This is a genomic window from Nocardia australiensis (genome assembly GCF_020733705.1).
GTDB lineage: Bacteria > Actinomycetota > Actinomycetes > Mycobacteriales > Mycobacteriaceae > Nocardia > Nocardia australiensis.
In genome coordinates this window covers 226,384-284,054 of the sequence record NZ_JAJFZM010000004.1, presented here as the reverse complement: position 1 = coordinate 284,054, position 57,671 = coordinate 226,384, and the positions used below count along the sequence as shown (strand labels likewise).

Genomic DNA, 57,671 nt, shown 5'->3' with positions numbered 1-57,671 from the left:
ATCTGCCTGCAAAATCCCGCCGCGACGCAGATTCTCGAACTCGTTGTACTTACCGACCGCCGCGAAACCGATGCGATCGTAAAGCTCACTCACCTTGTGCAGGGTCGCGGACGGATTCTCCGCGACGAACAGCACACCCTTGTCGTACACCAAGACGATGACGCTACGACCCCGAGCGATACCCTTGCGCGCAAGCTCGGTCTTGTCGCGCATAATCTGCTCGGCCGATGCGTAATACGGCAGCGTCATGCTCGCGCACTCCCTTCTCGCAGACCCCCGCGGGAGTTCCCGCGCCCCGACGGCGCCATGGCCGCCGCGCGACTATCACCCATCACGCCTCTCGCTCCTCACGCTCGGCGACGATTGCGCGCGCGATCTCCTCGAGCCGAGGGTCCGCAACCTCTACGGCGCCCTCCTCGTCGATCACGATCGCCGTCGGATAAATGCCACGCACCAGGTCCGGACCACCGGTCGCGGTGTCGTCATCGGCGGCGTCCAGCAGCGACTCGATCGCGATGCTCAACGCGCGATCCTGATCGATTCCCTTGCTGTACAACTTCTTCAACGACGACTTGGCGAACATCGAACCGGAACCGACTGCGGCATAACCGAATCGCTCTTCGCTGCGACCGCCGACCACGTCGTAGGAAATTATCCGGCCTGCCCGATCGGGGTCGGTGGTGTGCTCGTCGTAGCCGACCAGCACCGGTACCACCGCCAAACCCTGCAATGCGGCGGGCAGGTTGTCGCGCACCATCTTCGAGAGTTTGTTGGCCTTACCGTCGAAGGTCAGCGATACGCCCTCGATCTTCTCGTAGTACTCGAGCTCCACCGCGAACAGCCGCACCATCTCGACCGCCATTCCCGCGGTGCCCGCGATACCCGCCGCGGAATAGGTGTCGGTGATGTACACCTTCTCCATATCCCTGCTGGCCAACAGGTTTCCCTGCGTGGCACGCCGGTCACCCGCGATCAGCACGCCCCCGCGAAACGACACCGCGACGATGGTGGTTCCATGCGGAGCCAGATCTTGCGCGGCGGTGCCACCGGAACTACCGGTGGCACCGTCGATCGCGCCGAAATTATTGCCGGGCAACAGTTCCGGAGCATGCATACGGAGGTGTTCGGAAAACGACGAGAGGGCGTACCCCGGGTGGAGACGCAAGGGGTCACCTGCTGTCACTGGCCGCCCTTCTGCACATACGCACGAACAAAGTCCTCCGCGTTCTCCTCGAGCACATCATCGATCTCGTCGAGCAGGTCGTCGGTTTCCTCCGCCAGCTTTTCGCGGCGCTCCTGTCCGGCGGCGTCAACGCCGTCGGGACCCTCATCCTCGTCGCCGCCCCCGGCGCGCTTGGTCTGCTCTTGTGCCATAGCAGCCGACCTCCTCTGTCCTCACCATGACCGAAGCTCTGTACTGAGCACGACCCCGATCATGAGCAATGTCCGTGCCCGTCCTTCAACACTACCCAGGTGTGCCGATTTTGCGGCGCCTTCGACACTGTGTTGATCGCGTGATGGCGCCAAATCTTTAGGTGGTGAGCTGTTCGACCAGCTCGGCGGCGGTGCCGACGCCGTCGAGCAGCTGACCGACGTGGGCCTTGGTGCCGCGGCGCGGCTCCAGGGTCGGGATCCGGACCAGGGAGTCGCCTCCCAGGTCGAAAATCACCGAATCCCAGCTCGCGGCGGCGATATCCCCGCCGAAACGGCGCAGGCATTCGCCGCGGAAGTAGGCGCGGGTGTCGGTCGGCGGGTTGGTCATCGCGGCGAGGACCTGCTGCTCGGTGACGAGGCGTTTCATCGAACCGCGCGCGACCAACCGGTTGTAGAGCCCCTTGTCCAACCGGACATCGGAGTACTGCAGGTCCATCAGATGCAGTTTGGGGGCCGCCCAGCCCAGGCCCTCACGGCTGCGCATACCTTCGAGCAGGCGCAGCTTGGCCGGCCAGTCGAGCAGGTTGGCGCATTCCATCGGGTCACGCTCGAGCAGGTCGAGGACCATCGCCCAGTTCTCCAGGATGTCCTGCACGCGGGGATCATCGTTGGCCTCGCGGGCAACGAACTTCGCCACCCGGTCGAGATAGATGCGCTGCAGCGCAAGGCCGGTCAGCTCGCGGCCGTCTGCGAGGGCGACGGTGGCACGCAGCGTGGGGTCGTGGGAGATCTGGTGTACCGCGGTCACCGGACGGGCCAGCTGCAGATCCGAAAGGTCCTCGCCGGCCTCGATCAGATCCAGGACCAGTGCGGCGGTGCCGACCTTGAGGTAGGTGGACATTTCGGCCAGGTTGGCGTCGCCGATGATGACGTGCAGCCTGCGGTACTTGTCGGCGTCGGCGTGTGGTTCGTCGCGGGTGTTGATGATGCCGCGCTTGAGCGTGGTCTCCAGACCGACCTCGACCTCGATGTAGTCGGCCCGCTGGGACAGCTGGAATCCGGTGTGATCGCCGGATTGCCCAATGCCGACACGACCAGAACCGGTGATGACCTGGCGCGATACAAAGAACGGGGTGAGGCCGACGATGATCTGGTTGAACGGGGTGTCGCGATTCATGAGGTAGTTCTCATGGGTGCCGTAGGAAGCGCCCTTGCCGTCGACATTGTTTTTGTAGAGCTGCAAGCGCGGTGCGCCGGGCACGCTGGACGCGTGCCGTGCGGCCGCCTCCATCACGCGCTCGCCCGCCTTGTCCCAAATCACCGCGTCCAACGGATCGACCACCTCGGGCGCGGAATATTCCGGGTGCGCGTGATCGACATATAGCCGGGCGCCGTTGGTCAGGATCATGTTCGCCGCGCCCACCTCGTCGGCGTCGATTACCGGGGCGGGACCGTTCATCCGGCTCAGATCGAATCCGCGGGCGTCGCGCAGCGGCGATTCCACCTCGTAGTCCCATCGGGTGCGCTTGGCGCGCGGCACACCCTCCGCCGCCGCGTAGGCGAGAACCGCCTGGGTGGAGGTGAGGATCGGGTTGGCGGACGGCTCGGCGGGGGTGGAGATGCCGTATTCGACCTCGATACCGATGATGCGCTGCATATGACGAGCGTAACGGGCGCGGCCGGGCTCGGTCCGTCGATGGGCCGCGCCGGGCCCGGCGAAGACACCGGCGGACGCCCCGACCGGATCGCGACCAGTGGCCTCGGCGACGGGATTGACCTCGATGTCATACCGACGGTGGTACTTCCGAAGGATCCGGGCCGATCGGCGCAAACAGGATATTCGGAACATGACCGATTCGATCGCCGGTTCCCTACCGGACGCCGCGGGGCACCACCACAAGCCGGAGGATGCGCCGGATCCCGGCTCGGCACGCCCCACACGCCTCGTGGCACTGGATGTGTTGCGCGGCATCGCGATTCTCGGCACGCTCGGCACCAATATCTGGATCCTGACCAACACGCAGGGCATGATCGGCTATCTGAACGAATTGAACGAGCGGGCCACCGGATGGATGTGGGCCGAGCGGGTGTTGCAGCAGGTCGCGCAGGGTAAGTTCCTCGGGCTGCTCACCATCATGTTCGGCATCGGCCTTGCCATCCAACAGGGGTCCGCGACACGCGCGGGCAGGCGCTGGCCCGGCAGCTATCCGTGGCGGGCGGGCTTGCTGTTTCTGGACGGCCTGCTGAATTTTCTGTTCGTCGCCGAGTTCGACGTCCTGATGGGATATGCGGTCACCGGGTTGGTTGTCGCGTTCGTGCTGGCGACAAGCGAACGCTCGCAACGCCGTTGGCTGCGGGTTGCGGCATGCATCCACGTGGTGATGCTGACTCTCATCGCACTCGCGATCACTCTTGCACCCCAGCAGGATTCGGCTCCACCGAAACCACTGGATCCGAATCCTTATGCGGATGGGACCTTTTGGGATCTCGTCGTCTTCCGCGTACAGAACGCCGGTATATTCCGGCTCGAGCCGCTCTTCGTGTTCCCCATGTCCATCGCGCTGTTCCTCGCTGGTGCGCACCTGTTGCGCGTGGGAGTGTTCCGGCCAGAGGGCGCGCGAATCCGCAAGCGCCTCATGATCGCAGGCTTCTGCCTCGCAGCGCCGATCGACCTGATTGTCGGCGTATTCGGCGGCGGCGAGATGCTGATCTTCACCCGCTACGGCACCGCCCCATTCGTCTCCTTCGCCATCCTCGCCCTGGTCGCCGAGTTCTACCTGCGCCACCCGCATGTCGGATTCTTCGGCCGCCGCTGCGCCGAGGTCGGCCGCACGGCGCTCAGCTGCTACATCCTGCAGAACCTGGTCGCCTCGATCCTGTGCTACGGCTGGGGTTTCGGGCTAGCGGCCCGGGTCTCCCCCGATGCCAGAGTCCCATTCACCGTCGGCATCTATCTGCTGGTCGCGTTGATCATCGCCGCCTTCGCTCACCTATGGCTGCGCCGCTTCGAACGCGGGCCGGTCGAATGGCTGTGGCACGTGAGCTATCGAGCGCTGAGCTAGCCGGGCTGCGCGACCGATCCCCCTGACGAGTAAGCAGTTCGCCGAGCGGCGGATCGCGATCGAGTGGAACCCCGAGGCCGCGTTCCTGGATGCGGCCGGGGGTGGGGTTGCGGCCGGGGAGGGTGCGGAATATCGCGCCCCGGTCCCCCGGCGCTCCCCCGTTTCCTTTGGCACCGGTGCCGGTCCAGTGATCGCTGTCGGCAACCGGAATGTGGTCGTGGCAAACACGATCGAGTTCTGGGTCAGGTCGCCGATACTCTGACAATCGCCGCCGCACCGGGATAGTCTCGGCGAGGGATCCGAACCAGGATTCGCTTTCCGCCGGGAGCATCTGATGATGAAGGCTCTGGTTACCGACGCGACGTCCGTTGCCACGACGTCACCGACCTCCGTGCACCACGCCTCCGGACCACCCACTGCGGACCGCGAGCCGAAGACCGGATTGCTGCGGGCGGGCGTCCTCGCCTTCTATGGGCCGATCGGGGTGACGGAACTGCACGCCCACAACGCGGTCCAGATCGTCGCCACCCAGACTCCGATAGTCGTGGTGGATGCCAGCGGAATTCGGCACCACGGCACGCACGTCATCGTGCCCGCCGACGCACCGCACCGGATCGCCGCGGGCGCCGAGCGCGGCACCGCGATATATCTCGACCCGGAAACCGCCGCGGGCGCTGCCGCCGACCACAGGGCACACGCCTATGGCTGGGCCGACAGCACCCACTCCCTACCCGCCGATCCCGCCAGCGTCGGCCTCGCCGAGGCCGTCGCTGAGGTCGTCCACGATCTCCAGCACGACACGGAGGGCAGCGCACCCACCGGTCAGCACGCCGTGGTCAACGAGGCGATGCGGATGCTGCCCGCATTGGTTCGCGACGGCCCGGTCCGCGGCGCCGACGTCGCCCGCCGCCTCGGCGTTTCGGGCTCTCGGCTGACCCACCTGTTCACCGAACAGGTCGGAATACCGTTACGTCCCTACATACTGTGGCTGCGCCTGCACATGGCCGTCACCAGAGTCCGCTCCGGCGACGACCTCGCCGATGCCGCCATCGCCGCGGGGTTTGCCGATTGCACCCAGTTCACCCGCACCTGCCGCCGCACCTTCGGACTGGCGCCATCGGCTCTCAGCTGCCCCTCGCGCTGGGACCTCGGGGATGGCCGATAGCCGACCTCACCGGATCGAATGACTACGGCCGGTGCGGGCGAATCCACCGGGGTGGCGCATCCGCAGGTACGCTCGACGCATGTGCACGCGGGTGCAACTCACGACGTTTGCGGTTTTCGCATTCGTGCTGCCCGCACTGGCACTGATCGCCGCACCCGCACACGAGCCCGCCGCATTCGCCGTGATCGGTGCGATGGCGGCGTCGGTGGTCTTCGCGCTGATATCGCTGCGGAGCACGACCCGACTGCCGCTGCTTGTTGCCCGATCGGGTCCGCCACCGTCGGCACAGCGTCGTCGACGGGGTTCGTTTCTGCGCCAAAGTAATCCTGATACCGCGGGTCGCCCGCGCCCACGAGCGCCCGGTTCCGCCGCCGCCTGACGGCTACCCACCCGAGTGGCGGGGTGTCGTCGGCGTTTCGGCTGACCATTCCCGCTACCGTGCGCACGCACGAATCGCAGTCAGGTGCCTCTCATGCTCGACTTCATCTACTACCCCGTCTCGGCCATTCTCTGGTTGTGGCATACCGCTTTTGCCGCTCTGCTCGGTCCCGCCAGCGGCCTGGCCTGGGTACTGGCTCTTCGGCGCGGCCGACGTGCAGTCGTTCATGCATGCCGATCTATTCGGCGCTCCCCTATCAGCGACTCTCGCCAGTACCGGGACACTGGCCCTGCAGGTGGCGATCATCGCGGTTCCGCTCATGCTTATCGCCGCTCTCGCAACACATTTCACGGCACGCGCGGCTGTCGCGCGACAAGACCCGACCGCCACGCAACTTCCCCTGCTGAACACTTTGTCGCTCTGGGTGTTTCCGGCGGGCGCTATTGTCGGCGGCGCGGTACTGCCGGTGGCGATTCTGTTGTATTGGGTGTCGAACAACGCGTGGACGCTGGCGCAACAGCATTTCGTCTATCGGCGCCTCGACGCCGAATCGGCTGCCGAGGCCGCCGAGGCGCGGGCACGTACAGCACCCAAACCCGGCGTGAAACCTGATCGGCGGCGCCGCTGAGCGGAACGTTACGCGGCGCGGGCCTGCAGGTAGTCGGCGGCGGCAATGCCTTTCAGCACCTGCCGTAGACCGATCGGCGCCCAGTTCGCCGATGGGTCATGCGTCACGACAGGGTCGATAAGCTCGACCGTGCGACCCCTTGTCTCCAGCTCGAACGTTCCCGCCGCGCGGATATTCTTCACCCAGTCGACGTCATGACCATAGGTGAGCGAAATCCGATAGACGCCATCATTTTCGAAAACCCACACCGGAGTTCGGTAGGCACGACCGGACTTTCGGCCCTTGTGCACGACGATCCCCAGCGGCGCGACCCGGCCTGCGATCCGATTCGCGACGGGATTGGTGACGTGCCGATTGAAATTCGCCAATGCGCGCGGAAACACCATCGGGTCGGTCCTCTCTCCAGGTGGCGGGCGCTGCTCACGTTACTCTCGAAAGGTGTCAATTCAACCGAGCGCGGAGACGATCGCGGTCTACGACCGAGCGGGCCTGCAGGTCGGTGCGGCCGACCGAGCCACCGTCTATCGGAATGGAACCTGGCATGTCAGCGCAGGTGTGCTGGTTCGCTCCGGCGACGGGACGCGTGTCTACGTCCACCGCCGCACCGACACCAAAATGGTGTTCGCCGGTATGCACGATTGTCTGGTCGGTGGCGTGGCCGAGCCCGGTGAAACCCCGGACCGGACCGCATTGCGTGAACTCGGCGAGGAGTTGGGCATCATCCTGCCCGCCGACACCACCCTCCCCCTACTGCGCACCATCGCGTGGGAAGGCGAATGGCTCGGCGCACCGATGCGCTGCCATCTGTTCGCATACGAACTGCGCTACGACGGCCCGATCCTGCACCAACCCGAAGAGATCGCCGATGGTTGGTGGTGGACCGACGCTGAACTCGCCTCCCACCTTGCCGATCCCGCTTGGCCATTCGTTCCCGACACCCGAGCCCTTGTCGAGGGGTTGTTCGGCTGACCGACGATCGGCGCCGCAATATGCCGAAGCCCGCGTGATTCGCGTTAGCCCGAGGACGCCGACGATCCGGCCCACGCCGCGAGCGCGCCCGGATTGCGTGTTTGCAGTAGCACGCGACCGGGACCAGTGAAGTCGAAGACGAAACCCTCGCCAGATTTCAGGGATTGGATCGAACGGCCCGATACCGCGCGACGCATAGTGAAGTTCATCGCCAGGTCGTAGGCCACCACGTGACCGGTGTCGATGGTGATCGGCTCGCCGGGCTGGAGATCGATCACGTCGATAGCGCCGAATACCCCGACAACGATTTCACCGTCACCGTGCGCACGCAGACCGAAACCGCCCTCACCGCCGAACATGTTCGCGAAACCACCCCATTTGCTTTCCACTTGCACGCCATGGGAATTCGCGATCCAGCCGCCACGATTGATGAAGAACGGCCGGTCCTGGGTGATCTGCATGTTCAACATGTCGCCAGGCAGCGCGGGCGCCACATCGACCCAACCACCCTGCTGCGGTGCGGTGAACGTGGAAACGAAGAACGATTCACCGGCCAGCACCGACCGCTTGAGCCCGGCCAGGATGCCGCCTTCGGCCTTGGCCTGCAACGTGACTCCGGCCGAATGCGCGACCATCGCACCACTCTCGACCCGCATCGGTTCGCCACCGGCGAGGAAGCATCGCGCGACACCGGACGCCGGACTATGGCGCAGTTGTACCTTCATAAACGCCGACATTACCGGGTGCCGACGGCCACGACGTATCGGAGGACGACCAGCACGGACTCGACGCGCGGAGACTCGATGTCAAGCCAGCGATTGCAGCGTCGCATCGTCACGCGCGACGACACCGCCGCCGCCGGTGAGCACAATCGGCCGTTGAATCAAGATGGGATGCGCGGCCAACGCCTCGATCCAGCGATCGCGGTCCGTGGCGGTGCGCCCCCAGCCGGACATACCGAGATCCTTCGCGATCTGCTCACCGGTGCGGGCGATATCCCACGGTTCGGCATCCAATCGCTGCAGAACCGTCTGCAATTCCGCGACGGTCGGCGGATCGTCGAGGTAGCGGCGAACCGTGTAGTCCACCCCCGCCGCATCGAGGAACGCGGTCGCGTTGCGGCTCTTCGTGCATCGCGGGTTGTGCCAGATCTCCGTCTGTCCAGTCATATGCGCAGCGTAACTCGCCGCAGATTCGTTCCCATCCGACGTATCAGTGGGCCGACTACGACGGCAGGTTCGACACTGGAGATATGAGCGACGAATCGATTTCTCCGAACCCCTACGGCAGCCCGACGACGAGCGGTGCCGAGCCGATCGGCCAGCATCAAGGCGCGGTCAACTGGCTTATCCGAATTCTGCTGCATACCCCCGGCATCTCTCGTGTGGTCGGGAAGCGGCTGCTTATGTTGCGTGTGGTCGGGCGCAAGACCGGGAAGGTGTACAACGTGCCCGTGGCCTACACCCGTCACGAAGGCACCCTCCTGATCGGTACCACACTGCGGCCGTGGGTGAAGAATCTGCAGGCAGGTAACACGGTCGAGGTGTTACTCGGCCATGCCGCGCAGCCCTTCGATCCCGTGGTCTACACCGATGAGCAGGACGTAATGCGGCTCTACGAGATCATCGCCGCCGACAATCACGCCAATGCGAAGTTCAACGGCATCGGGTTCGCCGCCGATGGGACACCGAACAAGGCCGATATGTATCAGACCTGGCAGCAGGGCGGGGTCGTGATCGCGCTGACCCCGCACTGACCGGGCCATCGGTTCACCAGCTCCCACACAACGACCACGAGCGCGAGCACGCCGACCACGTACCCGGCCCGCCTGGCCCGCGTCCCCGCGCTCATCGCGCGCCCTCTGATGCGGTGGCCTGGTGAATGCCACGCTCGGTCGACATCCTGCCGATCAGCTCGCAACATGCTGCCACGACAGTGGCCATGTGGGCGGTCATTCGGCCACCGCCGTCGCCGTGATCGGGTGCGCGATGTGCGGGATGACCAATTCACCGTATGCGTCCAGCGTGGCGGTCTTCGCGTCATGCTGGAGATACACCGCGAACTGGTCGACACCGAGTTCTTCGAGTTCACGCAATCGCGCGACCTGCTCGTCAGCCGTGCCGATCAGACAGAATCGGTCGACGATCGCGTCCGGCACGAAATCGGCATGGGTATTTCCCGCGCGGCCGTGCTCGTTGTAGTCATATCCGTGCCGGCCCGCGATGTATTCGGTCAGTGCCGACGGAATATCGCCGCCGGAGCCATATTTCGCCACAATGTCGGCGACATGGTTGCCGACCATGCCGCCGAACCAGCGACACTGTTCGCGGGCGTGCGCGGTCGCGGCCTCGGAACCGTCGGTCACGTAAGCCGGTGCGGCGACACAGATTTTCACCGATTCCGGATCCCGGCCCGAACCTTCGGCCGCCGCCCGCACCCGCGCGATGGTCCACGCCGTGATGTCCGGGTCTGCCAGCTGCAGGATGAAGCCGTCGGCCACTTCACCGATGAGTGCCAGCGCGCGCGGACCGTAGCCCGCGACCCAGACCTCGAGTTCCGAGTCACCCGCCCACGGGAATCGCACTACGGTGTCCCCGACCCGGGCGCTGCGCCCGTTACCGAGTTCCCTGATCACCTCGACGGATTCCCGCAGAGTTGCCAACGTCGTCGGCTTGCCGCCGAGTGTGCGTACGGCGGAGTCGCCGCGGCCGATGCCGCAAACGGTGCGGTTACCGAACATGTCATTGAGCGTCGCGAAGGCGGACGCCGTCACCGTCCAGTCCCTGGTGGCCGGGTTGGTCACCATCGGGCCGACCGAAATTCTGCGGGTGGCCGCGAGGATCTGGCTGTAGATGACGTACGGCTCCTGCCACAGCAGGTGCGAGTCGAAGGTCCACGCATGCGAAAAGCCGTGTGTCTCAGCCAGTCTGGCCAATTCGACCACCCGCGAGGCCGGGGGTGTGCATTGCAGCACCACACCGATATCCATGCGGCACTCTCCGTTTCGAATCGGATGCGTTTGGTGTCGTCAGATCAGGTTCTGCGACAGTTCCCGGGCGATGAAGCGGCCATGTCCGGTGCTGCCCCGGTATTCGCCGTCGTCGATGATCACCCGGCCGCGCGAGAGCACAGTGTCGACGTGCCCGTCGATCTCGAAGCCCTCCCATGCGGAATAGTCCATATTCATGTGGTGGGTCTTGCCCATGCCGATGCTGGTGTGACCGTTCGGGTCGTAGATCACGATGTCGGCGTCGGCGCCGGGGCTGACTACGCCCTTGCGCGGATACATGCCGAACATTCGGGCCGGAGTCGTGCAGCACACCTCGACCCAGCGTTCCAGCGAAATCAGGCCGTTGCGCACACCCTGGAACATCAGATCCACGCGGTGTTCGACGCCGCCGATGCCATTGGGAATTTTGCTGAAATCGCCCACGCCCAGGTCTTTTTGACCGTTCATACAGAACGGGCAGTGGTCGGTGCTGACGGAAGTGACGGCGCCGGTGCGTAAATACCGCCACAGCTCGTCCTGATGGCCTTCGGCCCTTGACCGCAACGGCGTCGAACATACCCATTTGGCACCCTCGAAACCCGGTGCACCCAACTGTTCTTCGAGCGAGAGATACAGGTATTGCGGGCAGGTCTCGCCGAATACGTTCTGCCCGTTTCCCCGTGCGGCCATGATCTGTTCCATCGCCTGTTTGGCCGATACGTGCACGATATACAGTGGCGCCCCGGTCAATTGGGCGAGCATGATCGCGCGGTGGGTGGCCTCCTCTTCGAGCTGCCATGGCCGGGTGACGCCATGGAAATACGGCGTGGTCTCGCCACGGGCGAGCGCTTGTTCGACAAGCACGTCGATGGCGATCCCGTTCTCCGCGTGCATCATCAGCAATGCGCCGAGGTTGCCCGCCGCTTGCATGGCCCGCACGATCTGACCATCGGTAGAGTAGAAAACTCCCGGGTAGGCCATGAACAATTTGAAACTGGTGACACCATCGGCCACCAATTCGCTCATGCCCTCGAGGGATTCGCCGTTCACGTCGCCGATGATCTGATGGAATCCGTAGTCGATGGCGCACTGCCCGGCGGCCTTCTCATGCCACGCACCGAGGCAGTCCTGCACTCGTTCGCCCGGCTTCTGCACGGCGAAATCGATAATGGTGGTCGTGCCGCCCCAGGCCGCCGCCCTGGTGCCGGTCTCGAAGGTATCGGACGCCTCGGTACCGCCGAAGGGCATCTGCATATGCGTATGCCCGTCCACGCCACCGGGAATCACGTATCTACCGGTGGCGTCGATGACCACATCCGCGGAGTGGATGAGATCGGCTCCCAGCGTGGTGGCACCGGGTTGTAGGACCGCGACAATGGTTTCGCCGTCCACCAGCACGTCGAGCAATTGCGATCCGGTGGCCGAGACCACCGTGCCGCCGTAGATAAAGGTCTTTGTCATATCGATATCACCAGCCTCACGGAGCAACCATCGGTCCATACGCGTCCGGGCGACGATCACGATAGAACGCCCATCGGTCGCGGACAGTTTTGATCAGATCCATGTCGAGGTCGCGAATCACCAGTTCCGGAGCGGAATCGGAGGCGACGTCACCGACGAACTTGCCCTCTGGATCGACGAAGTAACTGGAGCCGTAGAAATCGTCGTCGCCGTACTCCGATTCGATACCCACCCGGTTGATCGCGCCGATGTAGTACTCGTTGGCGACCGCAGAGGCGGGCTGCTCGAGTTTCCATAAATAGCTCGAAAGCCCGCGCGAAGTGGCCGATGGATTGAATACTATTTCGGCGCCCGCCAGCCCCAGCGCCCGCCAGCCTTCCGGGAAATGCCGGTCGTAGCAGATATTGATGCCGACCTTGCCCACGGCGGTGTCGAACACCGGCCAGCCGAGATTTCCGGGGCGGAAGTAAAACTTCTCCCAGAATCCATTGACGTGCGGAATGTGATGCTTGCGGTACTTGCCGAGATAACTGCCGTCGGCATCGACGATCGCCGCGGTGTTGTATAGCAGTCCGGGTTGTTCCTGCTCATATACCGGAAGCACCATCACCAGGCCCAATTCCTTTGCCAGCACGGCGAATCGCTCCGTGGTCGGGCCGGGCACCGATTCCGCGTAGGCATAGAACTCAACGTCCTGTAACTGGCAGAAATATGGGCCGTAGAACAACTCCTGGAAGCAGATCACCTTCGCGCCTTGCGCGGCGGCCTGACGGGCATAGTCCTCGTGCGCTTTGATCATGGACTCTTTGTCGACCGTCCAGTTCGTCTGGACGAGCGCAGCTCGAACAATTCCCATGCTTTGTTATACTTCACCTCGAACCAATTCGGTTGTGTTACAAGTTTGCGGAAACAGTTTCGTATCCATAAACCTCGGTACCGCCGATGGTTTAGGCTCCGGTGCCCGAAGCAGAATGAGCCGGTGCCCCTCGAACCGACGACCTACCCCGCAACCGGCAACGGCGCGGCGCTCGATGATCGCACTCCGGCCGGGATCGCCGCCGCAGCAAGTAGCCTGATCCGTTCGGTGCACTGCAATCCGGCTCGCGGCTGCCGCCCAGGCGACGATTGCCCCGGTAGCGGCGAGTGCGCGCCGGCAACCGAACTAGCCACAGCCACCGCCGTGACGCCGACCTACCCCGCGTCCGGGCACCTGATCGACCGCGTCGAGAGCGATCAGATCTGTACCGTCTCGCGCCAACACCCCACGCTCGCCACGGTGAGATGGAATGATGCGCGGCAGCATCGTCCGGTGCCCAACCCCATATAAGGAGATTCCTCCCGGTGAGTAGCGAACTGCAGGCGCGGCAACTCGACCAAGATCGGCCGCACCGGCCACTCTATCGTCGATTCGGAGTCCCGACGCGCATCCTCGGTTTACTGGCGCTCAGCGCCGCCCTCGCGATATCCGCGCCCGCCGTCGCCTCGGCCGATACCGGGCCATGGCTCGAAAAGGCAACGGGTGCGGGCTGTTCCGAGGCGCTCGCCGGTCAACCCAACGGCAAGCAATGGAAGCTCGAACCCGGCCTGGCCGTCGATCCCGGTGCCGAATACACCTCGACCCTGGAAACCACCTGCGGCACGGTAACCATCGCGCTCGACGCCGCGCACGCACCACGCACGGTTAACTCCTTCCAATTCCTTTCCAACGAACAGTATTTCGACGGCACCAAGTGCCACCGCCTCACCACCGCGGGCATTTTCGTCCTCCAGTGCGGCGATCCAACGGCCTCGGGCATGGGCGGCCCCGGCTATCACGTCCCGGACGAAAACCTGCAGGGCGCGACGTATCCGGCAGGTACGGTCGCCATGGCCAACGCGGGCGCGAACACCAATGGGAGCCAGTTCTTCCTCGTCTACCAGGACACGACGCTGCCGCCGAACTACACCCCGTTCGGCCGAATCACCGGCGGGCTGGACGTTATTGCGAATATCGCTGCCGCGGGCGTCCAGGACGGCTCCGCCGACGGTGCGCCGGCTACTGACGTGATCCTCAATTCCGTTACCACCGCGCGTAATTGAGTCATGCCCACAGCCGGAGCCGCCGAGTAGCACTCCACAACTGTGCTACTCGGTCCTGGTCCGCGAATCGGGGTGTCGGTGACATCGCACAATTGTCGTCGGGCCCTGTCTACATCCGGGTCATCGCGGAGATCAGTCCAGACGCAGCAGGTCCGGCCACATTTGCGACCACAGCAGGCGCGGGTGCTCGCAGCGCCAGATCGTGACGTCGCGGGTGAGACCCGGGTACCCGAGGCGGGCGTCGACGCGGCCGACCGGCGTTACCGTGCCGCAGACGGAGCGCGCTTCGGTGTCGTCATCGCTGACCCATAGCACCGTCGTCGCGGAATCCGGTGGGGTGCCGAAGTATCCGAAGCCGCGGTTGGGACTGTAGATCGCGGGCAGCCCCAACCGCTCACGATCTACGTCCAGAGCGCTTGCCTGCCAATAGGAATCGGTGACCACCACGGAGTTGTCGCGCTCCGGTTCCGGGAGTGCCTGGTAGGCCGTTACGGTGGCATCGCGCAGTTCCGGCCAACCGAACTTGGCGTAGAACAGGAACTCGATTCCATTGCCGGACTGGCTGTCGAACGGCTCGATCTGCGACGTGGGCCGCAGCGGCAGCGAAAACACCACCAGCACGACCGATGCCGCGATCAGCGGAACAGCGACGAAGGGCCGCCAGCGAGCGGTGCTCTGCGTCCACCGCACCGCGCCGACCGCCATGACCGCCGCATAGACGCCCGCAGCGTAATAGGGACGACCACCGGTGAGTATGAAGGCCACCGTCAGCAGAATCGGAACCAAACCGAGGAATCGGTACGGGCGCAGCGACTCCGAACGTAGCAGCGTCCATATGCCGGACAGCAGCAGTACCGCGCCGAACAATCCCGCCGCGGCGATCGCCAGCGGAAGCCAGATGTAGCGACCACCGATTCCGTCCTGTTCCGCCGCCACCACGGCTCCGAGACGCAGCTGCGGCCAGTCGTGCTCAGCCTGCCAGATCAGGCTCGGAACGGCCGAAACCACAACGATCGCCGCGCCGAACCACAGTGCCGGACGCCGCAGTAGCTCGCGCGGGCCGTAGACCAGTACGCCGATCGCCACCGCGATCCAGAAGAAGGGGATCAGCCACTTCACCTGCATGTCGATCGCCGTCACCAATGCCGCCCACATCAGCAGGCCGTCGCGTCGCGTGCGTACCCAACGGATGAGCAACCAACTGATGAGCACCCACAATGCGGTGTCAATAGTGTTGGTAGCCAACTGACTTCCCTGCACCAGCAGGAACGACGAGGTCACATACGCGGTCGCGGTCAGCACCTGCGCGCCGCGAGAGCCGCCGAACTCTCGCGCGATCTGCGCGCTGAGGAAGATCGCCGCGACGGTGATCAGCATCGCCGGAATCCGCAACGCGATCAGCGATCCCGGTGCGATCAGGTCCATCAGACGCGCGATCGCCGGTACCACCGGTCCCTGATCGGCGTACCCGGCGGCAAACCTGCGCCCGGCGGACACGAAATACAGTTCGTCACCGAAGAATCCGTATCGTCCGAGCGACAGCAGCAGGGCGACGGTCGCGGTCGCGGCAATCGCCCCGACCCCTACCAGCGCGAACGGTGCCAGCCCGTCCGGTCTATCCCCTTGCCGGGCATCGGCTTCCAGTACGCTAGCGATCTCTCCCCGCTTTCCGAGTCGCCGAATCGAACACCTTGCACAGGTGTGCCGAGTATTTGCTCATATCGAAATCCGGTTCCCTGATCGATCGTCCGGCCGCGCTGTCGATGGAATCGCGAATGGACTTGGCCATGATCACGGCATCGAACTCGCCGAAGTCACCACCCTCCTGCCCCTCACGCAGCATCAGCACCAGCGGGTCCAGGATCTCGCGCTCCCCATTCGGGTCGTCGAAGGTCCGTTTTCCTTCGGAATCGCGCAGATTCATCACGACATCGGTCATCGCCGCCACATAGTTGCGGTTCGCCTCGATGAAGCTCAGATTCGATTCCAAGTACGCGCGCAACCGATTTCGCGCCCCCTCGGCCGCAGCGATCAACGGCACCATGTATTCGGCGCCCGATACGTACAGCTGGATCACCAGCTGCGTCATCAAATCGTCTTTGCCCTCGAAGTGGTAGGAGATCACCCCCTTCGACACGCCCGCGTGTTTGGCGATCCGAGCCAGCGAGGCATTCCCGTAACCGACCTCGGAGATTACCTCCACCGCCGAGGCGATGATCTGCCGCCGACGCGCCTCCTCGATGAACGACCGCTGTCGACCACCAGGACTATTTTCCGGCCGCATGGTCAGATTTTCGCACGCGTGGCCACCCCATGACAAGCCGAAGGGCCGCACTCCCTACGAAATGCGACCCTTCGAATGGGTAGTTCTACAGGTACTGCCCCGTGTTCGACTCGGTATCGATCGCCCGGCTCGCGCTGGCGTTCTTACCTGTGACCAGCGTGCGAATGTAGACGATCCGCTCGCCCTTCTTACCCGAAATGCGGGCCCAGTCATCGGGATTCGTGGTGTTGGGCAGGTCCTCGTTCTCGGAGAACTCGTCCACTATCGAATCGTAGAGATGCTGGATGCGCAGGCCGGGGTTGCCGGTGTCGAGCACCGCCTTGATCGCGTACTTCTTCGAGCGGTCCACGATGTTCTGGATCATGGCGCCGGAATTGAAGTCCTTGAAGTACAGGACCTCCTTGTCACCGTTGGCGTAGGTGACCTCCAGGAAGCGGTTGTCCTCGCTCTCGGCGTACATCCGGTCGACAACCCGCTCGATCATCGCGTTGATGCACAGCGTCTTGTCGCCACCGAATTCAGTGAGGTCGTCCGCGTGCAGCGGCAATTGGTCGGTCAGGTACTTCGAGAAGATGTCCTGCGCCGATTCCGCGTCCGGCCGCTCGATCTTGATCTTCACATCGAGTCGTCCTGGCCGCAGGATAGCCGGGTCGATCATGTCCTCACGATTGGAGGCGCCGATCACGATGACGTTCTCGAGGCCCTCGACACCGTCGATCTCCGAGAGCAACTGCGGCACCACTGTGGTCTCCACATCGGAGGACACGCCGGAACCGCGGGTGCGGAAGATCGAGTCCATCTCGTCGAAGAACACGATCACCGGAGTACCCTCGGACGCCTTTTCCCTGGCCCGCTGGAAGATGATCCGAATGTGGCGCTCGGTCTCACCCACGAACTTGTTCAACAGTTCGGGGCCCTTGATGTTGAGGAAGAACGACTTGGCTTCCTTGGCATCCTGACCACGCGCTTCGGCGATCTTCTTGGCCAGCGAGTTAGCCACCGCCTTGGCGATCAGCGTCTTACCGCAACCAGGTGGGCCGTAGAGCAGCACGCCCTTGGGCGGACGAAGTGCGTACTCCCTGAACAGATCCTTGTGCAGGAAGGGAAGTTCCACCGCATCGCGGATCTGCTCTATCTGCCTGCCGAGGCCACCGATATCGCCGTAGTCGACATCGGGCACCTCTTCCAGCACCAGATCTTCGACCTCAGCCTTGGGGATGCGCTCGAAAGCGAAGCCCGCCTTGGTGTCCACGAGCAGGGAGTCGCCCGGGCGCAGCTTGCGGATCGGCGAGTCGGGATCGTCGAGATCATCGAACTCGGCAACCTTCGCCAGGGGGCCCGACAGCCACACCACGCGCTCCTCGTCGGCGTGGCCGACGACCAGCGCTCGGCGCCCGTCATCGAGGATCTCGCGCAGCGTGCCGATTTCACCGATCTTGTCGAAGAACGACGCCTCGACAACCGTGAGCGCCTCGTTGAGGCGGACGGTCTGACCGTATTCCAGGGTCGAGGTGTCGATGTTCGGTGAACAGGTCAACCGCATCTTGCGACCCGAGGTGAACACATCGACCGTCTGATCCTCGTACGCGCCGATCAAGACGCCGTATCCGCTCGGTGGCTGACCGAGCCGATCGACTTCCTCACGCAGGGCGACAAGCTGCTGCCGCGCCTCCTTGAGAGTGTCCATCAGCTTGCCGTTGCGAATCGTCAGCGAATCGATGCGGGCTTCCATTTCCCGCGCATGATCCGGCGAATCGGCGAGTTGCCTTCGGAGCGCAGCCGCTTCGGCGCGTACCGCCTCGAGCTCTCTCCAGGCCGCCGAATCCGAATTCTCGATGGGGCTCATGTGCTGCTCCTCCCAGTCCCGGTCTATTAACGCTACCGGGCGCGAACCGTTCTCGCCGTCGGACATGGTTTCGTGGTGATCACATCTAGGCCGCGATGAGCGGCCCGTCAAGGCATGTTAGCCTGCCCTAACAAGTTTCTGGCGTGCCGTTTCGCCAACCGAACCGAAAGGTTGCTGACGATGCTCCCTCCCGCAAAGACACTGCGCGTCTCCTTTGCCACCGTCGCGGCGGCCCTCGCATTGACGGTCGGATTGACCGCATGCGGCTCCGACGACTCGTCCGAGGCGAAGGCCACCACCAGCACTGCCCCGAGCACCGCGTCCTCCGGGGCGGCCGTTTCCAGCACCGCCGGCCACGGCGATCACTCCACGGACGCCGCCCCCACGCCCGAAACGCTGCAGGCGGTCCTGGTCAAGCTTTCCGATCCAGCCACCTCCACCACGGACAAGGCCGCGCTGATCGTGAACGGCGAACAGCGCACAGCCAATATCGACCAGATGAACAAGGCGCTCGGCAACTACGGCACGCTGACCTACACCGTCGCGGACATCACCACCGAGGGCAATACCGCGACGGCTCAGGTCACCATCACCTCGCCACACGGCGCCGCACCTGCCATGCCCCTGACCTGGGAGCATGTCGACGGCATGTGGAAGCTTTCGGACGCGAGCGGCTGCCTGATGCTCGGCTTCGCACAGGCGCCCTGCGTCCCGGCCTGACCGCGCACCCGACCGACCGAAGGCCGCCATCATCGCATTCCAGCGGATATGGCGGCCTTCGTCGTCAACGAACTCAGCCCTTGGAGGGCCGACGCTGCGGCTTCGGGGTAACCGTGCCCTCGGCGAGCCTCCGGGCGCTCACCAGGAACGCGGTATGCCCCTGCATGCGATGTTCGGGCCGAACCGCGAGACCAACGACATGCCACCCGCGCACCATGGACTCCCAGGAGCGCGGCTCGGTCCAGCACTCCTGTTCGCGCAGCGCCTCCACAACCTTCGACAGTTGCGTAACAGTCGCCACATAAACGATCAGCACACCGCCGGGCACCAGCGCTTTGGATACCGCGGGTAGCGCGTCCCACGGTGCGAGCATGTCGAGCACGACCCGATCGACCGGCTGGCCGTCGTAAGCCGCGACGTCCGCGACGGTGAGTGACCAGTTGTCCGGGCGTTCGCCGAAGAACGTCTCCACATTGCGGATCGCGTGCTCGGCGTGGTCCTCGCGAATCTCGTAGGAGACCACCTCACCCTGTGGCCCGACCGCGCGCAGCAGCGAGCAGGTCAGCGCGCCCGAACCGGCGCCCGCCTCCAGCACACGCGCGCCGGGGAACATGTCACCCTCGTGCACGATCTGCGCGGCGTCCTTTGGGTAGATCACCGCCGCGCCGCGCGGCATCGACAACACGTAGTCGACCAGCAGCGGACGCAACGCCAGGTACGGCGTGCCGTTCGTCGAATTCACCACGGTGCCCTCGTCGGCGCCGATCAGGTTGTCGTGTTTGATCCCGCCGCGATGCGTGTGGAACTCCTTACCGGGTTCCAGCACCACCGTGTAGAGGCGCCCTTTGGCATCGGTCAGCTGTACCCGGTCACCGGTGGTGAATGGCCCGGTCCGTCTGGCCGTCATGAATCTCCGTTTCGCTCGGTCGGTGCTGTCGCACGGTTGCGGCACCGGCCTGTCGGTACCGCCAGATAGCCTGCCAGGTATGCGAGTTAGCGTGACCACGCCCCCCGCCGACACCGATTCGGCGGATGTGCCCGCAATGGCGGTGAGCCGGTCGCGCCCCGCGCTGTCCCCTTCGCGGGCAATGGATTTCAAGCAGTGTCCACTGAAGTACCGCTTCCGGGCGATCGATCGGATCCCGGAACCGCCGTCGCGCAACGCGGTACGCGGCACGGTGGTGCACGCGGTGCTCGAGGACCTGTACAGACTGCCCACGGCCGACCGCGTGCCCGAGCGCGCGGCCGAGCTGGCCGGACCGGCGTGGGCCCGGGTGCTCGCCGACCAACCCGAGATCGCCGAGTTGGTGGCCGATGACGGTCTGGAGGAATTCCTCGGCGAAGTGCGCACCCTGGTCGAGACGTACTACCGGCTCGAGGATCCGACGCGTTTCGATCCAGAGTCGTGCGAATCGCGGGTGGAGGTGGAACTCGAGAGCGGAGTGCCGCTGCGCGGGTTCGTCGATCGCATCGATGTCGCGCCGACCGGGCAGCTGCGGGTGGTCGACTACAAGACCGGGCGCTCACCCGGGCTCGCCCAGGAAACCAAGGCACTGTTCCAGCTGAAGTTCTACGCATTGGTGGTGCTACGCACCCGCGGCATCCTGCCCACCCAGCTGCGGCTGATCTATCTCGCCGACGAGCAGATCCTCACCTACGCCCCCGACGAACCGGAGCTGCTGCGCTTCGAGCGCACGCTGGCGGCGCTGTGGCGGGCAATCCTCGACGCGGGGCGGACGGGCGATTTCCAGCCGAGCACCAGCTGGCTGTGCGGCTTCTGCTCATACAAGCACCTGTGCCCAGAGTTCGATGGCACTCCCCCGCCCTACCCAGGCTGGCCCGACGGTGGCACCGGCGAATTGCCGGACGAGACACTCGCGGACTCGGTCGCCGATTGATCGCGTCCGCGAGTACCGGGGTCAACCCCCACATCCAACACGCGGTGCCGCAAACCTAGAACGCGCGGCAAGAGCGGATGTCGGTCGCCAAGATCGCCTTCGCGCCGAGTTCGGCGAGCTGGTCCATGACCTGGTTGCCCTGCTTGCGTGGTACCAGAGCTCGGACCGCGACCCAGTCCGGATCCGTCAGCGGCGACACCGTCGGCGATTCCAGTCCCGGGGTGATCAGGGCCGCGGCATCCAATAATGTCTTGGGGCAGTCGTAGTCGAGCATCAGGTATTGCTGGGCGAAGACGACGCCTTGTACGCGGGCGATGAGCTGGTTACGGTCGCGGTCGTCCTGATCGGCGCCGTTGCGTTCGATCAGCACGCCTTCGGAATCGCAGAGGGTCTCACCGAAGGCGACCAGGTTGTGCTGACGCAGGGTACGTCCGGAGCCGACGACGTCGGCGATGGCGTCGGCGACGCCGAGTTGGATGGAGATCTCGACGGCGCCGTCCAATCGGATGACCTCGGCCTCGATACCGCGCCTGCGCAGGTCGGTGAGGACCAGGTTCGGGTAGGAGGTGGCGATGCGCTTGTCGTAGAGGTCCTCGACCTTCCACCCGCGCCCAGCGGGGGCGGCGTATCGAAAGGTGGAGCGGCCGAAGCCGAGCGAGAGACGTTCCCGGACAGGTGCGCCCGAATCCAGGGCGAGGTCGCGACCGGTGATGCCGAGGTCGAGTTCGCCGGAGCCGACATAGACGGCAATGTCCTTGGGCCGCAGGAAGAAGAACTCCACCTGGTTACTCGGATCCAGGACGGTCAAATCGCGGGTATCGGTGCGCTTACGGTAGCCGGCCTCGGACAGGATCGAGGTCGCGGATTCGGACAGGGCGCCTTTATTGGGGACTGCGACGCGCAGCATGAGTTGGTGTCCTTTCGCCAGGGAAGAAACTGCGGAATCGGGCCGACCGTCACAGATGTCGGTACACGTCTTCGAGCTTCAATCCGCGACCCACCATGAGCACCTGAACCCAGTAGAGCAATTGCGAGATTTCTTCCGCGAGCGATTCGTCGCTCTCGTGCTCGGCGGCGAGCCACACTTCGCCCGCCTCTTCGAGCACCTTCTTACCCTGGCTATGCACGCCCGCGTCCAGCGCGGCGACAGTTCCGGACCCCTCGGGGCGGGTGACTGCACGATCCTGGAGCTCGGCGAACAGGGTTTCGAAGTTCTTCACGGTGAGTCATTGTTTCAGACCCGCACGCGGAGCTGTTGCTGTGGTCGGTGCCCAGCCGCCGTTGCGGCGGCTGGGCAGCACGGCGGCGGCTCAGGACCCCGAAAGCAGCGCCTCCAGATCGGCGACCGCGGTGCGGAGCTGATCGGCGAATGCGTGCATCTGGTCCGCGACCGGTTCGGGGGTGGCGAGATACAGATTCCAGCGGTCGGGCAGCAGCACGTAGGCGACGCCGATGCACTTGGGACTGGTGGACCCGAAACCGAAGTACCGGATATTGACCGACGGCGCCGAGCTGGTGCTCAGGTAGTCGTCGCGCATGATGGTCCAGCCCGGGCTGTCATACAGCGCGATCGGTTCCACGACACCGAGTTCGGCACCGCGGCGACGCTGGATCCACTGCAGTTCCCACAGATGCTGTTCGGGTGCGTCCCCGGCCTGGCACTGTTTGGCCCGTTCGACATGCGCGGCGGCCGCGGCCAACGCCGCGTCCTTCTTCGCACCTGCGGCGATCGCCGGATCCTGCATCGCGTCGACGAACGCGACCATCTGCGGCGTCACCACCCGCATCGCCTCGGTGCGGCCGTTGCGGTACTGGCGGGTTGCGATGGACTCGTAGGTGGCCCCGGTAATGCCCTTGCTGCGTCGATGGGCCAGTTGATAACTCAACTGCGCGAACGCGTCCGGTGAGATGCCGAGCTGTTTGGCACGCGCGGTGCCGAAGTTCTCGAACGACACCGTGGTGGTGGCATTCTCGGCGGCGTATCGCGCGAAATCCGCACACGCCGCGGCGATATCGGCACGCTGAGCGACATCGAGGACGAATTCGATCGGCTCGACAAGGGGCAACCCCTGTGGTTGTGCGCCGGAGTGCGCGGCATGCTCGGTGACCGGTTGCTCGAGCAGCGTGTCGACGAACGACAGAATGGTGGTGCCGTCCAGCCCACAGTGTTCGATGTTGATGCCTGCCTGCCCGTCGCCGAAGACAATGAACGACACCGACTTATCGAACCATCGGTTCGCGCTGTCGCCGTGCAACAGGTGGTCGCATGCCTGCATTTCGTCACGCGGCGCGAAATCCTCGAGGCAGACGCAAAACAGCGCGGTTTCGATGGTGTCGAGCGACGCGGCATTCGCCGGGTCGGCACGCAACACCTGCCTGCTCGCGGCCCATTCGGGGCGCGCCTTGGTGGTGAGATGCCCGACCGCGATATCGGTGCGTGCCGAGCGCGCACCCGTCTTCAGCACCGAACGCAGCCCGTCGGCGAGGTCCTCGAACGCGTACGGCACGCCGTCGGCGCCGATCACGTCCATCCGGAACATGCTGCCGCGGAAGAAAACCACGATGTGCTTCGCCTCCGAGTGGCCCGGCCATTCGTCGCTGTAGGGCACCCGCACAGAGTCCTGCGGCACGCCCGGAATCCGCGTCTCGGAGAACAGATACTTGTTCTGCCACATCGACAACTGCTTACCACGCTGGGTCACCGGCGGCACCGACTCGGAGTCCAGCGCCAGCTTGTAGTCGACGGCGGCGGCGATGATCCCCGCTCCACGCTCCACCTGATCCGCCGCGGTCGAGGTGGCCAGCGGCGTATCGTCACCGAACAGGAAGAAGAAGTTGGCGTTCAACGCGATTCGATCGCGCCTGCCCAGGTAACGCGACGGCCAGAACAGGTCCAGCCAGCTACCCACGCCAGGGGTCGCGTCGTATTCCGCCAGCGCCGCGTGCAGTGTCCGGCCAGGGCTATCCGCGCGCAGCAGGTCCGCGACCGCCGCTTCGGTCGCGGCGAATTCATCCGCGTTCAGCAGCGGTGCGCACCACTGCAGCAGCCGGGTGCAGCTGTCCTCCAGCGTCGGCAGTGGCACCCGGGGCAGGTGATCGTCGGCAGCGAAGGTGCGTTGACTCAATGCGGTTCCTCGGGTTCGGCGCGGTTCGAGAGCGGACGGGAAATGTAGAGCTTGGCATACAGCCAGCCCGCGTCTTCATAATCGGTGGTGTCGACTCCATTGCTGGACAGGGTGTCCAGCACCTGTGCACGTTCGGCATCGGAGGCGAACCGCCGCTGTTCGAACATGCCGGGCGCCTGTTCGGTGCGATAACCGAGCACGGCGAGTTCCTCGGCGATCGGGTCGAAATCGAACATCCGCAATACGAAGTGTGCCATCCATGGTCGTCGGCGCGGATGCGCGCGTGCCACTCGGGACAGCGTCTTCTCGGTGACGTAGCCGATGCACCCGGTGGAGACCACGATATCGACGTCGGCCAGGGTGGCACGTTGTTCCTCGGTGAGGTCGTTGGCCTCGAGGTCGGCGTGCACCGTGTCGTGCAGGAATCCGGCCGCGCGCGCGTAGGCCAGTGCTGGACCGGCGGCATCCATTCCGATGAATCGGACGTCGGGCAGCCGGTCCTGTGCGTCCAGCCAGGCCCGGTCACGGGCGATGAGTGCGGCCCGATCGGATTCGGTGGCGACTCGGTAGTGGTCGGCGAGCTCACCGATAGAGGTGTCTAATCGCAGCATTGCCGCGTTGACACCGTAGGAGCAGCCGATATCGAGCACGGTGGGCGTACTCACCTGCGTCGAGGCACGATACGCCTCGATCTGCTGCTGCAGGAACGGTTTCGCCAGTTCGGGAATCCGATAGTCCAATTCGGACATCCGGGCGTAGTACTCGCGGGGGTCGGGACGGTTGTAGATATCGTCGAAGGAAGCTTTCCCGGTCGCATGTGACGGCACTGACATTGTTCGTTCCTCTCGGGCCGGGCTGTGCCGCATTGTGTCGCCATGCGGCAAAAGTTCGGCCTGTTCAGTCGAGCAGTCGGTCGCCACGAACAGCATCGGCCGCAGCGGCTAGGTGAACGGGCAGTACCCGCCCGAACAACTGGCGGGTGCGTTCCACCGTACCGATAACACCGGGGCGATCGGTGTAGGCGAAGATCGCCGAATGCCGTGGTGGATCACCCTCGACCGGAGAAACCCGGTGCAGCGAGAAACGGCCGCGGAATAGTTGCAGATCACCCGGACGCAGCTCTAGGCGTCGGATCCGTGCCGCACCGTCGCCGGTCAGCACATCGCGCACATAGTCGAGGTTCTCGGCATGCGGCGAGCGAATGTTGGGGCAGTACTCGAAGACACCACCGACGGCCGCGGGCTGAGTCAGCATGCTGACGGTGAATTCGTTGGTGTCGAAGTGCCAGGGGTGCGACATACCCGGCTCCACCACGTTGAGGCACAGTCCGGCAAGAGGGTCGGCGAATTCGTGCAATCCGGCCAGACCGAAACAATCGGCCACGAGACGCTGGAACACCTCGCTGGTGTAAAGCCGGTGGATCAGCGCGTCGACCGGAATCCGATCGCGCGGCACGAACGCATTGCCGCGCGTCAATACGATTCGCGCCGGATGATCGTGCGGCAGTTCGGTATCCAGTGGAATGTTGTAGGCGTTGACCTGTTCGACCTCATAATGCGCGTCGGGGGCTATCGCCTCTCCCTCTGCGCGCAGGGTCTCGACCAACTCCGGCCGGATGAATTCTCGAAGCACGGTGCAGCCGACATCGTCCAGATCCGCGCGCGCCCGCCGTACCGCCACCCGCCAGCCCGATCCGCCCGGATCCGCGAGGGGATACCGTGCCGTATCGACGATCTCGTCCAAGACACTCGTCGCTGCCATGGCGTAATTTTGGTGGAGCGGCCGCAGACACGCCCGGGATTCGGCAAGTATTGCCGTGACTACTGTCACGTTTACCGTCAGCGCTCACATACGTTGCGGCACAGTAACTCTCGCTAGCACGACTGTCCGCGATACGTAGCGCGGCGAATTCTCATAATGGCGCACACCGAATACTTGTGCCGCATAACAAGATTGACAATTGCCGACCGCACGGCGGATTCAACCCTGAACGCGCAAGGCGTCTTCCAGATCTGCGACCGTCAATCCGATCAGTGAATCCCGGAAGACGCGCCCGGGCGCGTCCGGAACCGGTATCTCGCACGGGACCACAATGACCGCACAACCCGCGGCCTGCGCCGCGCTGGCGCCGGTAGGCGAATCCTCGACCGCCACACAGTCCCTCGGGTCCAGTCCGAGCAGTTCGGCCGCCCGCAAGTAGATATCCGGCGCGGGCTTGCCGTGCGCTACTTCATCACCGCACACCGAATGGTCGAAAAAAGCACGGTCGAGGGTGTCGAGTCCGAACTCGGTCAGCGACCGCTTGGTATTGGTGACCAGGGCCGTGGCGAGCCCGGCCGCCCGGACCAGGCCCAAGGCGTCCTTGGCGCCGGGACGCCATGGAATCGGACCGGTCATCAGCTCCGTCACCCTGGCCTCGAGGAATTCGCCCGCCGATCGAACCGCAGCGACCGTCGGCTCGATACCGAGTCCGTCGAACAGCAGGCGCAGTGCATTCGGCCCCGACGCACCGATCAACGCGTGCCGCAGTTCGTCGGTCATCTCGTGTCCGTGCTCGCGGGCCAGGTCACGGACGCCGATATCCCACAGCTTCTCCGAATCGAGCAGCGTGCCGTCCATATCCCACAGCACACCGGCCAGTCGCGCCGTCACCTCGCCTACGTCTCCTTCGAATCGCCTATTACGTGCCCGAGGCCGCGATCAGCAGTCGCCCATTGTCCGGCACGACCTGGATCCAGCGGTTCTCAGACGAGGTCGAGCCGTCCTTCAGGTTATAGGTCAGCGAAACGACCGCACGGTTCTCACCGTTCGGTGTGACGGCACCCACGCTCACCGACCGGATGGAATTCCAGAATCGGGCATACGCGTCGTACCCGCCGGTCTGCGCTTGATACGCGGGCGAGAGTTCGGTCCAGGCCGCACCCAGATTGCCGGGGACCATCCCGTAGTAGCCCTGGACGAATTGCGCGATCCGATCGGCGGTCGGTGGGCCGAACGGTGTGGTGGTAGCGGGTGGGCGAGTGGTTGCCGTCGGCGGGCGCGGGGCCACCGGCTCCTGTTGCCCGGGGGCGACGACATTCGGTGCGTCCGCGGTCGAGGTGAGGTCTCCGGTCGGCGCGGTGGCCGTCGGGCTGTCGTCGCTACTGTTCGACGCCAGCACCAGACCCACCACGACGAGCACCGCGACAACGGCGATCGCCGCCACCGCGATGAGGCGGGCACGGGACTGCTCATCCCCCGACGTTCCGGGTGGGGTATCTCCCGCAGCGTTCGGCGGTGTCGGGGTCGGCACGGCGGTAGCCGCCGGGACCGCGGCATCGGCGGTGGTGGTCTCCGATGCCGGATCGGGTACGGCGCCTGCCTTCGGTCCGGGCAGCACTGTCGTAGCGTCGGCCTCCGGCGCGGGCATGACCTTTGTCGTGGCCGGAGTGGGCGCCAATGCCGGAGCACGGCCGGCCGCCACGGCTTCCATGGCGTCTTGTGCCTCCCGCATGGTCGGGCGCGCGTCGGTTGTCGGAGCCAGCAGCCGCAGCAACACCGGGCCGAGCGCACCCGCCTTTTTCGGCGGCGGGATTTCCCCGCGCGCCACGGCGTGTAGCACGGCAAGGGGGTTGTCGCCCTCACCGAACGGCGGGGAGCCCTCGACGGCCGCGTACAACGTGGAACCGAGCGCGAACACATCCGAGGCCGACTCCGGGTCCTCGCCGCGTGCCACCTCAGGAGCGAGGTAGGCGGGCGTGCCTGCCAAGAATCCGGTCGCGGTGACGGTGACGTCGCCCACCGCGCGGGAAATGCCGAAGTCGGTGATCTTCACCGTGCCGTCGTCGCCGACCAGCAGGTTGGCCGGCTTCACATCGCGGTGCATGATGCCCGCGTCGTGCGCGGCGGCCAGCGCTGCGGCCGCCTGGGCTCCGATCCGCGCCACCTCCATCGCGGGCAAGGTGCGATGCCCCGAAAGCTTCGCCGCCAGGCTCGGAGCGTCCATGTACTCCATCACCAGCCACGGCTGGCCGTCCTCTTCGGCGACATCGAAGACGGTGATCGCGTTCGGATGATGCAGTCGCGCCGCGATCCGGCCCTCGCGCATCGCACGCAGGCGCGCCTCGATCGCTGCGGTTCGCGTCAGATTCGGAGCCAGCAGCAACTGCTTGACCGCGACCGTGCGGCGCAACCGGACGTCGGTTCCTCGCCAAACGACGCCCATGGCTCCGGTGCCTATCGGATCCGTAATCCGATACCGGCCCGCGATCAACCGATCCGAGGTCATGGTGTGGTACCCCTCCTACTTGCCCGCCGAGTCGTTCCGCACTCCGCGCGTAAGCGGAAATCCTCGAAAATCTTACGCGCCGAAGTACTTTGCATCCGAATACCGCTACGACGAACACATCCGCCGACTGCCCCGGATGCAGTTGCAATGCGTCCGACAATGTCATACCCGCATGACATTCATCCACCAGCATGCGACGGCAATACAGCAATTTCGCAGGTCACGCGGTACTCGTCAGCGAAAAAGCCCACGAAGCCGCGGGTTCGGAATTTCCGCGCGCTACCCCGCGACCTGCACCGCGATCGCATATTTCGACACAATCACGATCATTTCCGACCCGAACGACGCAGCGGCCCAGCAAGATCCGATGCGCCGAGAATCACACTGTCCCGTTTGGTCGGATAAATGCGCGCCCGCGCCGATCCGTATCAGGCGTTGAAGTACTTGGCTTCCGGATGCAGCAGCACGAACGCGTCCGTCGACTGTTCGGGATGCAACTGCAACTCCTCCGACAGCTCCACACCGATTCGGCCCGCGTCGAGCAAATCCACCAGCTTCGCGCGATCCTCCAGGTCCGGGCAGGCGCCGTAGCCGAAGGAGTAGCGGGCGCCGCGGTAGCCGAGCTTGAAGTATTCCTGCACATCGGCGGGATCCGACTCGGCGACCGCATGTCCGTCCAGGGTGAGTTCTTCCCGGACGCGCCGGTGCCAATACTCTGCGAGCGCCTCGGTGAGCTGTACGCCGATACCGTGCACCTCGAGGTAGTCGCGGTAGTTGTCGGCGGCGAACAGTTCGTTGGCGAAGTCCGCGATCGGCTGGCCCATGGTGACCAGCTGGAACGGCAGCACATCCACCTCACCGGCCTGCTCGGCCCCCTTCCGCGATCGGATGAAGTCGGCGATGCACAGGAACCGGTCGCGCTGCTGGCGCGGGAAAGCGAAGCGATATCGTTCGGGGGCATTGGGCTCGGGTTCGGTCAACACGATGACCTCGTCGCCCTCGGAGACTGCGGGGAAGTACCCATACACCACGGCGGCATGCTGCAGAATCCCCTCGGTGGACAGCCGATCCAGCCAGTACCGCAGCCGCGGCCTGCCCTCGGTCTCGACCAGTTCTTCGTAGCTGGGTCCATCACCGCCGCGCTGACCGCGCAACCCCCACTGGCCGAGGAACAGGGCGCGCTCGTCGAGCAGCCCCGAATACTCGTGCAGCGAGAGACCTTTCACCAGGCGCGTACCCCAGAACGGGGGCGTCGGCACCGGCAGTTCCGCGGCCACATCGGAGCGGGCAGGCACTTCGACGGGCACCTCGAGCGCCTTGCGCTCCGCGGCGATCCGCTTGGACCGCTCATGGCGCGCCTTGCGCTGGGCGGCCTTCTCACGTTCCGCGATCGCCTCCGGGCTATCCGGGTCGATGCCGCCGCCACGCTTGCGGGTCATGATGTCGTCCATCAGCCGCAGGCCCTCGAACGCGTCGCGTGCGTAGTGCACATCGCCCTCATACACGTCGGTCAGATCGTTCTCGACATAGCCTCGGGTCAGCGCCGCGCCGCCGAGCAACACCGGGAACTGCTCGGACATCCCCTTGGTGTTGAGCTCCTGCAGGTTCTCCTTCATCACCACCGTCGACTTCACCAGCAGCCCGGACATGCCGATCACGTCCGCCTTTTTGCCGACGGCCGCGTCCAGGATGGTCGCGATGGGCTGTTTGATGCCGAGGTTCACCACCTCGTAGCCGTTGTTGGACAGGATGATGTCGACCAGGTTCTTGCCGATGTCGTGCACATCGCCCTTGACGGTGGCCAGCACGATTCGACCCTTGCCACTGTCGTCGGTGGCCTCCATATGCGGTTCCAGGTAGGCGACCGCGGTCTTCATCACCTCGGCCGACTGCAACACGAACGGCAACTGCATCTGGCCCGAACCGAATAGCTCGCCGACGGTCTTCATACCCGACAGCAGTGTTTCGTTGATGATCCGCAGCGGCGGTACCTCGGTCATCGCCTCGTCGAGGTCGCCCTCCATACCGTTGCGCTCACCGTCCACGATGCGCCGCTCCAGGCGCTCGAACAGCGGCAGCGCGGCCAGCTCCTCGGCACGAGACGCGCGCGACGACGAGGCCGACACGCCTTCGAACAGACCCATCAGCTTCTGCAGCGGGTCATAACCCTCGCTGCGGCGGTCGTACACCAAATCCAGTGCGGTATCGCGCTGTTCGGCCGGAATGCGCGCCATCGGCAGAATCTTCGAGGCGTGCACGATCGCGGAATCCAGTCCCGCCTGGACACATTCGTGCATGAACACCGAGTTCAGCACCTGACGGGCGGCAGGATTGAGCCCGAAGGAAATGTTCGACAGACCCAGCGTGGTCTGCACAGCCGGGTGCCTGCTCTTCAAAAGCCGTATGGCCTCGATGGTTTCGAGGCCGTCGCGGCGTGACTCCTCCTGGCCGGTGCCAAGGGTGAAGGTCAAGGTGTCGATGATGATGTCGCTCTCGAGCAGGCCCCAGTTGCCGGCGATATCGGCGATCAGGCGCTCGGCGATGGCCACCTTCTTTTCGGCGGTGCGGGCCTGGCCTTCCTCGTCGATGGTCAGCGCGACCACCGCGGCACCGTGCTCGGCAACCAGCTTCATCGTCTGCTGGAAGCGAGATTCGGGCCCCGCGCCGTCCTCGTAGTTGACGGAATTGACCGCGCAGCGGCCACCCAGGTGCTCCAAACCTGTACGCAGCACCGGGGTTTCGGTGGAGTCGAGCATGATCGGCAAGGTCGAGGAGGTGGCAAGGCGGCTCGCGAGGGCCTCCATATCCTTGGCGCCGTCGCGGCCGACGTAGTCGACGCACAGATCGAGCATGTGCGCGCCGTCGCGGGTCTGGTCCTTGGCGATATCCAGGCACTTCTGCCAGTCCTCGGCGAGCATGGCCTCACGGAATGCCTTGGAGCCATTGGCATTCGTGCGTTCGCCGATCATCATGATGCTGGCGTCCTGCTGGAACGGAACCGCGCTGTACATGCTCGATACACTCGGCTCGTGCTCCGGCTTGCGCCGCGAATCGACCGGTGGCAGCGTCGGCTCGACCTCACGCACCGCCGCGGTGACCTGGCGAATGTGCTCGGGTGTGGTACCGCAGCACCCGCCGACCAGCGCGAGCCCGTATTCGGAAACGAAGTTGCGCAACGCGATTGCCAACTCCTCGGGCGTCAGCGGATACTCCGCCCCATTCGCGCCGAGGATGGGCAGACCCGCGTTCGGCATCACCGACACCGGTACCTGGGCATGCCGGGACAGGTGACGCAGGTGCTCGCTCATTTCGGCGGGCCCGGTGGCGCAGTTCAGGCCGATCATGTCGATACCGAGCGGCTCGAGCGCGGTCAGCGCGGCACCGATCTCGCTGCCGACCAGCATGGTGCCGGTGGTCTCCACCGTCACGTGGGTGATGATCGGGATCCGCCTACCCAACCGTGTCATCGCATTCCGGCTACCGGTGACCGCAGCCTTCACCTGCAGCAGGTCTTGGCAGGTCTCGATCAGAATCGCGTCGGCACCGCCATCGAGCATGCCGAGCGCCGCCTCGGTGTAAGCATCACGCAACGCGACATAGGGTGCGTGTCCCAGCGTCGGCAGCTTTGTGCCCGGCCCCATCGATCCGAGGACATATCGCGCGGTGCCATCGGCGCTGGGCCCCATCTCATCGGCCACCTCACGGGCCAGCCTGGTGCCCCGCTCGGACAGATCGCGAATCCGGTTGGCAATGTCGTAGTCGGCCAGGTTCGGCAGATTGCAGCCGAAGGTATTGGTCTCGACCGCATCGGCCCCCGCCTCGAAGTACGCGCGGTGGATATGACGCAGTACCTCCGGGCGCGTGTCGTTGAGGATTTCATTGCAGCCCTCTAGCCCGCGGAAGTCATCGAGGGTGAGGTCGGCCGCTTGCAGCATCGTGCCCATCGCGCCGTCGCCGATGACAACACGCCGATGGAGCGTGTCGAGGAGCGTCGTATCGAACTCGGCGGAAGTGGGCGCAGACATGTTCTCAAGCGTAGAGGGCACCCATGACAGACCGACAAGAGATACAAGGAGTACCCCTGCCCGTGTGCCACACCACACATTCACGACCGACGAACCCGGCAACAATCGGAAGCATCGGCGGTACCGCGACCCCTCGTATTCGTATACAACACGCCCACTCGTCCCCGTCCCGAGCCAGACGACATCAAGCCCGAGCTCGCGGCCGACTCACATACAGCGGCCGACTCACATACAAAGGGCAAGCCGAACCCGCGATCACCACCCCGTCAACACCCCAACGCCCCGGCCGCAGGTTTCCAGCGAAGCGAGATCGAGCACTGAAGTCCGCGAGCCTGAGGGCCGCGAACACGCAGCGCCGCAGGCGCTGCCAAAACCAACACTGCCGTAGGCTGACCGGGGTGAACTCCAGTGAATCTCCGGTGTCACCCGAGCCGGATATGCCCACGTTGCGGGATCCGGTGCTTGTCGCCGCCTTCGAGGGCTGGAACGATGCTGGTGACGCGGCCAGCGGTGTTGTCGAACATCTGGAACTGATCTGGGATGCCGAACCGCTCGCCGAACTCGATTCCGAGGACTATTACGACTATCAGGTCAATCGTCCGACGGTACGTCAGGTCGATGGGGTGACCAGGGAGATCCAGTGGCCATCGACGATGCTGTCAGTGTGTTCGCCTCCCGGTAGCGATCGCGATGTGGTGTTGCTGCGCGGTATCGAACCGAATATGCGCTGGCGTAGCTTCTGTACGGATCTGCTCGAATTCATCGAGCAACTGGGTGTGCAGACTGTCGTCATTCTGGGTGCGCTGCTGGCCGACACTCCGCATACTCGCCCCGTCCCGGTCACCGGTTCCGCATACAACAAGGAAGCCGCCGAGCGGTTCAACCTGGAACAGACTCGGTACGAGGGGCCGACCGGCATCACCGGTGTGCTGCAGGATCAGTGCGTGAAGGCGGGGGTACCCGCGGTGTCGTTCTGGGCGGCTGTGCCGCACTATGTTTCACAACCGCCCAATCCGAAGGCCACCATCGCGCTGCTGCATCGGGTGGAGGATGTGCTCGATATCGAGGTACCGCTCGGCGAGTTGCCCAATCAGGCCGAAGAGTGGGAAGCGGCGGTCAATGAGATGACCGTCGGCGACGATGAGATCAGCGAGTACGTCCGCTCGCTCGAGGAACGCGGCGACGCGGCCGTCGACTTGAACGATGCGATGGCCAAGATCGACGGTGACGCGATCGCGGCGGAATTCGAGAAATACCTGCGCAGGCGGGGTCCGGGCAGTTTCGGCCTGTAGTCGGCACCCATGGATGTGTCGTTCACCCGTTGTTCGCTGCGGGGCCACCCGCGAGTGAGGGAAGGCTTGCCACATAAACTCTGCCGGTGACCATTCTCCCGATCGTCGCGCATCTTCGTAGCTTCGACGACCGGATCGCCGTCCTCTGCTCGCGATCCACCGCGGCGGGTGCCACAGCAGCGCGATCGGTGCCGGATGATGTGCGAGAGGTCACCTATGCGCAGTTGGCGGTGCTCGTCGAGGATTACGCGATGCGGCTTGGCGCGAACCGGCGACTCGTCGCGCTCGCCGCACGCAACGATCTCGATTCGCTCGCCGCGTATCTCGGCGCGCTCAGTGCGGGATGCGTGGTGCTGCTGGCGCCGGAGATCACCGAGGAGTTGCTGGCCACCTATGACCCGGATGTCGTCATCGATGCGGGCGCGCCGCAGGCCCGCCGGATGGATTCGGCGCACCGGCTGCATCCGGATCTCGCTCTGCTGCTGAGCACTTCGGGATCGACAGGTTCGCCCAAGCTGGTGCGGTTGTCGGTGGCGAACCTGATGTCGAACGCGTCGGCGATCGCCGAGTATCTGTCGATCGGGCCGGATGACCGTGCGGCGACGACACTTCCGATGTTCTACTGCTACGGACTGTCGGTCATCCACAGCCATTTGCTGCGTGGTGCGAGCCTGCTGCTCACCGAGCGATCGGTGCTCGACGACGCATTCTGGGACGAATTTCGCGGTCTCCGAGCCACATCGTTCGCGGCGGTGCCCTACACGATCGATCTGCTCGACCGGATCGGTTTCGACCGGATGCGGCTGCCCGATTTGCGCTACGTCACACAGGCGGGTGGGCGGCTGGCGCCCGAGCGGGTCCGCGCGTACGCGCGGCTGGGAACGAGCGCGGGCTGGCAGTTCTTCGTGATGTACGGCCAGACCGAGGCGACCGCGCGAATGGCTTATCTCCCACCGGAACTCGCGGCCCGGCACCCCGATTGCATCGGTGTTCCGGTGCCTGGAGGGCATTTCACCCTGGAGCCGGTCGAAGATGACACCGAGGAACTCGTCTACCACGGGCCAAACGTCATGATGGGCTACGCGCGGACCCCTGCCGATCTCGCGCTCGGCCGAACCACCGAAGCGCTACGTACCGGTGATCTGGCCCGCCGCACGAGCGAGGGCCTATATCAGGTGGTCGGCAGACGCAGCCGGTTCGCGAAGATCTACGGGCTGCGCGTCGACCTTCAGCGTCTCGAATCCGGCCTGGCCGCAGCGGGATTCACGGCGTGCTGCACCGAGAGCGGCGACCACGTCGTCGTGGCGGTGCAGCGGCCGGGCACCGACCTCACCGCGACCGTGACGCGGCTGTCCGGGCTTCCCCCGTCGGCCGTGCGCGTCTGCCCGGTCGACGAACTCCCCCGCCTGGCCAATGGCAAGCCCGACTATCCGGCGATTCGCGGGCTGGCGGGGATGCCGTCGCTCACGCGCGACATCCGGACGCTCTACGCCGAGACGCTCGGTGTCGACCCGGCTCGCATCCGGCCCGACAGCACGTTCGTCGATCTCGGCGGCAACTCGCTCAGTTATGTGACGACCTCGGCCCGCCTCGAGCGCGCCCTCGGCAGGCTGCCCAACACCTGGCCCGATCTCACCGTCGCCGAACTCGAGCGCATCCCGCACCACAAGCGTTTCGGGCGCACGCTGGATGTTTCGACGCTGCTGCGCGCGAGCGGGATCGTGCTGGTCGCGGGTTCGCACATCGGCCTGTTCATTCTATGGGGCGCCGCCCACGTCATGCTGGCGGTAGCGGGGTTCAACTTCGCCCGCTTCGCGATGACCACGGCGCCGCGGGCCGAACGGTTGCGCCCAGCCCTGCGCACGGCGGCACAGATCGCTATTCCGACGGCCGGCTGGGTGGCGATCACGCTGTTGTTCTCCGATTACTACGGCTGGCAGAACGTGTTGCTGCTCAACAAGATTCTCGGGCCACGCGACAGCGACACCGCCGGACACCTGTGGTTCATCGAAGTGTTGGTGCTGTTCGTGATCGTGGCCGCACTATTGGTGCGTGTCCCGTTCCTCGACAGGCTGGAGCGACGCGATCCGTACTGGTTCGCCATGGGGCTGGTCGCGCTCACGCTGGTATTCCGCGTCCAATCCTTCGGGCTCTACCCGGCGCACGATGTGCCCTTCTCACCCTTGGCCTGCTGGTTTTTCGCGCTGGGCTGGGCGGGCGCGAAGTCCCGGACGATCTGGCAACGGCTTTTGGTGAGCGCGGTGCTGCTGACAGCGGTACCCGGCTACTTCGGTGTCCCCGATCGGGAACGACTCATTATGGCGGGGCTGCTGATGTTGATCTGGCTGCCCGCGATCCGCGTACCCACGCTCATCGCCAGTGGCGTCGTCCTGCTGGCCGATAGCTCACTGATGGTGTATCTGCTGCATTGGCAGGTCTATCCGCCGTTCGGACAACACCATATCGCGGCCCTGCTCGCCTCACTAGGCGCCGGTGTGGTCGCGACGTGGGCCGTGGTGGTGCTGCGGCGCCGGTCGGTGGCCGCGCTGCGGAAATGGTCAGCTATCGAGGGTCAGGACCTCCGCCTCCGCCTCATTGGCCAGTTTCGCGATCAGAATATCTCGCGGAATCGTCTGGCCGGCAAAGTGATCGAGTGACGGCACCACCACGTGATGCGCGTCCGCACGCTTGAGCTCCTGTGTCAGCTCGACCAAAGCCGTGCCGTCACCTGAGGTCGATTCATGGAACGTTGCGGCGAAGCAGAGCCCTTCCTCATCGGCGAGGGTGCGCAGGGCAACCTCGAGCTCATCGCTGTGGCCGTCGGCCAAATCATCACGCAAGTATCCATAGATCAACGCTTCCACCCGAACCTCCGTTGGATTGGGGATCGCTGTTCTGTTTTGTGGATCTCCCCATGCGGGGTACTGCGTACCCGCAAGAACAGATGTTCTTGCACTCGGAGCTCGGCAAACCTTCCGCGCTCACATCAAGCATGTAGTACGACAATCTGCGAATGTAGCTGTCAACCCAGTGACATCTGTATGCCCTATCGGGGCCACCGAGTGTTAACTGATGCGATACTACAGACGTGGCCGCTGCTGACGATCGACCCGTCTGGGCTGTCCGGATGCGCTCTGAGCGCGACGCGCGGGGGTGGTCACAAGCTGACTCCGTCCGCGCGATGCGCCTGAAGTCATCCCACAACCTGCCGACAGACAGTACCCTGCTGCGGAACTGGCGGCGGTGGGAATCTGGCGAGTCGCGGCCGGATGATTTCTATGCCCCTATCATCGCCGCCGCGTTCGACACCGTGACTGCCGCGTTCTTCCCCAACGCCCGGCCGAACAGGGACGATGAACTGCTCTCGGCAACCGGGATGGACACCCTCGAATTCATCGGCAGACTGCGCATGTCGGATGTCTCCTCCGCCACGCTCGACGCCGTCCGCATCACCGCCGAGCGACTGTGCTGCGAGTATCCCTACGCCGATCCGCAAGAGCTGCACAGCGAGGGCACCGCGTGGCTACGGCGAATCACGTCGTTGCTGGATGGCAGGCTGACGCTTTCACAACATCGCGAAATACTCACCCTCGCCGGATGGGTCGCATTGCTGGTGGGTTGCGTGGATTACGACCTCGGCAGACACACCGCAGCGGAGGCAACCCGGCGCGCCGCGCGCACCCTCGGCCAGGAGGCCGAGAACGCCGAAATCGTCGGGTGGAGTGCGGAAATGGCGGCGTGGTTCGCCCTCACCCAGGGCAACTACCGTGGCGCCATCGAGGCCGCCGGCCCTGCCATCGATAGCACTCGAAACCTCGGTGTCGGGGTGCAGTTGTGCGCGCAACGAGCGAAGGCATGGGCCCGGCTCGGCGACCGCCGCGAGGTCGAGGCGTCGCTCGACCAGGGCCGCGCGATCCTCGAGCGACTCGACCATCCCCAGAATCTCGACAACCAATTCGTCGTCGACCCACAGAAGTTCGACTTCTACGCGATGGATTGCTGCCGTGTCGCCGGCGACGACATACGGGCCGAATCCTATGCGCGCCAAGTGATCGGTCACTCCACCCGAGCTGACGGCACCATCCGCAATCCGATGCGAGTCTCCGAAGCACACCTGACGCTCGCGGTGGTCGCCGTCCGCGATCGTGATCTGGAACTCGCGGTCGACGAAGGAATACATGCCTTTTCGGGTAAGCGCCGCTCACTGCCGTCGCTGATGTGGATCGCCGGCGAAGCGGCTCGCGAGATCATCGAACGGTTTCCCGGCGACCCCCGCACCCTCGGGTATCTCGACCAACTGCGCTCGCTGTCCCCCGGGTGACCCCACGCACCCGCCCGGCAACATCGGGCGAACCATCGTGGTTCCAGTTTCGGCGGCGCACGATTCCTCGCATGTCGAGGGGATTCAAACTTCCGGGGGCACGCCGAATGGGGGTCGGTCGCATCAGCGGCGACCGGCCCGCTACTACCCTGTTCCCGGTGACCGACTCCCCCGATGGCATGCCGAGTGCCTCGCCCACCGACTGGGACGACCGGCTGCGGCTGTTCTCGTTCGCGACCGCGGAGAAGCGCGCGGATTACCTGTGGGTGTTGCGCGCGTTCGACAGCGCGCGGGCGGCATATGTGGTGTTGTTGCACGCCGATGACGTGGCCGACTGGATCGTGCGCGACGGTGGGCGCCCCGGCGCCGAGTTGGTCGAGGGCGATGGGCGCCTCGAACTGCCCCGATTGAGCGGCGCCGAGATCGGGCCGCTGCTCGACCAGCTGCACCAGTGGGGAGTGCTGGAACGCAGCTACGATGGGACTCGGGCCGCGACGCTGGCCGAGTATCGCAATCGGCATTACGTTTATCAGCTCACCCAGGCCGGTTTCCAGGCGTACCGCGCGGTCGCCGGTGTGCTGGAGTCCCGGTTGGACGAGGCGTCGCTGTCGCGGCTGGTATTGCCCGAGCTATTGGCCGATCTGCGCGCCCTCGCGGAAGCGAATCGGGCGGGCGACGCGGAGCGCGTCTACCGGACGCTGCGGCGCCTGGATGCGACGCTGACGGACATGGCGGCGCGGGCGGCACACTTCTATCTGTCGCTCGGGGATATGGTGCGCACCACCGAGATCACCCCGGAGTCGTTCCTGGCGCACAAGGACGCGCTACTTGCGCACATGCGCGACTTCAGTATGGATCTTGCCCGGTTCGCGCCCCGGCTCGCCGCCGCGATCGGCGAGATCGAACAGACGGGAACGGTGGAGCTGATCGAACGCGCGGCGACCTGTGACGAGCGGGTGTTGTTGAGTATCGCTGAGCGACAGGCGGATTGGCGGGCACGCTGGCAGGGCCTGCGGACCTGGTTCGTGGCCGCCGCGGCGGAGTCCGGTGAGTCGTCGAGTACCGAGGCGGATCGGCTCCGCGAGGCGACGATGAGCGCGATCGCCGCGGTGTTGTCGCTGTTGCGACGCGTCACCGAGACGCGAAAGGGCGGGGTGAGTCGCGAGTCCGCGCTGCGGCATCTGGCCGGATGGTTCACCGCCGCGCCGAGCACCGACAGTGCACACGCGCTCTTCGACACGGTGTTCGGGCTGGGTCGGCCGCGTCATCTGTCGCTGGAGCATCCGGACGCGGAGCTGATTCCGACGACGCGATCGTGGTGGGAGGCGACGCCACTGGAGATTTCGCGGACATTGGCGGAGACCGGGCGCACGCCGCAAGCCGGAGCGCCCGCCCGGATTCAGCGCAACGACGCGGGGATTCGGCGACTGCGTGCGGCCCAGTTGGATGCGCAACGAGCCAGGGTCGACGCCGCGACGTCGCTCGCCGCCTCGGACGTACACGATCGGGTGCTCGATGAGCGCGAAACCGAGGTGCTATTGCGGTTGCTCGATGCGGCGTCCACCGCGTGGGTGCCGGTGAGCGGGCGAGTCGACGGCACGACCGGGTCGGATAACGGTGTCACGCTGACAGTGTCCGAGCATTTGGGATCGACCGTCGTGCACACCGCGCGCGGGTTGCTGCATCTGAACAATCGCAGGCTGGAGGTCAGGCAGTCGGCTCGCGGCCGCTCCGGTGCACGCGCATCCGAATCCCCCAGGGGGCAAGCATGATCCACGCACGACGGATCGACTCACTCGCGCTGGACAACTACCAGCGCGCGGCGCGGGTGATACTGGCGAATCACCTGGTGACCCGTGACTATCCGGATCGAATCGCACTTCCGCTGATTCGCCGCTGGGCTACCGAATTGCGCGAAGACCTCGCGGAGCTGTTCGGCTATCGGCTGGAAGTGACCGAAACAACGGCACGGGTATTTCCGGTGATCGATCGTCTCGACCCTGGAAAACCCGCCCGCACTGTCTCCGATCGCGTGTTCGACCGCCGCCGCTACGCCTATCTAGCCCTGGCGCTGGCCGCGCTCGGGCGCGCCGGAGATCAGATCACCCTGTCCGAGCTGGCCGATCAGGTTGCCGCCTACACCGGCCGGATCGACGGTCTCGAGCTTGCCCCGGATCGGGCCGCGGACCGCGACGGGTTCGTCGACGCGGTCGGCTGGCTGGCCGCGCGCGGCGCGCTCACCCTCGCCGACGGCGATGCGGGCGGCTGGGCAGCGGACCCGGACGCGGGCGAGGCGCTCTACGACATCGACCGTCCAGTCGTTTTCGCGCTGTTCCGCCCGCCACGAGCCCTGCAACACCTGCACAGTGTGGCGGGGCTGCTCACCGAGAACGCGATGGCCCATCCCGCGGGTCCCGCGCGCACTTCCGACAACGCCCGCCGAGTGCGCAGGACACTCGTCGAGCGTCCGGTCGTCTATGCCGAGGACCTCGATGCCGCCGAACGGCCGCTACTCGGCCAGGACCGGATCGTCGCGGATGTGGAACTGTTCACCGGATTGCGGGCCGAACGGCGCGCGGAAGGCGTCGCCCTGATCGATACCTCCGGACGTCTCTCGGATGTCAGATTTCCCGGCACCGGCACCCTCGCTCAGGTGGCGTTGCTGCTGGTCGGTGAGATCGCCGACCGCGTGCTCGATATCGATCACCCGCTGCCACAGCGCACCGGCGGCGCCGATCCGGCCGCCGCGTTGGCCCGCCAACTCGACGACGCCATCCCGGAGTCCACGGTTTTCACCCCGCTCGCGGATCTTCCATCCACGGATCTGCCTGCGACGGATGATGATTCGACCCCGGATACGTCCGAGAGCGAGACCGGCGAAGCACCGGAGGTCACCTACCCGTTTATCGATTCGTCGTGGGTTCGCGAAACCGTCCAGGCGCTCACCGACCGCTACGGCCTCACCTTCGCGGCGCAATGGCAGGCCGACGTTCCCGGTCTCACCGCGGAGGTCGTCGCCCTGCTGGAACGCCTGCGCCTGACACATGTGGTCGACGACGGGCTCATCATCCTGCCCGCCCTGGCTCGTTACCGCGGCGCGGTGGTCACGGTGCGCGCCAAACGAACCGCCGAACTCTTCGTCACCACCTCAGACACCCTCGGGGCCGACAGTGTTGGCAGGGAAGGTATCTAGACCATGTCGCTCATTCACGGCGGAGTGCGGTTCATCCCGACCCGCGCCGGAATCATCAACCTGTGGGACTACCGCGATCAGGAATTCTGTTTCGCCGACGGCAGGCTGGTGCTGCGCGGACCCAACGGTTCCGGCAAGACGAAGGCACTCGAGGTGCTGTTCCCGTTCGTGCTCGACGGTCGTATCGAGCCACGCAGGCTCAATCCCTTCGCCGGTGAAGAACGTACGATGAAGTCGAATCTGTTGTACCGCAAGCAGGAATCGGCCTACTCCTATGTGTGGATGGAGTTCGCACGCGGCGGCTGGGACGACCCCGAGGTCGTGACAGTCGGCATCGGCATGCGCGCCACGCGTTCGTCGGACAAAGTGACGCGCTGGTACTTCGTCGCAGATGGCCGTGCGGGCGTGGACTTTTCGCTGATCGGCCCGGACGATCGGCCATTGACCCGCAAACAGTTGGCCGAGCAGATCGGCACCGACGCCATCGTGGATCGACCGGTCGAGTATCGCACCGCCATCGACGCGCGGATGTTCGGCCTCGGCACCCAGCGCTATGACCAGCTGATCAACCTGATCCTCACCCTGCGCCGGCCACAGCTGGCCAAAAACCTTGACCCGCGCGGACTTTCGCAGGCATTGACCGATGGCCTCCGACCGCTCGACGAGCAGTCGATCCTCGATGCCGCACGGTCCTTCAGCGATATGGAGGAAGTAGGCCGAACCCTCGAGGGATTGGTCCACGCCGACGCCGCGACTAGAGCTTTTGTCGGTGTGTACCGGAAATACCTCGCGGTGCAGGCAAAGACCGATGTCGACCAGGTGCGCGCGCGGCTGGACGCGGTGACACACGCGAGCAATGCGGTGTTCGCCGCCACCGCATTGCGCGAGCGTCGCGATAACGAGCGCACCGCCGCCGAGGGGCGCGCAGAGGATGCCGACCACTCCTACGAACAGGCCCTATCCGACCGGGAAACGCTACAACGCTCCAGCGCCTACGAGGGCAAACAGCAGCTGGACGATCTCGCTGACGCGGTCCGCCGGTTGGAGACCTCAGCAGGAGTGCATCATGACAAGGCGCTCGAGGCACGTCAGACCCTCGACCAGCGCGGCCAGGAAGCCGAACGCGCCAAGGCATCGGTGCTCACCGCGGCCGCCGCGCTGACGCGCGGGGAGGACGAGTTGCGCGCCGCGGCCGAGGAGGCCGGCATCAACTGGACAGCACTGCCCGAACAGGCACGCGCCGACCAGTTGACGGCGGCGGTTCGCGGCCAGGCCGAGGAACGTGATGCCGATGTGCGCGCGGTCCGCAAGGCACTCGGCGTACTGGATTCCGCGGCGGCCGAACGGACCAGGGCCGAACGCCTCGCCGAACGGGCCAGGGAGTTGAGCGAATCCACTTCGGCCGAGGTCGCGCATGCCGAGGCGGCCGTGGTACTGGCGCGCACCGAAACCTCTGGTGCGCTGCGGGCTTGGTGGGATGCGCACCGAGAGGTGTACTCCCCCATAGCTCATGGTCTCTTCGACGCCGTGGACGGCGCGCTCGCGCGGGCCGGAACCGACGACGCGGCCGGCGTGATCGAGGTCCTGGCCGAACACACCGAACCGCTGCTGGAGGACATTCGCAACCGCCGTCAGGAAGCCCGCGCCACGGCGGCCGCGGCAAGCATGCGAATCACGGAGCTCACCGCCGAACGCGATCGGGTCGCGGCCCAACGCGATGAAGCGCCACCGGCTTTCGCCGCCCACACCAGTAGCCGCGACGACCGGGCGGGTGCGCCGCTGTGGCGGCTGGTCCGCTTCGCCGACGGCGTCACGCCGGAAGTGGCCGCCAGGATCGAGGCCGCATTGCATGCCGCGGATCTTCTCGACGCCTGGATCTGCCCCGAAGAAACCCTGCCGTCCTACGATTCTGACCAGTTCCTGGTTCCATTGCCGGCACAAGCCCGCCCGTCCGGTCGCACGCTCGCCGATGTCCTTGTCGTAGAAGATGATTCCGACGACCTCACCGTTCCCACGCGGGTAGTCGCGGCGGTACTCGCCTCGATCGCGCTGCACGACAATGACAATGACCTGGGCACGACAGTGGCGGTCAGCGAAACCGGCGGCTTCCGGCTGGGTGTGCGGGTCGGCCGTCATCATAAGTCGGATGCCGAATTCATCGGTGCCACCGCCCGCGCCAAACGCCGCGAGATCCGGCTGGCCGAACTGACAGTCACCCTCGAAGCCGCCGAGGAGACACTGCGACAGGCCCGCGCCGACGCGGCGGCGGCAACCGCCGAGCTCACCCGAATTTCCCTGGCCGCCAAGGCACTACCGCGGCCGACGGCGGTATCGGCCGCGCTGCGCGCGGTGTCGGAGGCCGCAGGCATGATGCGGTCACGCTCGGAGGCCGTCGACCAGGCCGAACGCGATCTCGATCAGGCCGTGGCCGAAGCGAGCGCGGTCGAGAAGAAACTACGCGCCGTAGCGGTGGCGCACCGGACGCCGCGCGAGGCTCGCGATGTCGACGCGCTCGCCGCCGCCATCCGGCATTTCGAGAACACCGGAATCGGTCTACTTCGGCTGCGCACCGACCATGAGCGGGAACGCGAACGCGAACGCGAGAGCGCCGACCGATACGACGAGGCACGCGACCTCGCCGAGGCATTCGCCGAGGAGGCCGAAGCCGCACAGGCGGGCTACCAGGAACAGCTGCGCAAACTGGAAACGCTGCGCGATGCGCTCGGCGCGGGCGCGGTCGACATCGATCACGAACTCGAACAGGCGCGAGAGAAGATCGAGGCCGCCAGGGCCGAGCAGAAGACCGCGCGCAAGGCTGCCAATGAGGCGATCGAGGCGGTTGGCGATGTCGAGGCCGCCTACCGTACCGCCCACGAGGCGCTGGGCACGGCACTTAACGAGGTGCTCTCGGACGTCAAAAGCCTTGCCCCCTACGCGCAACCGGATCTGCTGACGCTGCTCGGCGCACCCGCCGACGCCCGCTGGCCGAGTAGCGACGCGGCGTGGTCGACGCCGGAACAGTTGCTCTATCGCATCGCTTCGAACGGTCCAGAAGCCGAACCGCAGGTACTCCCCGACGAGGTCGCGCAGCTATTCGAAAGCCTCGCCGCCGCGACAGCTTCCGTGCGGGCCAGTGAGGCGACCCGCAAGTCCACCCGCAGTGCCGTGACCTCGGCCCTGCAGGAATTCGACGCCGCCCTGGCTGCCTGCGGCCGGGACTATCGGCTGCAATGGGACGCCGCCGACGGCCTCACCGTCGTGCAGGTTCAGGACGATCACGGCATGTCGGCATTGGCCGACTTCGCCACACGTATCGATCAGGCCCGCCACGATCAGGAACTGCTGCTCACCGATGCCGAGCGCCGGATTCTCGAGGACGCGTTACTAACCGGATTGGCGCAGCAGATCCACGAACGCACCAGCGATGCCCGCGATCTCATCGCCCGCATGGGGGCGGAAATGAAGCAGCGGCGCATGTCCTCGGGCAATACCATCGGCGTGCACTGGGTACTCGCCGACGCACTCTCGGAAGCGGCGCGAGCGATGTGCAAGCTGCTCGATCGGGACGCGTCCGCGCTGGTCGCCGAGGACCTGGCGGCGATCCGTGCCCACTTCGCCGCCGAAATCCGTACCGCCCGCGCGACGCACCCGGAACGGTCCTACCCTGAAATCCTCGCCGCGACACTGGACTACCGGACGTGGCGAGTGTTCTCGTTCACCCTGATTTCGGCCGACGGCAGCGAGGACAAACTCACCGTCGCCCGCCACAGCGCCCTCTCCGGCGGTGAACAGTCGGTGTCGCTGCATCTGCCGCTATTCGCGGCCGCACACGTCATGCTGGATTCCGCCGACCCACAAGCCCCGCGCCTGCTCGCCCTGGATGAGGCGTTCGCCGGCGTCGACGACAACGGCCGCAGCGAATTGCTCGGCCTCAGCGTTCAATTCGATCTCGACCTGTTCATGACCGGCTACGACCTGTGGATCACCTACCCGCACGTCCCTGGCTGCGCCCACTACGATCTGGCCCACTCCACCGCCGAAAACACAGTCAGCGCCACACTCTTGGTCTGGGACAGCGGCGATCTGCTCGCCGAACACGACGGCACCGACCTCACCACAGCCCTCGGCTCCCCCAATCGCCGCCGCATCCCCAACACCATCGAGGGCGGGCTGACATTACCGAACATGCCGGGCAGTCAGACGGAAATGCCCAGCGTGCCCGAAAGCGCCCCGGTGAGCTGATCGGCGACCCCGGCGGCGGACGAACCAGGCACATTCTGAAACTGACCGGTACGGTATTTGAAGGGCTACCGTGGAGGGTCTGCGACACAATTCACCGCAGTCCCGTGACGGAGGGATCGGATATGCGGATGACCTACGACCCGGCCGTCGACGCCGCCTGCGTCTACTTCACCGATTCTGCCTGTGCGGGCCAGTCGGCGAAACAGATTGTGACGGCCATCGACCATGGCACTGTCGTACTGGATATGACCGCATCGGGCACGCTCATCGGCGTCGAGGTGCTCGGCGCGCAGAACGTCCTACCCACGGAGGCATTGGAACGGACTCGGCAGCAGCCCTATGTAGTGCTCGCGGTCTATGAATCGACCTCGAGCGCGCCCGACTATAAGCAGCTGTTCGAAGAGGTGTTCATCATCATCTTCGCCGAATCGGCCGAGGCCGCCCAGGTGACGGCGCAGGCCGAGGCGAACGCTCAAGAGGCGCGATACTGCAACGACCACGGTGACACCATCACCTGGACTTTGAAACACATTGTCGATGTGGCTCCGGCCATCGACGGACGTGTCGATGCTGGTGGCACGCTCTACACCCGGCACTTCCGTAATTTCGACGCCTACGGCCATATGGAGCCGCTATTCGAGGGCGACCCGCTGTAGCTATCGAACACTCGCGTCCGGGCGCGTCGGCGGACATGCCAGCCCCGGCAGGGCCCCGCTCGAAGTCCCACCATTCGGACATGGTTATCGCGTCCTACAAACCCCGTCGGTTACCGATGTGCAGCATCCGGGACCTGCGGAGGGCACGGTGTACCGGGCAGAGTTTGTAACTCAAAATGCCAATATTCGTTGTTGAAGGTCTGGCATAGGCCCCATCGGTTTCCATTAGCGGTCAACCAGGCGGCTCCCTCGAGGGGACCTACGTCGACCGCTCGACCGGAAACGTGGGTTGATTCCTCGGGTGGAAGGACCCACTTGCGTGTTTCGTCCGGACTTCCGTATGTCCGGAGTCCGTCCTCCCAGAGGGCCTGTTGCTCCTCCCGAGACCGATGCCCGGACGTGATTGACATGGGCACACCCTGTGCGTGCGCCTCCCTCTCTGCCATCGTGTAGGCCAGCTCCAGCAGCGGGTCCAGCCCCTCGGTTCCGATCACCGAGCTCGCCGAGACACTCTGATCAACGGGCGCGGCAGCCGCCGAGGGCATGGACAGTCCGGTGGCCACGAACGCGGGCAGAACCGCGACGGATAGGCCGAACAGAATCCGATTCCTCCGCGCACCACGTGTCAGTGACATGTCGGCGATCTTAACGCGCCGCTTCGAGCCGGCCACACTACGCCGACGCCCGGCCTGACCGTTCGTTCGACGCCGTCCCACCACGCCGGCACATCCGGCGCCCGGCAGCGCTAGCCATCGAACACAAACGGGGCAACACACTGGCGAATGACCGGACAGTGCGATGTCCACGGTTTGTACTCGCCGGAGGACGATTGCCGACGTATGGGTTGCCGTTGAGCACAGCCGAACCGGTGTCTTGCCAACGTGTTGTCCACAGGAAAGACTGCTGTCCACAATATATTTCAGTGTTGTGGATCATTTCGGGCGGTGCTCGGCTACCACGGAGGTCGAAAACTACCGAGCCCGTATAAGTTTCAGCACAGTGTCCGGGCCCGAATTGTCCGGGAACTCGACCCACACCCCACACCTCTGCGGCGACATACTCGAATAAGAGTGCTCGCTCAACCGAAATGCCACCCGGTAATCGGGGGGACACTTCGTTGTCCACATGGCTGCCCCATCGGCAGTCGAACGCCGAAGCTCGGGAACGATTCAGACGCGTTCCTTGGAACGCGTCCGCACCCGCAACGCGATAGGCTTCTGCGTTTCGGCAAAGAAGTCGTTACCTTTGTCATCGACAACGATGAATGCCGGAAAGTCTTCGACCTCGATCTTCCAGACGGCTTCCATGCCCAATTCCTGATACTCGAGCACCTCGACGGACTTGATGCAATCCAACGCCAGCCGAGCGGCCGGACCACCGATCGAACCGAGATAGAAACCGCCGTGCTCCTTGCACGCCTTGGTCACCTGCGCGGACCGATTGCCCTTGGCGAGCATGACCAACGAGCCACCGCCGGCCTGGAACTGGTCGACATAGGAGTCCATCCGGCCTGCCGTGGTCGGCCCGAAGGAGCCGGACGCATAGCCATCCGGCGTCTTGGCCGGACCGGCGTAGTAGACGGCCATATCGCGCAGGTATTGCGGCATCGGCTCACCCGCATCGAGCCGTTCCTTGATCTTCGCGTGCGCGATATCGCGCGCGACCACCAGCGGACCCGACAGCGAAAGCCGCGTCTTCACCGGGTATTTCGAAAGCTCCTCACGAATCTCCGACATCGGCCGGTTCAGGTCGACCTTGACGACGTCGCCGCCGAGGATGGAATCGGTCTGCTCGGGCAGATAGTGCGCGGGCTCACGCTCGAGCTGCTCCAGGAAGACACCCTCGGGAGTGATTTTGGCCAGCGCCTGCCGGTCCGCCGAGCAGGACACCGCGATCGCCACCGGGCAGCTTGCTCCGTGACGGGGCAGGCGCACCACGCGCACATCGTGGCAGAAGTACTTACCGCCGAATTGCGCACCGATACCGAAGGACTGGGTGAGCTTGAAGACCTCTTCCTCCAGTTCCAGATCGCGGAAGGCATGCGCCGCAAGGGAACCCTCGGTTGGCAACGTGTCCAGGTAGTGCGCGGAGGCGTATTTCGCGGTCTTCAATGCGAATTCGGCGCTGGTGCCACCGATCACGACGGCCAGGTGGTAGGGCGGGCAGGCCGCAGTGCCGAGCGAGCGAATCTTCTCGTCCAGGAATTCCAGCATGCGCTCGGGGTTGAGCACCGCCTTGGTTTCCTGGTACAGGAACGACTTGTTCGCCGAGCCGCCGCCCTTGGCCATGAAAAGGAATTTGTAGGACGGCTGCGCGGGATCGCCAGGTGTCGAATACAACTCGATCTGGGCGGGCAGGTTGGTACCGGTGTTCTTCTCGTCCCACATGGTGATGGGGGCGAGCTGCGAATAGCGCAGGTTCAGCTCGGTGTAGGCGTCGAATACACCGCGGCTGATCCATTCCGCGTCGTCCGCACCGGTCAGCACGCCTTCCGACTTCTTGCCCATCACGATCGCGGTGCCGGTGTCCTGGCACATCGGCAGGATGCCGCCCGCGGATATGTTGACATTCTTGAGCAGATCCAGCGCGACAAAGCGGTCGTTGCCGCTGGATTCCGGGTCGTCGATGATCTTGCGTAGCTGTGAAAGGTGCGCGGGCCGAAGATAGTGACTGATGTCGTGCATCGCCTCGGCGGTGAGCCGTCGCAACGCCTCCGGCTCGACCTGTAGGAAGGTCCGGCCGTTGTTCTCGAAGGTGCTGACGCCGTCGGTGGTGATCAACCGATAGGGGGTGTCGTCGGCGCCGATGGGCAGCAGATCTGAATAGCGGAACTCCGGCGCGGTCACGGGTCGCACTCCTTCGGGCGGGCCGGGCCTGAGCAGCCAGGCTGGTCGTTAGCACAGCGAGCCTATCCACCACACCGTTTGTGCCGATGCTTAGGCAAGCCTAAGCACCTTGGGGGAAGGCGCCGTCCAACGAACATCGCCACAAAGGTTGCACGTTCAACCCAGCGGTGCTAACTCTCTGAACTGACACGTTGTCAGCGGGCCGTGTGGTGCGCGACAGCTTTCATGACACGTCAAAGTTTGGAGCGCTATCGTGACCGACCCTCAGTGGCTCGATGACGTCGAAATGCGCGCATGGCTAGGCTTCGTGCGCACTCGCGACCTCATCGCCGCGGCGGTCGGGCGCGACTCGTCGCGCGAGTCGAACCTCACCTACGTCGAGCACTCGGTGCTGGCCTACATCGCCGACGCGCCGGATCGGCGCCTGACCTTCGCCGAGCTGGCCGCGAAGCTGGAATGGTCGCAAAGCAGGCTCTCCCACCAGATCACGCGCATGGAGAAACGCGGCCTCGTCGCCAGAGAGCCGATCCCCGACGACGCCCGCCGCACCGCCGCACGGCTGACACCGCGCGGCGCCGATGTCCTCGCCACGGCCGCGCCCGCGCACGTCCAGAGCGTGCGCAGGCATCTGGTCGACCTGCTGGATCGTCAGCAACTCGCCGCGCTCGCCGATATCTACGACACGCTGCTCACCCACCATCGCAACGCCCCCGCGCCCGAATAGTCGCCACGTCGACGCCGGAGCTGTACCGCCGCAAAAGCCTTGCGCCACACCACCCGAGCGACCTGGGACGCGCCCCGGTGCCGCCGATGTTCCGGCCGAGCCGGACGGCCATCGTCCGGTCAGCCGTTTATCCGGAAACGCCCGCCTCCGATACCGGGCGCACCGGTAGGTCGACCGGGCGGGCCGGAATACCGAGCGCACGCTCGAAGCCCTCGGGCACGACCAGGTCCGACCGGTCCAGCTCCAGCACCGACGTCTTACGCAGCCCGAGCAGCGCCGAATCGATGCCGCCACGCAGGATGTCGAGGACGTTCTCGACACCGGCCTGACCGTTGGCGGCCAGACCCCACAGGTAGGCGCGGCCGATCATCACCGCGCGGGCACCGAGCGCGACCGCCTTCACGACATCGCTACCGCGGCGAATGCCGCCGTCGAGGACCACATCGATCTGGGATCCGACGGCGTCGGCGACCACGGGCAGGGCGCGGATCGCGGCCGGGGTGCCGTCGAGGTTGTTGCCGCCGTGGTTGGACACCGAGATGGCGGCGACGCCGGAATCGACCGCGCACAGTGCGTCATCCACCCGCATCACGCCCTTGAGCATCACCGGGCCCTTCCACTGCTCGCAGATCCAGCGCACGTCGTCCCAGTCGGGCGCGGGAGTGCCCATCCATTCGCCGTAGGCGCCGAAGAATCCAGGGGCCGCGCCGTCGCCGATGACCATATTCGGCGCGGTGAGGTCGGGAATACGGCCCGACTTGAGATAGGTACTCAACCAGCGCGGCTTGATGATGGTCTGCGGGGCGAATCGAACCATCGCCCGCAAATCGAGCTTTTCCGGGATCACCGGGCTGCCCCAGTCTCGACCGTGTGAGAACGACCAGTCCAGGGTGAGGATCAGACCCACGGCGCCGGCCGCCTCGGCCCGCTCCATCCGCTGGGCGATCTCGTCTTTGCTTCCGCACCAATACAACTGGAAGAAGGTTGACGGATTGGCCGCGATCACCTCTTCGATCGGCTTGCTGGCAAAGGAACTCAGCCCCATGGCAATGCCCCGGGCGGCCGCGGCGCGCGCGACCGCCACCTCGCCATCGGGGTGTACCGCCTGCACACCGGTCGGCGAAATCATCACCGGCATCGAAAGCTGTTGCCCCAGTACGGTTGTCGACTGGTCGCGGTCGCCGATCGGACCGGCGGCGTGCGGCGCGAAGCCCAACTCGGTGAATGCCTGCTGGTTCTCCTCGATGGTCTGACCGCGCTCCGATCCGGCGATCAGCGCGCCGTACACGGATTTGGGCAGTCGCTTCTTGGCGCGACGCTGCGCCTCCGCGACTGTTTCGAACCACGGGTTCATGTTCCGGTCCTTTCCTGGGAAGCGGCCGGCCACCACAGCCGGGTTCGGTCGTTCAGGTCGGTAGTCAGCCGCGCGAGCAGCGCGGCCCCTTCGTCCGCGGTCGCGCCTGCCGGGTCGCCGAGGACGCCATTGGCGCTCACCGCGCGAACTCCCCCGGCGCGCAACAGCGGCAGGATCTCGGCCAGCGGCCGGATGTCGCCGGCCACGGCGTGTTCGGCGCGCACCCGCTGCGGCGCCAGGGCGAGTGCCATCGAGGTCTCGGAGCGTCCAGCATGTGGATCGCCGCGATATCGGGGCATGTACACGCGCACGTCACGCGATTCGCCACGCAGTGACTCGCCCGCCCTGCGTAGCGGTTCGACGTTGCCGCCGTGCCCATTGACCAGCAGGATTCGGTCGAAGGTTTCGGTGGCCGAGCGACACAGTTCCACGATCAGCAGCTCCAGCGCGGCCTGCCCGATCGAGAGGGTGCCAGGAAATCCGGCGTGCTCGCCGCTGGCCCCATACGAAATCGCAGGCGCGACAAGCACATCCGGCCGCATCTGGGCGAGGCGGGTGCACAGTGCCACCGCGATATCGGTATCGGTGGACAACGGCAGGTGCGGGCCGTGCTGTTCGGTCGCTCCGACCGGCACCGCGAGGATCACACCCGCGGCGGCACGCGCGCCCGCCTCGGGCCATGTGAGATCCGCCACCACCATGCCGCGAGATTATCGTCAGTCACTGACATAATCAATACCCGTGACACCTGAGCCGAACCGCGCGGCACGTGGCCGCCCCCGTGGCACCGACAAACGCCAGCTCGAACTGATCGCCATGCGATTGTTCACCGAACAGGGCTTCGACGAGACCACCGTCGAACAGATCGCCGCTGCGGCGGGCATCAGCGGACGCACCTTCTTCCGCTACTTCCCCACGAAGGCGGAGGTGCTCTGGTCACAGTTCGACGAGGAGGTCACCGCCCTGCACGCGGCCTTCGCCACGGTGCCCGATGACGTCGCTATGATGACCGCTGTGCGACGAGTTGTGGTGAACGCCAACCGATATCGCGCCGAGGATGTCCCCGAGCTGCGCACCAGGATGCACCTGATCGGCGCGGTCCCCGCGCTGGCCGCCACGGCGGGGCCACACTATGACGCCTGGGAACGCGCGGTCAGCGCCTTCGCCGCGCGACGGCTCGGCCAGCCCGAGGACGCGCTGATCCCGCTTGCCGTCGGGCGCACCACACTGGCCGCCGCGCGCGCGGCTTTCGACGCCTGGCTCGCCCGCGCCGACGCCGATCTCACCGTTTACCTCGACGAGGCGCTGGTCGGCCTGGCACGTGGTTTCGGCACGACGTCGTGAAATCAGGCAAACTACTTGGGACAACCGGCAGGTTTCGTCGGCAACACTGGCGGGGTATGACTAGGCTCGTGTTCGGCTCACGGCCGAACGCGCACTGTATCCCGACCCACCCGTCGAAAGGGGCTGGAGTTTCAATGTCCGAGGTGTCCATGAGCCTTTCGGCAGATTCCCTGCCCGTAGGACCAGTCGACAATCTGCTTCCGCAGCTGGTCGAGCACCTACGGCAGAACCGCACCGGGCTACGTGAAGAGTGGGCGAGGCGCATTACCGAGGCCCAGCTCCTGACCGCCATGACCCCGGAGGAAATCTTCTCCGAGGCGACCTCCATGTACGACAACTACGTCGAGGTGCTCGTGACCGGCAGCGTCGAGGCGCTGCAGGCATATGCCCGCGACCTGTCCGAGCGCATTATTCCGAGAGGAGTCGAGACCGACGAGGTCCTCGGCATCGTTCTCCTCCTGCGCGACGTGCTGGCCCGCTCGCTGTTCGAGAAATACCAGGCCGACTTCGAGCTGCTCAACGCCGTACTCGACGCCTACGAACCGGCCGCCAATCGCATCGCGAGCACTGTGGCCATCTCGTTCGTGCAGGAGCGCGAGCGCGTTATCCGCCAGCAGCAGGAAGCCATTCGTGAGCTGTCTACTCCGGTGTTGCAGGTGCGCGAGCAACTGCTCATCCTGCCGATCATCGGCGTGCTCGACAGCCAGCGCGCCCGCCAGCTCACCGAGCAGTTACTCCGCGCGATCCGCGCCAATCGCGCCAAGGTCGTCGTCATCGACATCACCGGTGTGCCCGCGATCGACTCCGTGGTCGCAAACCATCTGGTACAGACCGTCGACGCGTCCGGCCTGATGGGCGCGAACGTGATCATCACCGGTCTGTCCTCGGAGATCGCGCTGACGCTGGTGACCATCGGGCTCGACCTGTCGAAGATGAACGCGGTCGGCGACCTGCAGGGCGGCATCGAAGAGGCCGAGCGCCTGCTCGGATACGAGGTAACCCGAGTGACCGACCGGTTGCTCACCGAACGCGACGGTCGCTGATCAGGCCAACTGATGCCGGTTCCCATACTGAAGCAAGGCACATATCTCATTGCCTCGGTCCAGTCAGCGCTGACCGACGCCGATACCGAGCGCCTGCAGGACGACCTGATGAAACAGGTCAGCAAATACCGGGCGCACGGCATAATCGTCGACGTCACGGCCATCGACGTAATGGACTCGTTCGCCGCGAGATCGCTGCGCACCATCGCGCATATGACCCAGCTACGCGGGGCCGAAACGGTCATCGTCGGCCTGCAGCCCGAGGTCGCGTTCGCCATGGTGCAGCTCGGGCTCACGTTCGAAGACATGCACACCGCCCTCGATCTCGAGGAGGGCCTCGCCTGGCTGAACCGCAAGGCTCCAGCCCGTCGCCAGCGAGATGGTCGTGACAGTGGCCGCTGAGAACTTGGTGATCGCGGTCAAGGTGTCCGGTGACATTGTGATCGCACGACAGGCCGGACGTGAACTGGCCGCCAAGCTCGGTTTTTCCCTGACCGACCGCACCATGATCTCGACCGCGATCTCCGAGATCGCCCGCAATATCACCAGTTACGCGGGCAGCGGCGAGATCAGGTTGCTGGTCGACGATCGAGAGGGTCGTCAGGCGCTGGTGGTACAGGCCGAGGACCGGGGGCCGGGGATTCTCGATATCGCCCGCGCACTGGATGACGGCTACTCGACCGGACGCGGCCTCGGCTTGGGCCTACCCGGTGCACGACGATTGATGGACCGGCTGATCGTTGATTCGACACCTGGCCGCGGCACGTTGGTGGAGATGTGGAAGTGGGTACCCAACGGTGCATGAAGCTGGTTTCATCGGCCGGATCGAGTGGGCGGTGGCCGGTCGACCGTTGTCTGGGCAACAGGTCTCCGGTGATCGCTGCGCCATTCTCGACGTCGGAGACGGCGGCGTGCTGTTCGCCGTATTGGACGGACTCGGGCACGGCACCGCGGCCGCCGATGCCGCGGACCGCGCTACCCGGGTGCTCGCCGAAAATCGTGCCGAACCATTGGATGTGCTGATGGTGCTGTGTCATCGGGCCATGGCCGGCACTCGCGGTGCCGCAGTATCTTTGGCCCAGTTCGGCACCGCGGACTCGGTGCACTGGCTCGGCGTGGGCAATGTCGAATCACAGGTGCTCACCGCGGGTCCGATCGGTCTGGACATCCGCGCGACGGTGCTGCTGACCGGCGGCATCGTCGGCTATCGGCTACCACAGAATCTGCAACCGCAGACCATTTCGGTACGTCCAGGCGATCTACTGTTGATGTCCACCGATGGCATCGTCATCGAATCCCCCAGCACCATCGACCTTTCGAAGTCCACCGCCGAGATCACCGCGGACATCCTCGCCAAGCATGCCAAGGACACCGATGATGCCCTGGTGCTCGCCGCGCGGCATCGAGGTGGTCCGGCGACATGACCGCTGCGCTGGCCGCATTCCGAGACGCCTACGCCGATGCGCTACGGCGGCACTTGGATTCGCCCACGCAAGCCGGCCTCGCCGAGGGTTATGAACTCGGTCGCCGCGCCCTTGTAGAAGGCGTCAGCCTGCTCGATCTCACCGAAAACCACTTCCGGGTGGTGCAGGGCGCCCAACAACCGGCCGATGAACGTGACGCCAAACTCGACGAGACCGCGCTCGAATTCCTGCTACAGACCCTCGCCGCACTCGATATCGCCACCCGCGGCTTCCTCGACGGCAACCGCCGCTATGAACAACAGCGTTCCCGCGCGGATGACCTCGCGGGACGCGACGCTTTTCGCACCGCGCTGGTGGAATCGTTGCAGGACGGCTTCTTCGTCGCCGACTCGCACGGCACCGTTGTCGAGGTCAATTCCGCCTTCGGTGCGCTGACCGGGTACGGCGCCGCCGATATCCCCTATCCGCTGCCGCACCCGTGGGCGATGCCCGACAGCCCGCGCTATCCCGATCTCGGCACCGAAGCACAGCGCTTCGTCATTCCGATCCAGCATCGCGACGGCCGTATCGTGTGGCTCGCGGTGAGCACGAGCGCGCTGATCAAGCCCGAGAACAACGAGCAGATCTTCGTCGGCACCATTCGTGATGTCACCGCCGAACATGATGCCCAGGCTCGCGATCAGGCGGCATCGCGGCTGGCCACCGCGGTCGGGGCGGCCACAAGCGTGGTGGAGGTACTGGCCGTTGGACTGGACGAATTGCGACGAACCGTCGGCGCGGAAACGGCGGTGGTAGAGGTTTGGCCCAGCCGCAATACCGGCCCGGAGGTCTACGTCTCCGGCGACGCTCAGTACTCCGAACAGCGGTCGAACGGCGCACCCGCGACTCCCGTGCTGGACAATCGCGCCCAAGCTCTCCTCGACCGCGCGCGGCGCAGGCCCGGACGCAGCCTGATCGCGATTCCGGAGGGCATCGAAAGTTCCGAGGGCATCGTCGCTCCGCTCGGCGAGACCGGCGACGCCGCGCTGTGGTTGCGCTTCGCCGCGCCACGCGCCATCAGCGCCGCGGACTGGACATTGTTCTCACTGCTGATCGGACACCTCAGTCTGGCAGTGCAGCGGGCACGCAACTTCGATCAAGCTCGCTCCACCTCGCTGACGTTGCAGCGCGCCATGCTCGGCCCCATCGAACTGCCACCGCGGTTCTCCGTGCATTACGAGCCCGCGTTGCCGCCGTTGGAGATCGGTGGCGACTGGTATGACGTGGTGCCGCTGCGCGATGGGACGATCGGCATCGTGGTCGGCGACTGTGTCGGGCGAGGTTTGTCGGCCGCAGTGGTGATGGGGCAATTGCGCACGGCAGCAAAGACTTTGCTACTCGGTGGAGCCGGGCCGGGGCAGTTGCTCGCCGAACTCGACACCGTGGCGGCACGCATCCCCGGCGCCATGTGCACCACGGTGTGCGCTGCGGTGCTCGACCCGGTGCGTGGGCTGGTCCGCTACAGCAGCGCCGGGCATATGCCGCCGATTCTGGCCGATGTGGGCACGCCGGGACGGCTACTCGAGGGCGGCAGGGCGGTGCCACTGGCCACCTTTGATACACCACGGCGTCCTGAGGCCACCACCGCATTATCTCCCGGGTCGACACTCGTACTGTTCACCGACGGACTCGTCGAACAGCGTGGTGTCGACATCGACGACAGCTTCGCCAAGATCTGTGCGGTGCTCGCGGATACCGGCGACCGGCTCCCCCGTGAGGTGGCCGACGCGGTGCTGTCGCGGCTGCGCCCCGCCGCGGGCTACGACGACGATGTCGCGATGGTGGTGTACCGGCAACCGCCGGCCCCCCTGCGCCTGGACCTGCCCGCCACCGCGGATCAACTCATCGCGGTGCGCCGCAGCCTGAAGGCCTGGCTCGCGGCGGCGGCCGTCCCGCACGATCTGGCTTCGGACCTGGTGGCCGCCGCGAACGAGGCGTCGAGCAACAGCATCGAACACGCATACCGGGACGACGAGCAGCGCCGTGTGGCACTGACGGCGGAATGCGATACCCAATCAGTGGTCATCGTGGTCACCGACACCGGCACCTGGAAGCCGCGCTCCGCGGATCCCGGACACCGCGGCCGCGGCATCGACATGATGCGCGCCTTGACCGAGGAACTCGAGATCGACCACACCCCCACGGGCACCCGCGTCCGCATGTCGATAACCCTGCCCGCGATCAAATCGCCGGTAGCGAATCCGCTGCGCGGCACGAACCGGCAGATCACGAGGTAGCGCCGGTTATTCTCCGGTGAACCGCGGCGGCCGCTTCTCGACGAAGGCGGTCGCCGCCTCGTGATGGTCGGCGGTGTGGTGCGCGAGGGCCTGCATCGATGCCGCCAGCTCGAGGTGACCGTTCAGACTCTGGGACTGCCCCTCCTGGATCAGCTTCTTGGTCATGCGGAGCACGTGCGGCGGGTTGACGGCGATGCTCGCGGCCAATTCGCCCGCACGGGCAAGTAGGTCCGCCGGCTCGACGACTTCGGACACCATGCCCCATTCGGCCGCCGTGCCGGCATCGATCGCGGCCCCGGTGAAAGCCATCTGGTTGGCTCGCGCCAGGCCGACAACACGCGGCAGGAACCAGGCGCCGCCGTCACCCGGGATCAGCCCGACCCGGACAAAGCTTTCGGCGAATACGGCGGTGGTGGACGCGATCCGCAAGTCGCACATCAAGGCGAGGTCGCAGCCCGCACCGATCGCGGGCCCGTTCACCGCCGCGATAGTGGGCACCTCGCACGCCGAGATGCTGCGCGGAATCCGTTGCACACCATGGCGATACCCTTGCCGTATCTGTGCGGGCGAGCCGCCGAACATACCGCTTCGCTGCTGCATGTGTTTGACGTTCCCGCCGGAGGAGAACGTGGTCCCCGCACCCGTGAGCACCACGGCCCGCACCGAGAGATCGGCATTGACGGCG

General features: G+C 65.3%; 52 protein-coding genes (2 of these 52 only partly in view). 24 read left to right on the top strand and 28 right to left on the bottom strand.

What is annotated here, in order from left to right; translation table 11 throughout:
- The 4 genes from prcA to dop form a co-directional block, all read right to left on the bottom strand.
- Window positions 1–249, bottom strand: the 5' portion of a protein-coding gene (gene prcA / locus LKE06_RS22130; protein WP_228001260.1) for a proteasome subunit alpha. 537 nt of this gene lie to the left of the window's left edge; only the first 249 of its 786 coding nucleotides appear in the window; it begins with the start codon at window positions 247–249; its stop codon lies off the left edge, out of view.
- An 82-nt stretch (window positions 250–331) separates the two neighbouring features.
- Window positions 332–1,114 carry a proteasome subunit beta gene (gene prcB / locus LKE06_RS22125; protein WP_255649559.1) on the bottom strand — a complete coding sequence of 261 codons (783 nt, stop codon included), beginning with the start codon at window positions 1,112–1,114 and terminating at the stop codon, window positions 332–334.
- A gap of 65 nt (window positions 1,115–1,179) precedes the next feature.
- Window positions 1,180–1,374 carry a ubiquitin-like protein Pup gene (locus tag LKE06_RS22120; protein WP_014986166.1) on the bottom strand — a complete coding sequence of 65 codons (195 nt, stop codon included), beginning with the start codon at window positions 1,372–1,374 and terminating at the stop codon, window positions 1,180–1,182.
- Window positions 1,375–1,531: 157 nt separating this feature from the next.
- Window positions 1,532–3,031: a depupylase/deamidase Dop gene (gene dop, locus LKE06_RS22115; protein ID WP_228001258.1), complete on the bottom strand. Its 1,500-nt coding sequence runs from the start codon at window positions 3,029–3,031 to the stop codon at window positions 1,532–1,534.
- 190 nt (window positions 3,032–3,221) lie between these two features.
- Here dop and LKE06_RS22110 point away from each other — a divergent pair, with 190 nt between their 5' ends.
- From LKE06_RS22110 to LKE06_RS22095, 4 genes are all read left to right on the top strand, one after another.
- A complete protein-coding gene (locus LKE06_RS22110) occupies window positions 3,222–4,436 on the top strand; it encodes a DUF418 domain-containing protein (RefSeq protein WP_228001257.1) in 1,215 nt (404 codons plus the stop codon).
- A 337-nt stretch (window positions 4,437–4,773) separates the two neighbouring features.
- Window positions 4,774–5,601 carry a helix-turn-helix transcriptional regulator gene (locus tag LKE06_RS22105; protein ID WP_228001256.1) on the top strand — a complete coding sequence of 276 codons (828 nt, stop codon included), beginning with the start codon at window positions 4,774–4,776 and terminating at the stop codon, window positions 5,599–5,601.
- Window positions 5,602–5,680: 79 nt separating this feature from the next.
- Window positions 5,681–5,980, top strand: a complete 300-nt coding sequence (locus tag LKE06_RS22100) for a DUF6412 domain-containing protein (protein ID WP_228001255.1) — start codon at window positions 5,681–5,683, stop codon at window positions 5,978–5,980.
- Between the two features lie 226 nt (window positions 5,981–6,206).
- Window positions 6,207–6,608 (top strand): YidC/Oxa1 family membrane protein insertase, encoded by a 402-nt coding sequence (locus LKE06_RS22095; RefSeq protein ID WP_228001254.1) that lies wholly within the window; start codon window positions 6,207–6,209, stop codon window positions 6,606–6,608.
- Between the two features lie 8 nt (window positions 6,609–6,616).
- Here LKE06_RS22095 and LKE06_RS22090 read toward each other — a convergent pair whose 3' ends face one another.
- Window positions 6,617–6,994 (bottom strand): nitroreductase family deazaflavin-dependent oxidoreductase, encoded by a 378-nt coding sequence (locus LKE06_RS22090; RefSeq protein WP_228001253.1) that lies wholly within the window; start codon window positions 6,992–6,994, stop codon window positions 6,617–6,619.
- 52 nt (window positions 6,995–7,046) lie between these two features.
- Here LKE06_RS22090 and LKE06_RS22085 point away from each other — a divergent pair, with 52 nt between their 5' ends.
- Entirely contained in the window at window positions 7,047–7,577 is a 531-nt protein-coding gene (locus LKE06_RS22085) for an NUDIX hydrolase (RefSeq protein ID WP_228001252.1), read from the top strand.
- A 44-nt stretch (window positions 7,578–7,621) separates the two neighbouring features.
- On the opposite strand, the gene LKE06_RS22080 is transcribed toward LKE06_RS22085, so the two are convergent.
- Entirely contained in the window at window positions 7,622–8,302 is a 681-nt protein-coding gene (locus LKE06_RS22080; protein ID WP_228001251.1) for a TIGR00266 family protein, read from the bottom strand.
- Between the two features lie 81 nt (window positions 8,303–8,383).
- Entirely contained in the window at window positions 8,384–8,746 is a 363-nt protein-coding gene (locus tag LKE06_RS22075) for an arsenate reductase family protein (RefSeq protein WP_228001250.1), read from the bottom strand.
- An 83-nt stretch (window positions 8,747–8,829) separates the two neighbouring features.
- On the opposite strand from LKE06_RS22075, the gene LKE06_RS22070 reads away from it, so the two are divergent.
- Window positions 8,830–9,333 (top strand): nitroreductase/quinone reductase family protein, encoded by a 504-nt coding sequence (locus LKE06_RS22070; RefSeq protein WP_228001249.1) that lies wholly within the window; start codon window positions 8,830–8,832, stop codon window positions 9,331–9,333.
- Between the two features lie 195 nt (window positions 9,334–9,528).
- Here the strand turns inward: LKE06_RS22070 and LKE06_RS22065 are convergent, their stop codons facing one another.
- From LKE06_RS22065 to LKE06_RS22055, 3 genes are read right to left on the bottom strand one after another with little or no spacing between them, the layout of a single operon-like run.
- On the bottom strand, window positions 9,529–10,566 hold the full coding sequence (locus LKE06_RS22065; RefSeq protein WP_228001248.1) for a TIGR03842 family LLM class F420-dependent oxidoreductase: 1,038 nt from the start codon (window positions 10,564–10,566) through the stop codon (window positions 9,529–9,531).
- Between the two features lie 39 nt (window positions 10,567–10,605).
- Window positions 10,606–12,027 carry a dihydropyrimidinase gene (hydA, locus tag LKE06_RS22060; protein ID WP_228001247.1) on the bottom strand — a complete coding sequence of 474 codons (1,422 nt, stop codon included), beginning with the start codon at window positions 12,025–12,027 and terminating at the stop codon, window positions 10,606–10,608.
- Between the two features lie 16 nt (window positions 12,028–12,043).
- The gene (locus LKE06_RS22055; RefSeq protein WP_228001246.1) at window positions 12,044–12,883 is read right to left on the bottom strand and encodes a nitrilase-related carbon-nitrogen hydrolase; all 840 of its coding nucleotides are present in this window, start codon (window positions 12,881–12,883) and stop codon (window positions 12,044–12,046) included.
- A 123-nt stretch (window positions 12,884–13,006) separates the two neighbouring features.
- Between LKE06_RS22055 and LKE06_RS22050 the strand changes: the two genes are divergently transcribed.
- Together LKE06_RS22050 and LKE06_RS22045 are read left to right on the top strand one after the other, a co-directional pair.
- On the top strand, window positions 13,007–13,354 hold the full coding sequence (locus LKE06_RS22050; protein WP_228001245.1) for a hypothetical protein: 348 nt from the start codon (window positions 13,007–13,009) through the stop codon (window positions 13,352–13,354).
- Window positions 13,355–13,368: 14 nt separating this feature from the next.
- The gene (locus tag LKE06_RS22045) at window positions 13,369–14,106 is read left to right on the top strand and encodes a peptidylprolyl isomerase (protein ID WP_228001244.1); all 738 of its coding nucleotides are present in this window, start codon (window positions 13,369–13,371) and stop codon (window positions 14,104–14,106) included.
- Window positions 14,107–14,238: 132 nt separating this feature from the next.
- Here LKE06_RS22045 and LKE06_RS22040 read toward each other — a convergent pair whose 3' ends face one another.
- From LKE06_RS22040 to arc, 3 genes are all read right to left on the bottom strand, one after another.
- Window positions 14,239–15,603, bottom strand: a complete 1,365-nt coding sequence (locus tag LKE06_RS22040) for a glycosyltransferase family 39 protein (RefSeq protein WP_228001243.1) — start codon at window positions 15,601–15,603, stop codon at window positions 14,239–14,241.
- Between the two features lie 151 nt (window positions 15,604–15,754).
- Window positions 15,755–16,390 carry a TetR/AcrR family transcriptional regulator gene (locus tag LKE06_RS22035; protein WP_228001242.1) on the bottom strand — a complete coding sequence of 212 codons (636 nt, stop codon included), beginning with the start codon at window positions 16,388–16,390 and terminating at the stop codon, window positions 15,755–15,757.
- Between the two features lie 85 nt (window positions 16,391–16,475).
- Window positions 16,476–18,236 carry a proteasome ATPase gene (gene arc, locus LKE06_RS22030; protein ID WP_228001241.1) on the bottom strand — a complete coding sequence of 587 codons (1,761 nt, stop codon included), beginning with the start codon at window positions 18,234–18,236 and terminating at the stop codon, window positions 16,476–16,478.
- A 180-nt stretch (window positions 18,237–18,416) separates the two neighbouring features.
- On the opposite strand from arc, the gene LKE06_RS22025 reads away from it, so the two are divergent.
- Entirely contained in the window at window positions 18,417–18,956 is a 540-nt protein-coding gene (locus LKE06_RS22025) for a WKL family lipoprotein (RefSeq protein ID WP_228001240.1), read from the top strand.
- 73 nt (window positions 18,957–19,029) lie between these two features.
- Here LKE06_RS22025 and LKE06_RS22020 read toward each other — a convergent pair whose 3' ends face one another.
- Window positions 19,030–19,863 (bottom strand): tRNA (adenine-N1)-methyltransferase, encoded by an 834-nt coding sequence (locus LKE06_RS22020; RefSeq protein ID WP_228001239.1) that lies wholly within the window; start codon window positions 19,861–19,863, stop codon window positions 19,030–19,032.
- A gap of 79 nt (window positions 19,864–19,942) precedes the next feature.
- Between LKE06_RS22020 and LKE06_RS22015 the strand changes: the two genes are divergently transcribed.
- Entirely contained in the window at window positions 19,943–20,854 is a 912-nt protein-coding gene (locus tag LKE06_RS22015; protein ID WP_228001238.1) for a RecB family exonuclease, read from the top strand.
- Window positions 20,855–20,909: 55 nt separating this feature from the next.
- On the opposite strand, the gene hisG is transcribed toward LKE06_RS22015, so the two are convergent.
- The 8 genes from hisG to metH all read right to left on the bottom strand — a co-directional run bounded on the left by hisG (window position 20,910) and on the right by metH (window position 32,271).
- A complete protein-coding gene (gene hisG, locus LKE06_RS22010; RefSeq protein WP_228001236.1) occupies window positions 20,910–21,761 on the bottom strand; it encodes an ATP phosphoribosyltransferase in 852 nt (283 codons plus the stop codon).
- 49 nt (window positions 21,762–21,810) lie between these two features.
- Window positions 21,811–22,074, bottom strand: coding sequence for a phosphoribosyl-ATP diphosphatase (locus LKE06_RS22005; RefSeq protein ID WP_040735712.1), 264 nt, complete (start codon window positions 22,072–22,074; stop codon window positions 21,811–21,813).
- A 90-nt stretch (window positions 22,075–22,164) separates the two neighbouring features.
- A complete protein-coding gene (locus LKE06_RS22000) occupies window positions 22,165–23,979 on the bottom strand; it encodes a choline/carnitine O-acyltransferase (protein ID WP_228001235.1) in 1,815 nt (604 codons plus the stop codon).
- Window positions 23,976–24,812 carry a class I SAM-dependent methyltransferase gene (locus tag LKE06_RS21995; RefSeq protein WP_228001234.1) on the bottom strand — a complete coding sequence of 279 codons (837 nt, stop codon included), beginning with the start codon at window positions 24,810–24,812 and terminating at the stop codon, window positions 23,976–23,978. The genes LKE06_RS22000 and LKE06_RS21995 overlap by 4 nt, the downstream gene beginning before the upstream one ends.
- A 64-nt stretch (window positions 24,813–24,876) precedes the next feature.
- Window positions 24,877–25,740 carry a HalD/BesD family halogenase gene (locus LKE06_RS21990; protein WP_228001232.1) on the bottom strand — a complete coding sequence of 288 codons (864 nt, stop codon included), beginning with the start codon at window positions 25,738–25,740 and terminating at the stop codon, window positions 24,877–24,879.
- A gap of 219 nt (window positions 25,741–25,959) precedes the next feature.
- On the bottom strand, window positions 25,960–26,631 hold the full coding sequence (locus tag LKE06_RS21985) for an HAD family hydrolase (protein ID WP_372477408.1): 672 nt from the start codon (window positions 26,629–26,631) through the stop codon (window positions 25,960–25,962).
- A gap of 28 nt (window positions 26,632–26,659) precedes the next feature.
- A complete protein-coding gene (locus LKE06_RS21980; protein ID WP_228001230.1) occupies window positions 26,660–28,246 on the bottom strand; it encodes a serine/threonine-protein kinase in 1,587 nt (528 codons plus the stop codon).
- A 428-nt stretch (window positions 28,247–28,674) separates the two neighbouring features.
- On the bottom strand, window positions 28,675–32,271 hold the full coding sequence (gene metH, locus LKE06_RS21975) for a methionine synthase (RefSeq protein ID WP_228001228.1): 3,597 nt from the start codon (window positions 32,269–32,271) through the stop codon (window positions 28,675–28,677).
- A gap of 398 nt (window positions 32,272–32,669) precedes the next feature.
- Between metH and LKE06_RS21970 the strand changes: the two genes are divergently transcribed.
- Both LKE06_RS21970 and LKE06_RS21965 read left to right on the top strand, forming a co-directional pair.
- Window positions 32,670–33,563: a PAC2 family protein gene (locus LKE06_RS21970; RefSeq protein ID WP_372477407.1), complete on the top strand. Its 894-nt coding sequence runs from the start codon at window positions 32,670–32,672 to the stop codon at window positions 33,561–33,563.
- A gap of 86 nt (window positions 33,564–33,649) precedes the next feature.
- The gene (locus LKE06_RS21965) at window positions 33,650–36,220 is read left to right on the top strand and encodes an AMP-binding protein (protein ID WP_228001227.1); all 2,571 of its coding nucleotides are present in this window, start codon (window positions 33,650–33,652) and stop codon (window positions 36,218–36,220) included.
- On the opposite strand, the gene LKE06_RS21960 is transcribed toward LKE06_RS21965, so the two are convergent.
- Window positions 36,122–36,427, bottom strand: a complete 306-nt coding sequence (locus LKE06_RS21960; protein ID WP_228001226.1) for a hypothetical protein — start codon at window positions 36,425–36,427, stop codon at window positions 36,122–36,124. The two genes, LKE06_RS21965 and LKE06_RS21960, sit on opposite strands and share 99 nt — an antisense overlap.
- Before the next feature lie 317 nt (window positions 36,428–36,744).
- On the opposite strand from LKE06_RS21960, the gene LKE06_RS21955 reads away from it, so the two are divergent.
- The 5 genes from LKE06_RS21955 (at window position 36,745) to LKE06_RS21935 (ending at window position 45,975) form a co-directional block, all read left to right on the top strand.
- Window positions 36,745–37,884: an NsdA family TPR-like regulatory protein gene (locus LKE06_RS21955; protein WP_228001224.1), complete on the top strand. Its 1,140-nt coding sequence runs from the start codon at window positions 36,745–36,747 to the stop codon at window positions 37,882–37,884.
- A gap of 215 nt (window positions 37,885–38,099) precedes the next feature.
- Complete coding sequence (locus tag LKE06_RS21950; RefSeq protein WP_308188417.1) at window positions 38,100–39,656, top strand: TIGR02677 family protein; 1,557 nt, start codon at window positions 38,100–38,102, stop codon at window positions 39,654–39,656.
- Window positions 39,656–41,077, top strand: coding sequence for a TIGR02678 family protein (locus LKE06_RS21945; RefSeq protein WP_228001301.1), 1,422 nt, complete (start codon window positions 39,656–39,658; stop codon window positions 41,075–41,077). The genes LKE06_RS21950 and LKE06_RS21945 overlap by 1 nt, the downstream gene beginning before the upstream one ends.
- A gap of 3 nt (window positions 41,078–41,080) precedes the next feature.
- Window positions 41,081–45,319 carry a TIGR02680 family protein gene (locus LKE06_RS21940; RefSeq protein WP_228001222.1) on the top strand — a complete coding sequence of 1,413 codons (4,239 nt, stop codon included), beginning with the start codon at window positions 41,081–41,083 and terminating at the stop codon, window positions 45,317–45,319.
- A 104-nt stretch (window positions 45,320–45,423) separates the two neighbouring features.
- Window positions 45,424–45,975, top strand: coding sequence for a DUF4288 domain-containing protein (locus LKE06_RS21935; protein WP_228001221.1), 552 nt, complete (start codon window positions 45,424–45,426; stop codon window positions 45,973–45,975).
- A gap of 110 nt (window positions 45,976–46,085) precedes the next feature.
- Here LKE06_RS21935 and LKE06_RS21930 read toward each other — a convergent pair whose 3' ends face one another.
- Window positions 46,086–46,421 carry a M15 family metallopeptidase gene (locus LKE06_RS21930; RefSeq protein ID WP_372477411.1) on the bottom strand — a complete coding sequence of 112 codons (336 nt, stop codon included), beginning with the start codon at window positions 46,419–46,421 and terminating at the stop codon, window positions 46,086–46,088.
- Between the two features lie 723 nt (window positions 46,422–47,144).
- Window positions 47,145–48,821: a fumarate hydratase gene (locus LKE06_RS21925; protein ID WP_228001220.1), complete on the bottom strand. Its 1,677-nt coding sequence runs from the start codon at window positions 48,819–48,821 to the stop codon at window positions 47,145–47,147.
- A gap of 253 nt (window positions 48,822–49,074) precedes the next feature.
- Between LKE06_RS21925 and LKE06_RS21920 the strand changes: the two genes are divergently transcribed.
- Window positions 49,075–49,545, top strand: coding sequence for a MarR family winged helix-turn-helix transcriptional regulator (locus tag LKE06_RS21920; protein ID WP_228001219.1), 471 nt, complete (start codon window positions 49,075–49,077; stop codon window positions 49,543–49,545).
- Between the two features lie 127 nt (window positions 49,546–49,672).
- Here LKE06_RS21920 and mftD read toward each other — a convergent pair whose 3' ends face one another.
- Both mftD and mftE read right to left on the bottom strand, forming a co-directional pair.
- Window positions 49,673–50,899 (bottom strand): pre-mycofactocin synthase MftD, encoded by a 1,227-nt coding sequence (gene mftD / locus LKE06_RS21915; RefSeq protein WP_228001218.1) that lies wholly within the window; start codon window positions 50,897–50,899, stop codon window positions 49,673–49,675.
- Window positions 50,896–51,600: a mycofactocin biosynthesis peptidyl-dipeptidase MftE gene (gene mftE / locus LKE06_RS21910; protein ID WP_228001217.1), complete on the bottom strand. Its 705-nt coding sequence runs from the start codon at window positions 51,598–51,600 to the stop codon at window positions 50,896–50,898. The genes mftD and mftE overlap by 4 nt, the downstream gene beginning before the upstream one ends.
- 40 nt (window positions 51,601–51,640) lie before the next feature.
- Between mftE and mftR the strand changes: the two genes are divergently transcribed.
- The 6 genes from mftR (at window position 51,641) to LKE06_RS21880 (ending at window position 56,986) form a co-directional block, all read left to right on the top strand.
- The gene (mftR, locus tag LKE06_RS21905) at window positions 51,641–52,243 is read left to right on the top strand and encodes a mycofactocin system transcriptional regulator MftR (RefSeq protein ID WP_228001216.1); all 603 of its coding nucleotides are present in this window, start codon (window positions 51,641–51,643) and stop codon (window positions 52,241–52,243) included.
- Window positions 52,244–52,377: 134 nt separating this feature from the next.
- The gene (locus tag LKE06_RS21900; protein WP_228001215.1) at window positions 52,378–53,286 is read left to right on the top strand and encodes an STAS domain-containing protein; all 909 of its coding nucleotides are present in this window, start codon (window positions 52,378–52,380) and stop codon (window positions 53,284–53,286) included.
- 12 nt (window positions 53,287–53,298) lie between these two features.
- Entirely contained in the window at window positions 53,299–53,688 is a 390-nt protein-coding gene (locus tag LKE06_RS21895) for an STAS domain-containing protein (RefSeq protein ID WP_228001214.1), read from the top strand.
- On the top strand, window positions 53,666–54,091 hold the full coding sequence (locus LKE06_RS21890) for an ATP-binding protein (protein ID WP_228001213.1): 426 nt from the start codon (window positions 53,666–53,668) through the stop codon (window positions 54,089–54,091). Before LKE06_RS21895 ends, LKE06_RS21890 begins: the two co-directional genes overlap by 23 nt.
- Window positions 54,084–54,710, top strand: coding sequence for a SpoIIE family protein phosphatase (locus LKE06_RS21885; RefSeq protein ID WP_228001212.1), 627 nt, complete (start codon window positions 54,084–54,086; stop codon window positions 54,708–54,710). The genes LKE06_RS21890 and LKE06_RS21885 overlap by 8 nt, the downstream gene beginning before the upstream one ends.
- Complete coding sequence (locus LKE06_RS21880) at window positions 54,707–56,986, top strand: SpoIIE family protein phosphatase (RefSeq protein ID WP_228001211.1); 2,280 nt, start codon at window positions 54,707–54,709, stop codon at window positions 56,984–56,986. The genes LKE06_RS21885 and LKE06_RS21880 overlap by 4 nt, the downstream gene beginning before the upstream one ends.
- Window positions 56,987–56,992: 6 nt before the next feature.
- On the opposite strand, the gene LKE06_RS21875 is transcribed toward LKE06_RS21880, so the two are convergent.
- Window positions 56,993–57,671, bottom strand: partial view of a crotonase/enoyl-CoA hydratase family protein gene (locus LKE06_RS21875; protein WP_228001210.1) — the 3' portion only. 122 nt of this gene lie beyond the right edge of the window; only the last 679 of its 801 coding nucleotides appear in the window; the start codon falls outside the window, past its right edge; the stop codon is at window positions 56,993–56,995.

Bases quoted from the DNA above. Each gene is read 5' to 3' on its own strand.
- LKE06_RS22035 (WP_228001242.1), bottom strand. From the start codon at position 16,390: ATGCGGCCGGAAAATAGTCCTGGTGGTCGACAGCGGTCGTTCATCGAG.
- dop (WP_228001258.1), bottom strand. From the start codon at position 3,031: ATGCAGCGCATCATCGGTATCGAGGTCGAATACGGCATCTCCACCCCC.
- LKE06_RS21880 (WP_228001211.1), top strand. From the start codon at position 54,707: ATGACCGCTGCGCTGGCCGCATTCCGAGACGCCTACGCCGATGCGCTA.
- prcB (WP_255649559.1), bottom strand. From the start codon at position 1,114: ATGCATGCTCCGGAACTGTTGCCCGGCAATAATTTCGGCGCGATCGAC.
- LKE06_RS22095 (WP_228001254.1), top strand. From the start codon at position 6,207: ATGCATGCCGATCTATTCGGCGCTCCCCTATCAGCGACTCTCGCCAGT.
- LKE06_RS21995 (WP_228001234.1), bottom strand. From the start codon at position 24,812: ATGTCAGTGCCGTCACATGCGACCGGGAAAGCTTCCTTCGACGATATC.
- LKE06_RS22100 (WP_228001255.1), top strand. From the start codon at position 5,681: ATGTGCACGCGGGTGCAACTCACGACGTTTGCGGTTTTCGCATTCGTG.
- LKE06_RS21955 (WP_228001224.1), top strand. From the start codon at position 36,745: ATGCGCCTGAAGTCATCCCACAACCTGCCGACAGACAGTACCCTGCTG.
- hydA (WP_228001247.1), bottom strand. From the start codon at position 12,027: ATGACAAAGACCTTTATCTACGGCGGCACGGTGGTCTCGGCCACCGGA.
- LKE06_RS21895 (WP_228001214.1), top strand. From the start codon at position 53,299: ATGCCGGTTCCCATACTGAAGCAAGGCACATATCTCATTGCCTCGGTC.
- LKE06_RS22070 (WP_228001249.1), top strand. From the start codon at position 8,830: ATGAGCGACGAATCGATTTCTCCGAACCCCTACGGCAGCCCGACGACG.
- LKE06_RS22120 (WP_014986166.1), bottom strand. From the start codon at position 1,374: ATGGCACAAGAGCAGACCAAGCGCGCCGGGGGCGGCGACGAGGATGAG.
- arc (WP_228001241.1), bottom strand. From the start codon at position 18,236: ATGAGCCCCATCGAGAATTCGGATTCGGCGGCCTGGAGAGAGCTCGAG.
- LKE06_RS22080 (WP_228001251.1), bottom strand. From the start codon at position 8,302: ATGAAGGTACAACTGCGCCATAGTCCGGCGTCCGGTGTCGCGCGATGC.
- LKE06_RS22020 (WP_228001239.1), bottom strand. From the start codon at position 19,863: ATGACGGCCAGACGGACCGGGCCATTCACCACCGGTGACCGGGTACAG.
- LKE06_RS22065 (WP_228001248.1), bottom strand. From the start codon at position 10,566: ATGGATATCGGTGTGGTGCTGCAATGCACACCCCCGGCCTCGCGGGTG.
- LKE06_RS21900 (WP_228001215.1), top strand. From the start codon at position 52,378: ATGTCCGAGGTGTCCATGAGCCTTTCGGCAGATTCCCTGCCCGTAGGA.
- metH (WP_228001228.1), bottom strand. From the start codon at position 32,271: ATGTCTGCGCCCACTTCCGCCGAGTTCGATACGACGCTCCTCGACACG.
- LKE06_RS22105 (WP_228001256.1), top strand. From the start codon at position 4,774: ATGAAGGCTCTGGTTACCGACGCGACGTCCGTTGCCACGACGTCACCG.
- mftE (WP_228001217.1), bottom strand. From the start codon at position 51,600: ATGGTGGTGGCGGATCTCACATGGCCCGAGGCGGGCGCGCGTGCCGCC.
- LKE06_RS21940 (WP_228001222.1), top strand. From the start codon at position 41,081: ATGTCGCTCATTCACGGCGGAGTGCGGTTCATCCCGACCCGCGCCGGA.
- LKE06_RS21930 (WP_372477411.1), bottom strand. From the start codon at position 46,421: ATGGCAGAGAGGGAGGCGCACGCACAGGGTGTGCCCATGTCAATCACG.
- LKE06_RS21980 (WP_228001230.1), bottom strand. From the start codon at position 28,246: ATGACCTCGGATCGGTTGATCGCGGGCCGGTATCGGATTACGGATCCG.
- LKE06_RS22075 (WP_228001250.1), bottom strand. From the start codon at position 8,746: ATGACTGGACAGACGGAGATCTGGCACAACCCGCGATGCACGAAGAGC.
- LKE06_RS22055 (WP_228001246.1), bottom strand. From the start codon at position 12,883: ATGGGAATTGTTCGAGCTGCGCTCGTCCAGACGAACTGGACGGTCGAC.
- LKE06_RS22015 (WP_228001238.1), top strand. From the start codon at position 19,943: ATGCGAGTTAGCGTGACCACGCCCCCCGCCGACACCGATTCGGCGGAT.
- LKE06_RS21890 (WP_228001213.1), top strand. From the start codon at position 53,666: ATGGTCGTGACAGTGGCCGCTGAGAACTTGGTGATCGCGGTCAAGGTG.
- LKE06_RS22090 (WP_228001253.1), bottom strand. From the start codon at position 6,994: ATGGTGTTTCCGCGCGCATTGGCGAATTTCAATCGGCACGTCACCAAT.
- LKE06_RS21990 (WP_228001232.1), bottom strand. From the start codon at position 25,740: ATGGCAGCGACGAGTGTCTTGGACGAGATCGTCGATACGGCACGGTAT.
- LKE06_RS22025 (WP_228001240.1), top strand. From the start codon at position 18,417: ATGCTCCCTCCCGCAAAGACACTGCGCGTCTCCTTTGCCACCGTCGCG.
- hisG (WP_228001236.1), bottom strand. From the start codon at position 21,761: ATGCTGCGCGTCGCAGTCCCCAATAAAGGCGCCCTGTCCGAATCCGCG.
- LKE06_RS22110 (WP_228001257.1), top strand. From the start codon at position 3,222: ATGACCGATTCGATCGCCGGTTCCCTACCGGACGCCGCGGGGCACCAC.
- mftD (WP_228001218.1), bottom strand. From the start codon at position 50,899: ATGAACCCGTGGTTCGAAACAGTCGCGGAGGCGCAGCGTCGCGCCAAG.